The organism is Brachybacterium phenoliresistens (genome assembly GCF_039530785.1).
Classification (GTDB): Bacteria; Actinomycetota; Actinomycetes; order Actinomycetales; family Dermabacteraceae; genus Brachybacterium; species Brachybacterium phenoliresistens.
In genome coordinates, this window is record NZ_BAAAOW010000001.1 from 114,100 (window position 1) to 171,770 (window position 57,671).

Sequence of the window (57,671 nt, forward strand, 5' to 3'; positions counted from 1 at the left end):
GACCTGCGCGCCTTCGACCTGTACCCGCACACCCATCACATCGAGACCGTCGTCGTCCTCGAGCGGGACTGAGCGAGCCCGAGCGGGCCTGAGCGACACGGAGCGGGCCCGAGCGGGCCAGAGCGAAACGGAGCGGGCCCGAGCGGGCCAGAGCGAAATGGAGCGGGCCCGAGCGGGACGGAGCGGACCTCAGCGGGACGGAGGGCACACCCTCCGGCGCCGCCGACGAGCAGAGATCCCTGACCTCGGTGAGGCGCTGACCACACGCCGGGAGGGCCTCCCGGGGCCCATCGGCCCGCCATGCTAGTTTTATCTTGACGTCAAGAGAAATGCGGCCTGCCCCGCCGCGCCCGTCGTGACATGCCGAGAGTTCTGCGCGCCTACGATGGGACCACGCCCCAGATATGACTAAGGAGTCCCGGATGAGCACCGTCAACTCGTTCGACGCCAAGGAGACGCTCAGCGTCGGCGGCGAAGACTACGAGATCTATGCCCTCGACGCGGTCGAGGGGCACGAGAAGCTGCCGTACAGCCTCAAGATCCTGCTGGAGAACCTGCTGCGCACCGAGGACGGCGCGAACATCACCGCCGACCACGTGCGGGCGCTCGGCTCCTGGGATCCCTCGGCCGATCCCGACACCGAGATCCAGTTCACCCCCGCCCGCGTGATCATGCAGGACTTCACCGGCGTGCCCTGCGTCGTCGACCTCGCCACCATGCGCGAGGCCGTGCAGGAGCTCGGCGGCGATCCGGAGCGGATCAACCCCCTGGCCCCCGCCGAGATGGTCATCGACCACTCCGTGATGATCGACGTCGCCGGCCGCCTGGACGCGCTCGAGAAGAACATGGAGCTCGAGTACGGCCGCAACAAGGAGCGCTACCAGTTCCTGCGCTGGGGCCAGACCGCCTTCGACGACTTCAAGGTCGTCCCCCCGGGCACCGGCATCGTCCACCAGGTCAACATCGAGTATCTGGCCCGCACCGTGATGACCCGGGAGGTCGACGGGGTCACCCGCGCCTACCCCGACTCCTGCGTCGGCACCGACTCGCACACCACCATGGTCAACGGCCTGGGCGTGCTGGGCTGGGGCGTCGGCGGCATCGAGGCGGAGGCCGCCATGCTCGGCCAGCCCGTGTCGATGCTCATCCCGCGCGTGGTCGGCTTCAAGCTGACCGGCCAGATCCCGCCGGCCGCCACCGCGACCGACGTCGTGCTCACCATCACCGAGATGCTCCGCAACCACGGGGCGGTCGGCAAGTTCGTCGAGTTCTACGGCGACGGCGTGGGCCAGGTGCCGCTGGCCAACCGCGCCACCATCGGCAACATGAGCCCCGAGTTCGGCTCCACCTGCGCGATCTTCCCGATCGACGAGGTCACCGTCGACTACCTGCGCCTGACCAGCCGCTCCGAGGAGCAGCTCGCGCTGGTCGAGGCCTACGCCAAGCGCCAGGGCCTGTGGCACGACCCCTCGAAGGAGGCCGTGTACTCCGAGTACCTCGAGCTGGACCTGTCCACGGTGGTGCCCTCGATCGCCGGCCCGAAGCGCCCGCAGGACCGCATCGTCCTCACCGAGGCGAAGGAGTCCTTCCGCGAGGTGCTGCCGACCTACGCCGCGCACGGCGAGGTGCAGCAGGAGGACGGCGACACCGCCGGCACCTTCCCGGCCTCCGACCCGGCCGCGCCGGGCGGCGACAACGACAGCGGCGGCTCCGCCCCGGTGCATTCGCCCCGCAACGGCCGCCCCTCGGCGCCGACCGCGGTGGCCGGCCGCGACTTCACGATCGACCACGGCATCGTCTCGATCGCCTCGATCACCTCGTGCACCAACACCTCGAACCCGTCGGTGATGATGGCCGCCGGCCTGCTGGCGCGCAACGCCGTGGCCAAGGGCCTGACCTCCAAGCCGTGGGTGAAGACCTCCATGGCCCCCGGCTCCCAGGTCGTCACCAACTACTACGAGAAGGCGGGCCTCTGGCCCGAGCTCGAGGCGCTCGGCTTCCACCTCGTCGGCTACGGCTGCACCACCTGCATCGGCAACTCCGGGCCCCTGGACCAGGAGATCTCCGACGCGATCGCCGAGAACGACCTCGCCGTCACCGCGGTGCTCTCGGGCAACCGCAACTTCGAGGGTCGCATCAACCCCGACGTGAAGATGAACTACCTGGCCTCCCCGCCGCTGGTCATCGCCTACGCGCTCGCGGGCACCATGGACTTCGACTTCGAGAACGACCCGCTGGGGCAGGACTCCGAGGGCAACGACGTGTTCCTGCGCGACATCTGGCCCAGCCCCACCGAGGTGGAGCAGGTCATCGCCGAGAACATCACCCAGGAGATGTTCTCCAGCGACTACGCCGACGTCTTCACCGGCGATGAGCGCTGGCGCTCCCTGGACACCCCCGAGGGCGCGACCTTCGCGTGGGACGCCGAGTCCACCTATGTGCGCAAGCCCCCGTACTTCGAGGGCATGGGCATCACCCCGGAGCCCGTCACCGACATCTCCGGCGCCCGCGTGCTCGCCAAGCTCGGTGACTCCACCACGACCGACCACATCTCCCCGGCCGGATCGATCAAGGCGGACTCCCCGGCGGGCCGGTACCTGCGCGAGCACGGCGTCGAGCGCAAGGACTTCAACTCCTACGGCTCGCGCCGCGGCAACCACGAGGTGATGATCCGCGGCACCTTCGCGAACATCCGCATCAAGAACCAGCTGCTCGACGGCGTCGAGGGCGGGTACACGAAGAACTTCCTGACCGGCGAGCAGGAGTTCATCTACGACGCGGCGCAGGCGTACGCCGAGCAGGGCATCCCGCTGGTGGTCCTGGCGGGCAAGGAGTACGGCACCGGCTCCTCGCGCGACTGGGCGGCCAAGGGCACCAAGCTGCTGGGCGTGCGGGCCGTCATCACCGAGAGCTACGAGCGCATCCACCGCTCCAACCTCATCGGCATGGGCGTGCTCCCGCTGCAGTTCCCGGCCGGCGAGTCCGCCGAGTCGCTGGGCCTGACCGGCGAGGAGACCTTCGACATCTCCGGCGTGACCGCTCTGAACGAGGGCACCACCCCGAAGACGGTGAAGGTCACCGCGACCAAGGAGGACGGCACCGCCGTCGAGTTCGACGCGGTCGTGCGCATCGACACCCCCGGCGAGGCGGACTACTTCCGCAACGGCGGCATCCTGCAGTACGTGCTGCGCTCGCTCGTGGCGGCCTGAGCCGCCCTGCCCCGCGGTGCGGGAAGCCCGTCGACGACGGGCCCCCGCGGCGCTCCGGGCATCGGCACCTGCGCCCCGTCAGGCTTCGGCCTGGCGGGGTGCACTTATGGAGCGTCGATCTGCCATCGTCGCTCGTCTCGGATTGTCGAGGTGTCGCGACCCGCTCCGTAGACCATCGTCGATCCCATGTGGCGGACCGCAATATTCGGGAAGGCCCAACACGACACGACGTATCGTTCGAGGAGTACGACTGCGGCGTCCGCCGATTTGTGGGTGCTTACACATAGTGTGGGTCATGATCTGCATAACCACCAGCCCTCTCGACTACTGACGGAGTACATGGCATGCCACGAGGAACGGCCGAGCACATTGGAATGTCCAACCTGCGGCCCGATGACCTCGTGGAGGATCGCGAACTTGCAGCAGCGGAGGACGACCGCCTTGCGCACGACGGAATCGTCGACCAACTCGCCGCACTTGCCACGACGGTGCCAACCCCTTCAAACATCGCCCTGTACGGTCCATGGGGGTCTGGCAAGAGCGGCATCGCCAACATGCTCAAGAGCAAGCTCGACGGTCGTGACGGTGTCCGCTTCGTACGGTTCGATGCCTTCAAGTACGCTGACGTGCCACTGCGGCGCAACTTCATCAGCGCAGTCGCGAGCGAACTCGGATGCAAGCAGGCCAAGTATCACGGTGATCTCTACAGCGGCCGGACCAAGACTGAGATCAAGGTTCCACCAACCACCATCCTCAAACTGCTGGGTGTCTTCGCCTTGCTGCTCCTCGGCCTCGCGGTCATCCTCGCCACGTTGGTCGCAGTCGTCGCCCTAGTGCAGAGCCACATCGGTACCAAGACTGACTTCGGACTAGAGTTCAGATCGTTGTCCAAGCAGGTCGTGTTGGCAGGTCTCCTACCGGCCGCGCTACTCGCAGCCCTGATTAGCCTTGCGAGCAAGACGTTCTCGGTTGACCGAAGCCTGGCGAAGCCTGATAGCGACGAGCAGTTCGAGAGGATCTTCAAAAACTTGGTGCTCGACGCCCGCGCTAAAGTCCTAGTAATATTCGTAGACGAACTCGACCGGTGCTCGGCCGGAGAAGTAGTAGCGACTCTCGACACTATCCGGACCTTCCTCGGTATCGAGCAGTGCGTTTTTATAGTGGCTGCCGACCAGAACGTGCTGGAGGGAGCGCTCACCCGAGCCGCCAAGCAGGAGAGTCCTTCCGACGACACAAATCCATATTACAGCACCGGAAGCGCCTATCTAGACAAGGTCTTCCAATACCAACTGAGCGTTCCGCCGCTTCTTGCCCAGAGCGTCAGTCAGTATGCGACGAGCCTCGTCGAGAATCGCAAAGGATTGTGGTCAGAAATCAACCGCGACTATGTGCTCTCGGTGCTTATTCCCACGCACGTCACTAGTCCTCGACGCGTGAAGCACCTGCTCAACACGTTCGCGCTGACCTTTCGGCTCGCCCAAGAGCGCCACAATGCTGGGCTTCTTGCCGAGGACCCGTGTGCGACCGCACCCGCCATCGCCCGATTTGTCTGTCTCCGAGTTGAGTTCCCGCTGTTCGCACGACACCTTGAAGTCGATGCCAACCTGCCCGCCTTGGTGCTGCAAATAATGCAGAATCGAGACGCGGAACTGCCCGCTGGAACCTCAGACCGGGCTATCGAACTCGCCGAGTCATATGCCCATGGTTGCGCTGCGCCGAGCACCATCCTCGTAGAGGATGACCCGGACGGTGATGGTTGCAGTGAGGATCGTGCTACACAGATTGGCAAGGCACACAACAAGCAGCTGCTCAACTATCTGAGCCGGACTCGTCAGGTGCGAGGCCCGTCGCGAGATCTCATCTATATGCAGAGCACGGGAACAGTCTTCGGGCTGGATGGTGAGCTGGCGCTGGCTGTCGAGCGCGCTGCAGAAGATGTGGATACCGAGACCTTGCGACGTCGAGTCGCTGGGCTTGAAGAGACTCAGCTGGAAGGTGTCCTGCAGGTCCTGACCAATCTGATCCGGACGGGTACTGGGGTGATCGGTCCCAATGCCGCAAGGTCGTTCCTCCTGCTTACCCGAGCACAGCCAGATCTTCCTGTCGACAGCGTCGCCGACACCGTAGCTGAAGCGATCTGCGTCCTCGAAGACGAGTCCGACGACATTCTTGACGAAGACACAGTTACCGGTGCCTGGGCGCTGACTAAGGTCGGGTCTGAGGCTAGCGCATCAGCACTTCGGCAGCGCATCATCGCAGCCAGCACCAGCCGCGATTTCACACCGCCAGACTTTCTCTTCGAGGACGCCGCCCTCGCCATCAGTGCTGCCCCTACTGTAGTGCCGGGCTATCTGTCCACTCGCCTCGTGTCCCCGGATGGTCCCACGACTGTCACGCGTCTCTTCGACTTGTCTGATGGCGACCTGGCCAAGGTCATCTCCGCAACTCACGCCCTCATCTCCACGCTTGCAAGCGAAGCGGAGCGAGCTCATGTGGAGTGGAAGACCGCGCGCGAAGCCGCCATGGCGACGGGAGCCAGTACTGCCGGAACCAGAAGGAATACGGTTGCGTCGACGGCAACTGAGGATCTGGAGCCCGAACCTTTCGCTCCCAGTGTGGTGCTCGATGCTCTTGCTGACGCAGCCACGCCGCGGGAAGAGCCGATCCAGCATCTGGTGCTCCGCCTCCTCTTAGACGTCGACACTCAAGTTGCTCGTAGCGCAGCCTTACGACTCCTCGGCAATACCGAGCCCGTCACCGACCCTGATCTTGCAACCGGCATTCTTAGGGCGGCTCGCCGTCGGGTTCTCGGCGAGTGGACTAAATGGCTAAACTGCATAGTCCCGGCGAATGTTACCGCAGCCCACGCCGAGCCCCTAGGGCAGCTTGTGGCAAAGGCGTGGGAGTCGAAGTCTGATCTTGACATCACTGGAGCAGCCCTGGATGTTCTCGCACCGCTGATTGCCAACCTGCCTGAAGGGCACGCGCCGAGCCTGACCGCCGATGTGCTCGAACTCGTCGCAAGATATGTCGCGAGTACGAACGAAGCCAGCGAACGCCGGGAAACCCTCAAACGGGCCCGATTGTTTGCCGAGGCACGAGTTCTCGACTACGATCAAATTCTGTCCGCTGTCGCGCACTCTTTGCAAGACACCCTCGCGGAGTCTCTGGCACAAGTCGACGCCGAAGACGCCCTGTACCGTTACTTGGCAGAGAACGGCTCCGAAGCCGTACAGGCGTCTGTCGATGAGCTAGAAGACTCGGAGTTGGAAGGTCTACTTGCTGAAGCATCTGGTAGTCCATGGCTCGATGATCTCGGCCATGTCGCAATTCCGCTCGATCTTGCCATCGCAGCGGGCGCTACCCGCGTCCACTCCAATGTCTTGCCGACAGCTGAGGCTATGGCTGAGGTCACCGACAAGTACGCGCACTCGGCCATCCATGTAACTGCACTCTGGCTCGAGCTCATCCGCCCCAGCCCAGAAGATTTCGCAACCGTCTACGATCCTTTACGACGAACTGGCGCACACTCGGCCGAACTGGTCCACGCCGCCCGGGCCGTGCAACATAGATGGACAGCGGAGCAACATCGCGATCTACTTGACAAGTACCTTGCGGCAGCCGACACAGACGTCCCGGATGATGCGGTATTGGAGGTCCTCGGCGTGGCCGAAGCGGACGAGAGCCAGGTCGCGGACCTGCTCGTCAACCGCTTCACTGACGCGACCAACAACACTCAGCGTCAGCGGGTTGTCACGCTGTGGGGAAAGGCGAATGTCCAAGGCGACTCGATACGACGCCGACTCTTCGAGACGATCATCTACGGACTCCTCGATCTGAAATCCGAGGGTGGCAACGTAGGAGCGGCGGAGCTCGCGCTCAATGCCCTCGGCAGCGTCGGTAAGCCCCTCCCGTCGCGAATCAAGGGTGCACTAGGTGAACGTGTCAAGTCGGCAGTAACCGGCACAAGCAGCCTGGAAGACAAAGCGCTGGTGGTATTGCCTGCTCTTGGTTATCCGATCGCGAGAAAGAACCTCGGCAAGTCTAGACGCGTCCGTTACGACAGGTGACATTCGCGATCAGACTGAGGTCGTCCAACTTGGCGAATCGGGTGTTGGCTCGGTCTTATATTCGTCACCGCGGGCGGGGTGCGTTGGTCTCAGATGCTCACTTTGTGATTACGGTCGGAGATGCGAAGTCCCTTGTCTGGCGGCGGATGAACCGAGGCACTCATGTCGAAGGCTTCAGATGATTGCAGAAATCGACTCTCAGAGTGACGCGAGGGCGGTTCGGGCTCGGCGAGCGTCTTGAGCAAGAGTTCTGACACCAGACGTGCGCCGCGCCGACGACCAGGTAGGCAAGTCGTGGGCGCACCTTCCGGGGCACCTCCTCGCGTCGCGGGGTGCCGGGCGGAGCGGTCTCAGCCGGCGACGGAGGAGCGGGGCGAGGGGTCGTCCGCGCGGGCGGTGAGGATCTCCGGTGCTCCCGTGGTCACCTGCAGGGTGTGCTCGGCGTGCGCGCCGCGGGAGCCGTCGGCGGACAGCACCGTCCATCCGTCCCGCTCGTCGGTGACCATCTGCGAGGTGGTGGGCATGAGGAACGGCTCGACCGTCACGAGCATGCCCTCCTCCAGCTCGGCGCCGGAGCCGGGGGTGCCGTGGTTGGGGATGAAGGGGGCCTCGTGCATCGTGCGGCCCACCCCGTGCCCGCCGAAGGTGTGGTTGATGGTGTAACCGAGCTCGTGGGCCCGCGCCTCGACGGCGGCGCCGATGTCGCCCACCCGTGCCCCGGCGCGGACCTGGTCGATGCCGGCCCACATGACCGCCTCGGTGTCGCGGATGAGCTGCAGGTCCTCCTCCCGCGGCGTGCCGACGATCACCGAGAGCGAGGAGTCCGCGACCCAGCCCTCGAGGGAGACGGCGAGGTCGAAGGAGACGAGGTCGCCGTCGGCCAGGTCGCGATCGTACGGCCGGCCGTGGAGCACGCCCTCGTTCACCGAGGTGCACACGACCTTCCCGAAGGGGTAGGCGCCGAACCGCGGGTGGTAGTCGAGGTAGCAGCTCGTGGCGCCGGCCTCACGGATCATCCGATGGACCTCGGCGTCGATGTCGAGCAGGTTGTCGCCCACGCCGACGGTGCGGCGCAGGGAGGACAGCACGTGCGCGACGAACTCGCCGGCCGGCCGGGCCTGCTCGAGGGTGGGCAGCTCGCGCTCGGCGGCGCGGCGGCGACGGGGCAGGCTCATCGGGTCCCCTCGGTCGAGGCGGCGGGAATGTCGGCGGGATCGGCGGCCTCGTCGGGCGACCAGGTGAACAGGGCGGCCCCGCACCAGGCGATCGCGGCCGCGAACAGGGCGGCGCCCAGCAGGTGCATGCCCACCAGGACCTCGGGAAGGCCCGTGAAGTACTGGGTGTAGCCGATGGCCGCCTGCAGCAGCGTCACGCCCACCAGCCCCCACGCGGCGCGGCGGGCCGGCCGGGCGCTGCGCACCAGGTACAGCGAGATGAGCAGCCCGACCAGCAGGCCGCAGAACAGCATCACGGAGTCCGCATGCAGCCAGGAGATGGTGCGCGGGTCGAAGGGCAGCCGGGCCGGGTACTCCGCATCGCCCGAGTGCGGTCCGGAGCCGGTGACGAGGGTGCCCAGCACCAGCACGGCGAAGCCCAGGGCGGCCATCGCCGCGAACATCCAGCGCAGCGCCGCCGGGACGCGCGGCCGGCGCGCTCCGTCCCCGCCGTAGAGGCGCACCACCAGCACGGCGGAGATCGCCACCAGGACCGGGGAGACGAGGAAGTGGGGGCTCACGGCGCCGGGGTGGAGGTGCAGCCACACCACGATCGCGCCGAGGAGAGCCTGGATGCCGGTGCCGATCAGGGGCAGGGCCGCCAGCAGCAGGAAGCCGCCGCCCTTGTGGCGCAGCCACAGGAAGGAGACCAGCAGCAGGGCGATCGCGAACACGCTGACCACGCCGGTCAGGGTGCGGTTGCCGAACTCGATGAAGGGGTGGATGCCGGCCTCGAGCGTGAGCTCGGGGGTGAAGGATCCGGGCTCGCAGTTGGGCCAGGTCGAGCAGCCCAGGCCGCTGCCGGTCAGGCGCACCACGCCGCCGGTGACGATGATGCCGATCTGGCAGACCAGGTTCCCCCAGAAGACGATCGCGGCGAGGCGGGCCCGCGCGGCGGCGCCCGGGCGGGGGCGTCGCGGATCGGCGAGGGTGCTGATCCCGCCGACGACCTCGACGGTCCCGTCGTCGTCGCGGTCGGCGTCGTGGCGGGATCGCTCCGCCGGGGAGGAGGGGGTCATGCCGGCGATTGTATTCAGCGCACCTGGGGGAGTCCTCGTCGCGGGCGGCCCCGCGCCGCGCGTCTCACACCCCGGGGCTCAGACGGAGGTCCAGCGGAAGGAGCGGACCACCAGCATCGTGCCGGCGATGGCCCACAGCGGGAGCACCACCAGCGCTCCCGCGGCGACCTCCCCGCCGGCGAGGCAGGCGCGCAGCAGGTCGCCCAGGGCGCTCGAGGGGAGCAGCTCGACGACGGCGCGCAGCAGCGGCGGGTACGACTGCGCCGGGACGGCGATGCCGCCGGCGGCCACCAGCAGCACGAACACGATGTTGGAGACGGCCAGCACGGCCTCGGTGCGCAGCGTCCCGGCCACCAGCAGACCCAGGGAGCCGAACGCCGCGGTCCCCACCAGCCACACCGGCACCGCGGCGAGCAGGCCGAGCGCCTCGGGCCGCCAGCCCAGCGCGAGGGCGACCGCTCCGAGCACGACCACCTGCACCGCGTGCACCATCAGCGTGGCCAGGATCTTGCCGGCGAGATAGCCCGAGCGTCCCAGGGGAGTGGTCGCCACCCAGCGCAGCACGCCGCCGCGCCGGTCGAAGCCGGTCTGGATCGCCTGGGAGGTGAAGCAGGTGGAGACCAGCGCGGTCGCGGCCGTGGCGGCGACGGCGGTGTCCACGGGGGCGGCTCCGGCGGTGCGGCCGATGGGCAGCAGCACCAGCCCGACGAGGATGCCGACGGGCAGCAGGATCGCGACCATGAGCTGCTCGCCGTTGCTCAGCAGCACCCGCGCCTCGAACAGGGCGTGCTGGGCGATGCGGGCGAGCGGCGCGGCGGGCCCGGGGGCGCCGGCGGATGCTGCGGGGGACGCGGGGGCGGCGGGGGTGGTCATCGGGCCTCCTCGTTCTCGGTCGAGCGCCCGGACTCGTCCATGACGTCCAGCAGCACGGCCTCGAGATCGGCCGCGTCGCCGGTGCTGAGCTCGAGGGCGACGCCGTGGCGGGCGGCGGCGGCCTCGAGGTCGGCGCGCAGGGCCGGGGCCGCGGCGGCGGGGACGCCGGTGGCCGTGGCGCGGAGCGTGAGGGTGCCGCGGCGGCTCTGGTGGGTCGCGACGACCTCCTCGACCGTCCCGCCGGCGACGACGCGCCCTCGGGTGATCACGAGCACGTGGTCCGCGAGGCCCACCACGTCGTCCATGAGGTGCGTGGTGAGGACGACGGCGGTGCCCTCCTGCGCCAGCTGGGAGATGAGCGTGCGGACCTCGCGGCGGATCGCGGGGTCCATCCCGGCGGTGGGCTCGTCGAGGAAGACCAGCTCGGGCCGGCCGACGATCGCGAGGGCGAGGGCCAGACGCTGGCGCTGCCCGCCGGAGAGCCGCCGCACGAGGGTGCCGGCGAAGGCGTCGATGCCCAGGCGCTCGGCGAGCTCGTCGACGTCGCGCGGCGCCCGGTAGAGCCCGGCGCCGTAGCGCAGCAGCTGGAGGGCCCGGGCGCCGGAGGCGAGCCCGCCGTCCTGGATCATCACGCCCACCCGCGCCCGGTGGGCGGCGTCGGCGCGGTGCGGGTCCTGGCCGAGGACCTCGAGGGTGCCCGCGTCGGGGGCGATCAGCCCCGTGGCGCAGGCGATGGTGGTGGACTTCCCGGCTCCGTTGGGGCCGAGGATCGCGGTGACCTCGCCGCGCTGCGCGGTGAAGGACACCCCGTCCAGGGCGCGGACGGCGCCGTAGCTCTTGGTGAGCGCTTCGGCGTGCAGGGCAGGGGGCTGGTTGACCATGGCGGGACCATGGTAGGCCGTCGCTCCTGCCCGGCCGCTGCGAGCGGGCCCGGGCGTACCCGACGCCACAGCCGCGGTGCGCCCGGGGGCCGGGACGGGGTCCCGGGTCAGCGTCCGGTCAGGTGCAGCGGCGTGTTCGCCGGGTCGACGACCTCCGCCGCGAGCGGCGGCAGGGGAGCGGTGCCGCCCGGCCCCCAGGTGTCGGTGGGCAGGCCGTCGCGGCCGTGGGGCTCCAGGAACCGCTCGAGGGAGGGGCCGACGGGCACCACCTGGGTGGGGTTGATGTCCGTCTGCACCACGTAGTAGTGCTCCTTGATCTGCCGGAAGTCCACCGTGTCCCCGAACCCGGGGGTCTGGAACAGGTCCTTGAGGTAGCCCCACAGGTTCGGCATCGTGAACAGCGGCTGGCGGTTCGCCTTGAAGTGCGCGTAGTAGACCGCGTCGAAGCGCACCAGGGTGGGGAACAGGCGCACATCGGCCTCGGTGATCGCGGGGCCCATCAGGTAGCGGCGATCGGCGAGGCGCTCCTCGAGCACGTCGAGGGCGTCCCACAGCTCGCCGTAGGCGCTCTCGTAGGCCTCCTGCGTGCCGGCGAAGCCCGCCTTGTAGACGCCGTTGTTGACGCGGTGCAGCATCCAGTCGTTGAGCTCGTCGATCTCCGCGCGCAGCGCCTCGGGGTAGAGGTCCGGGGCGCCCTCGCGGTGCAGGGGAGCCCATTCGGTGGCGAGGTCCAGGGTGATCTGCGAGAAGTCGTTGGTGACCACCGAGCGCGTGGGGATGTCCACGAGCGCCGGGACCGTGATGCCGCGCGGGTAGTCGGGGAAGCGGGCGAAATAGGCCTCCTGCAGGCGCTCGTACCCCAGCACGGGGTCGCGGCCGCCCTCGTCCAGGTCGAAGGTCCAGGAGCGCTTGTCGTGGGTGGGGCCGGGCATGCCCACGCTGATGGCCTCCTCGAGGCCGAGCAGGCGGCGGGCGATGAGGGTGCGGTTCGCCCAGGGGCAGGCGCGCGCGGCGATCAGGCGGTACCGCCCGGCCTCGACGGGCCAGCCGTCGCGCGCGTCCCGGGTGATGCGGTCCGGGATGTAGGTCATGTCGCGCCGGAACTCGGACCCGGCGGTGACGTAGCTGCCCTTCTGGTCGTGATCCTGGGGTGCGTCGTCCTCGTGCGTCTCGCTCATACCGCCACCGTAGTTGAAAAGCGAACTACCCACAAGAGTCCTGCGGGCCGGGCCCGTCCGGTGGCGATTTCCGGGGCCGATGTCCCCTGACCTGCACCCCCGGTGACCCTCGTCATGTTCCTCGGTCCGCATCGCCATTTAGCAACGAGACCCTTGTAAAATCGAGGTGGCCGGCAGGTCCCGGCACGGCTCCGCCCGTGCAGGACATGACCGCCGCGCGTCGTCCGGCGCGCGTCCCGGCGAGGACAGGGAGGTGGAATCGTGGAGTCCGCACCGCATGCGCGGCTGGACCGCGAGGACCTGCACGACCGAGCGGTCGCCGGGTCCGATCCTCGGGACACCCGCGACCGCCTCATCGAGGCGATCTCCGCGCATGGGCCCATCACCGCCAAGGACCTGGCCGAGCGCTTCTGCATCACCAGCGCGGCCGTGCGCCGCCACCTCGCGGCGCTCGAGTCCGAGGGCATCATCCAGGAGCACGCGCTGCGCGCCACCCAGCGCGGACGCGGCCGCCCCTCGAAGGCGTTCGTCCTGGCTCCCGCCGCCCACGAATCCCTGGGCAGCGAGTACGACAAGGTCGCCCTCCTCGCCCTGGAGGAGCTGCTCTCCCTCGGGGGAGCGGAGGCCATCGGCCGCCTGGGCGAGGCGCGCGTGCGCCCGTGGATCCGCGAGCTCGCCTCCCGGATCCATCGGGCCGAGGAGTCCGGCCGCACGGTCGACCCCGCCGAGCGCGTGCACATGCTGGCCGAGCTCCTGACCGAGATGGGCTACGCCACCACGGCCCGGCCCGTCACGGTCCCGCTGCATGTCGCGGGATCGCGGCCCGGCGGCGGCACGCGTACGCTCAGAACGGCGCAGCTCGTCCAGGGCCACTGCCCGATCAAGGACATCGCCGCCGAGCACCCCGAGCTGTGCGAGGCGGAGACCCGGGCGATCTCCCGGATGCTGGGGGTCCCCGTCCAGCGGCTCGCGACCCTCGCAGGCGGCGCCCACGCCTGCACGACACACATTCCGCTCACGGAGGGAAGGACACCATGACGAGCGCACCCGAGCAGCTCAGCCAGGAGGAGATCATCTCCTCCATCGGCTCCTACGCCTATGGCTGGCACGACGAGGACGCGGCAGGGACCTCGGCCCGCCGCGGTCTCAGCGAGGAGGTCGTCCGCGACATCTCCCGCCTCAAGAACGAGCCCGAGTGGATGCTCAAGCGCCGCCTGCGCGGCCTGAAGCTCTTCGACAAGAAGCCCATGCCCAGCTGGGGCGCGGACCTCTCCGGCATCGACTTCGACAACATCAAGTACTTCGTCCGCTCCACCGAGAAGCAGGCGACCACGTGGGACGAGCTTCCCGCGGAGATCAAGGAGACCTACGACCGGCTCGGCATCCCCGAGGCGGAGAAGCAGCGCCTGGTCGCCGGCGTCGCCGCCCAGTACGAGTCCGAGGTCGTCTACCACCAGATCCGCGAGGACCTCGAGGCCCAGGGCGTCATCTTCCTGGACACCGACACCGGTCTGAAGGAGCACCCCGAGCTCTTCGAGGAGTACTTCGGCACCGTCATCCCCGCAGGCGACAACAAGTTCGCCGCGCTGAACACCGCCGTGTGGTCCGGCGGCTCCTTCGTCTACGTCCCCAAGGGCGTGCACGTGGAGATCCCGCTGCAGGCCTACTTCCGGATCAACACCGAGAACATGGGCCAGTTCGAGCGGACGCTGATCATCGCCGACGAGGGCTCCTACGTCCACTACGTCGAGGGCTGCACCGCCCCGATCTACCAGTCGGACTCGCTGCACTCCGCGGTCGTCGAGATCGTGGTGAAGAAGAACGCCCGCGTGCGGTACACGACCATCCAGAACTGGTCGAACAACGTCTACAACCTCGTCACCAAGCGCACCACCGTCGAGGCCGGCGGCACCATGGAGTGGGTCGACGGGAACATCGGCTCCAAGGTGACGATGAAGTACCCCGCGGTCTGGCTGCAGGGCGAGCACGCCCGCGGCGAGACGCTGTCCATCGCCTTCGCCGGCGAGGGCCAGCATCAGGACACCGGCTCGAAGATGGTGCACATGGCGCCCCACACCTCGAGCTCGATCGTCTCGAAGTCCGTCTCCCGCGGCGGCGGCCGCTCCTCCTACCGCGGCCTCGTGCAGGTCAACAACGGGGCGCACCACTCCGCCTCGACAGTGCTGTGCGACGCCCTGCTGGTGGACACCAAGTCCCGCACCGACACCTACCCGTACGTCGACGTGCGCGTCGACGACGTCCAGATGGGCCACGAGGCCACCGTCTCCAAGGTCTCCGAGGAGCAGCTGTTCTACCTCATGAGCCGCGGCATGGAGGAGACCGAGGCCATGGCGATGATCGTGCGCGGCTTCATCGAGCCGATCGCGCGCGAGCTGCCCATGGAGTATGCGCTCGAGCTCAACCGACTGATCGAACTGCAGATGGAAGGAGCCGTCGGCTGATGACGCTGACCACGGATCACTCGAAGGCCGAGCTCGAGAGCGAGGGCCTGAGCTTCGGCCCCGCCACCGGCGAGGAGTCGCGCGCCACGCGCCATGCCTCCTTCGACGTCGCCCAGCACCCGGTCCCCACCGGCCGCGAGGAGGAGTGGCGCTTCGCCCCCCTGCGCGACCTGCTGCCGCTGTTCCAGGCCGAGGAGACCACGGTCTCCGAGGAGCACCTGAGCTACGACGTCGACGAGGTCGAGGGCGTGCGCGCGGGCCAGCTCGGCTCCGGCGAGGGACCGCGCGACAGCGTGCTCGTCCCCGAGGACCTGGTGGCCGCCCGCACCGCCGAGCTGACCGCGAACGCCCTGCACCTGACGGCGCAGCGCAACGTCGAGGTCGACCAGCCCACGGTCGTCGAGATCGGCGGGCACGACGCCTCCGTCGTCGCGCACGGCGCGATCGTGCTGGAGACCGAGGAGAGCTCGAGCGCCACCTTCGTGCTCAACCACACCGGCTCCGCGCGGTACGCCCAGAACGTCGAGATGGTGCTCGGCGCGAACTCCCGCATGACCGTCATCTCCCTGCAGGACTGGGACGACGACGCCGTGCACGTGGCCACCCACGTCGCGAGCATCGGCCGCGACGCGACCCTCAAGCACATCGTCGTCACCCTCGGCGGCAAGGCCGTGCGCGTGAACGCGACCTCGCGCTTCACCGCCCCCGGCGGCGAGGTCGAGCAGATCGGCCTGTACTTCGCCGACGACGGCCAGCACCTCGAGCACCGTCTCTTCGTGGACCACGCCGCCCCCAAGTGCACGTCCAACGTGACCTACAAGGGCGCGCTCCAGGGCAAGGGCGCGCGCAGCGTCTGGGTGGGCGACGTGCTCATCCGCAAGGTCGCCGAGGGCACCGAGACCTACGAGGTCAACCGCAACCTCGTGCTCACCGAGGGCGCCCGCGCCGACTCCGTCCCCAACCTCGAGATCGAGACGGGCGAGATCGAGGGCGCGGGCCACGCCGCCGCCACCGGTCGCTTCGACGACGAGCAGCTGTTCTACCTCCGCGCCCGCGGGATCCCCGAGATCGAGGCCCGCCGTCTGGTGGTGCGCGGCTTCTTCGCCGAGCTGATCCAGAAGATCGATGTGCCCGACATCCGCGAGCACCTCACCGCGTCCATCGAGACCGAGCTCGCCCGGAGCATGAACTGACCATGCCCGAGATGCATCCCGTCGCGAACCTCGACGACCTGGCACCCGGCGAGGTGCTGGCCGTCGAGGTCGGCGGGATCGAGCTCGCCCTCGCCCGGGACGAGGACGGCGGCGTCCACGCGCTCGAGGACCGCTGCACCCACGAGGACGTCGCGCTGTCCGACGGCGACGTCGAGGGGTGCACCCTCGAATGCTGGAAGCACGGCAGCCAGTTCGACCTCGCCACCGGCCGCCCCCTGCAGCTGCCGGCCACCGCCCCCGTGGCCGTCTACGCGGTGAGCATCGACCCCTCCACCGGCACCATCAGCGTCGACACCTCGGCGCCGATCCCGGTGTGACCCCCTTCCACACATCCGTACAGCTCCCCGAAGGAGAACCCGCACCATGTCGATCCTCGAGATCAAGGACCTCCACGCCACCGTCGAGACGCCGGAGGGCACCAAGGAGATCCTCAAGGGCGTGAACCTGACCATCCGCTCCGGCGAGACCCACGCGATCATGGGCCCCAACGGCTCGGGCAAGTCCACCCTGGCCTACGCCATCGCCGGCCACCCGAAGTACGAGATCACCAGCGGCAGCGTCCAGCTGGACGGCGAGGACCTGCTGGAGATGAGCGTCGACGAGCGCGCCCGCGCCGGCCTGTTCCTGGCCATGCAGTACCCCGTCGAGGTCCCCGGCGTGAGCGTCTCGAACTTCCTGCGCACCGCCAAGACCGCGGTCGACGGCCAGGCCCCCGCCCTGCGCACCTGGGTCAAGGACGTCAAGGGCGCCATGGACAACCTGCGCATGGACCCGGCCTTCGCCGAGCGCAACGTCAACGAGGGCTTCTCCGGCGGCGAGAAGAAGCGCCACGAGATCCTCCAGATGGAGCTGCTCAAGCCCGCCATCGCGATCCTCGACGAGACCGACTCCGGCCTCGACGTCGACGCGCTGCGGATCGTCTCCGAGGGCGTGAACCGCGCCAAGGAGAACACCGAGGTCGGCATCATGCTCATCACGCACTACACGCGCATCCTCAACTACATCACCCCCGACTTCGTCCACGTGTTCGTGGGCGGCCGGGTCGCCGAGGAGGGCGGGCCCGAGCTCGCCGAGCGCCTCGAGAACGAGGGCTACGACCGCTACCTGACGACGGCGAACTGACGTCGTCCCGCCTCCGGGAGGAGATGCCATGACCGATCAGAGCGCCGAGCAGAGCGCCGGGGTCCACGTGACCGAGGAGCAGGTCCTCGAGGCCCTCAAGGACGTCATCGATCCCGAGCTGGGGATCAACGTCGTGGACCTCGGGCTGATCTACGGGGTCACGGTCGAGAACGGCGAGGCCGTGATCGACATGACCCTGACCTCCGCGGCCTGCCCGCTGACGGAGATGCTCGAGGAGCAGACCTTCGCGGTGCTGGATCCCATCACCGAGTCGCACCGCATCAACTGGGTGTGGATGCCGCCGTGGGGCATGGAGAAGATCACCGAGGACGGCCGCGAGCAGCTGCGGGCCATCGGCTTCAACCTCTGACCCCTCATCCCCGCCTCCGACCCGTGCCGGGTCGGGCGGGGCCGCGGGAGCTCGGCCGGACCGCTGCCCGCGGGCGGACCGACCGGCGGCGAACGGCGATCGTCCGAGACGCAGTCACCCTGTATGCCGTACAGACCTCTGATCTGGCATACAGGGTGACTTTTCATTCCGCGGCCCGCGGACCGCGAGCGCAGGCGCGGTTGCGGGAGGCGGAGCCGGCGCACGAGCGGATGCTCGGGCGAGAGGCCGGGCGCGCGCTGCTCCCGGGCCGGCCGGCGCTCAGCCGGCGAGGGCCTCCTCGAGGGGGATCGTGTCGATGTCGTGCGCCTCGCCGACCCCGGCATGGGTGAGCGAGCCGGCATGGGCGTTGAGCCCCAGGGCGAGCGCCGGATCGTCGCGCATGGCCTGCTGCCAGCCGTTGCCGGCCAGGCGCAGGACGTAGGGGAGGGTCGCGCTGGAGAGCGCGGCCGTGGCCGTGACCGGCACGCTGCCGGGCATGTTGGCCACGCAGTAGTACGTCGTGTCGTGCACGGTGTAGGTCGGCTCGGCGTGGGTGGTGGGCCGCGACCCCTCGAAGCAGCCGCCCTGGTCGATGGCGACGTCCACCAGGACGGCGCCGGGCCGCATGGCGGCGACCATGTCGTCGGTGACGAGCTTGGGGGCCCGCTTGCCGGGGATCAGCACCGAGCCGATGACGACGTCGGCCCCCGCGAGCTGGTCGGCCACGTCCAGGCGGGTGGAGTAGCGGGTGAGGATGTTGCCGTCGTGGACCGTGGCGATCTGGCTCAGACGGGCGAGGTCGACGTCCATCACGGTGACGTTGGCATGGAGGCCGCGGGCCATGAGAGCGGCCTGCTCGCCGACGACCCCGCCGCCGATGACCACGACGTTCGCCTCCCGGGTCCCCGGGACGCCGCCCATCAGCAGGCCCATCCCGCCGAGCGGCTTCATGAGGTGGTAGGCGGCGACCTGCGTGGCCAGGCGCCCGGCGATCGCGCTCATCGGCGCGAGCAGCGGCAGCTGGCGGTCCGCCCGCTGCACCGTCTCGTAGGCGATCGCGGTGGTCCCCGAGTCGAGGACCGCCCGGGTGAGGTCGGCATCGGCCGCGAGGTGCAGGTATGTGAACAGGATCTGGCCCGGGCGCATGCGCTCGTACTCCGCCGGCAGCGGCTCCTTGACCTTCACGATCATCTCGGCGCGGGCCCACACCTCCTCGGCGGTGGTCGCGATGCGCGCACCGGCGGCACGGTAGGCCTCGTCCGGGACGCCGGCGCCGGTGCCGGCCTCGTGCTCGACGAGGACGTCATGGCCGGCCATGACCAGCTCGTGCACGCCCGCCGCGGTGAGCGAGACGCGGTACTCGTGGTTCTTGATCTCTCGTGGCACTCCGATGAGCATCGGGGTCGATCCTCCGGTCTGGGTCGGGATCCCGGGTGGGGATCGCGGGGGAGCGGATCCGAGGTGGGGATCCGCGCTGATCCCGGGCCCCATGGCCCGGGGCATTCATCTCATCACAGGCACGGGTATTGCGTGGCCGCTTCGCGGGAGGTCTCCGTATGCTTGACGAGGCCCTGCCGCCGGGCCGCCCATCCGCTTGTCCCGAGGAGCATCCCCGCCGTGATCACCGTCCATGACCTCGAGATCCGCGTCGGGGCCCGCCTGCTCATGAGCGAGGTGAGCTTCCAGGTCACCGCGGGGGACCGGATCGGGCTGGTCGGGCGCAACGGCGCCGGGAAGACCACGCTGACCAAGGTGCTCTCGGGCACGCTGCAGCCGAGCTCCGGCTCCGTCGAGATCTCCGGGGAGCTGGGCTACCTGCCGCAGGACACCCAGACCGGCGATGCCGAGGAGAAGGTCATCTCCCGGATCCTCTCCGCCCGCGGGCTGGACGCTCTGCTGGTGCGCCTGCGCAGGGCGGAGGAGGACATGGCCGACATGTCCATCACCGACGCCCAGCGCGAGAAGGCCATGGCCCGCTACGTGCGGATCGACGCGGAGCTGGAGACCCGCGGCGGCTATGCCGCCGAGGCCGAGGCCAAGCGCATGGCCGCGAACCTGGGCATCCCCGACCGCCTGCTGGAGCAGGGCCTGGGGACGCTCTCCGGCGGCCAGCGCCGTCGCGTGGAGCTGGCGCGGATCCTGTTCTCCCAGGCCGACACGATGATCCTGGACGAGCCCACCAACCATCTCGACGCGGACTCCGTCGTCTGGCTGCGCGAGTACCTCCTGACCTACCGCGGCGGGCTGATCGTGATCAGCCATGACGTGCAGCTGGTCGAGCAGGTCGTCAACAAGGTGTTCTACCTCGACGCCAACCGCAGCGTGATCGACATGTACAACATGGGCTGGAAGCTGTACCAGCGCCAGCGCGAGGACGACGAGAAGCGCCGCAGGCGCGAGCGCGCCAACGCCGAGAAGAAGGCCGGGGCGCTCACCGCGCAGGCCGAGAAGATGCGCGCGAAGGCGACCAAGGCCGTCGCCGCCCAGAACATGCTCAAGCGGGCCGAGCGGATGATGGACGGGGTGGAGGAGGAGCGGCGCACCGACAAGGTCGCCAGCCTGCGCTTCCCCAAGCCCGCTCCCTGCGGCAAGACGCCGCTGATGGCCCAGGACCTCTCCAAGAGCTACGGCAGCCTGGAGATCTTCACCGGGGTCGACCTCGCGATCGACCGCGGCAGCAAGGTCGTGATCCTGGGCCTGAACGGCGCGGGCAAGACCACCCTGCTGCGCATCCTCGCCGGGGTGTCCGACTCGGACACCGGCGGCATCGTGCCCGGGCACGGCCTGCGCATCGGCTACTACGCCCAGGAGCACGAGACCCTGGACGGCGATCGCACCGTGCTGGAGAACATGATGAGCGCCGCGGTCGAGCTGCCCGAGGTCGAGGCCCGCAAGATCCTGGGCTCCTTCCTGTTCACCGGGGACGACGTGCACAAGCCCGCCAGGGTGCTCTCCGGCGGCGAGAAGACCCGTCTGGCGCTGGCCACCCTCGTCGTCTCGAGCGCGAACGTGCTGCTGCTGGACGAGCCGACCAACAACCTCGATCCCGCCAGCCGCCAGGAGATCCTGGGCGCGCTCGCGAACTTCGAGGGCGCGGTCGTGCTGGTCTCCCACGACCCGGGAGCGGTGCGGGCCCTGTCGCCCGAGCGCGTGCTGGTGATGCCCGATGCGGTCGAGGACCTCTGGAACGACACCTACGAGGAGCTCATCCAGCTGGCCTGAGCGCCGGGAGCTGCGTGCTAGCGTCGCGGCATGTTCGTCCTCTGCTTCGACCTGCACGGACGCGGTCGCACCGCGGTCGCGCGGTCCCGCGCGCACGGGGGAGCGCCCGACCGCGTCCCGGAGCTGCTCGAGGCCCTGGCGCCGGCGGGCCTGCGCCGCCCCGCGGAGCGCGCCGTCGGGGACCAGGCCGTCGCCGTGGCCGAGCGCGCCGAGGAGGCGCTCGCGCTGCTGCGCATCGGATGCGAGCTGGGGGACTGGGCGATGGGCCTGGGCATCGGCGCCGCCGAGGAGCCCGCGGCCCGCGCGGAGGCCTCCGCGGCGCATGCCGGCGCCGCCCCGGGGCCCGCGGATTCCCTGGGCGCGACGGCGCCCTCCCGCGGCGTCCTCACCTCCGTCCGGGAGGTGCGCGGCCCGGCCCTGCACGCGGCGCTGGACGCCCTGGACTCCGCCCGCCGCAGCGCGGGCGTGCCGCTCAGCGTCCGCGCCGCGGACCCCCGCCACGAGGAGACGGCCCGCGACGCCGAGGCGGTGCTGCGTCTGGTGGGCCGGCTCATCGGGGAGCGGGGGCCGGGCCAGCGCCGCGCCGTCGCCGCCGCGCGCGAGCGCCCGGGAGCGCGCCAGAGCGAGCTCGCCGAGCAGCTCGGCGTGCGCCAGCAGACCGTCTCGCGCGCGCTGCGGACCGCCGGCTGGCACGAGGAGACCGCGGCGCGACCGCTCGCCGAGCGCCTGCTCGCCATGATCGACCTCACGTCCGGGCGTGCGGCGGGCCGCTAGGACGGCGCCCGGACGGACGGGCGAGTATCCTGTGGACCGCGCGCTCCCGCGCACCGACCCCGCCCCACCGCACAAGGCCGCTCCGCCGCGCCGCGCGGACACGAGCCACCGAGGAGACACATGGCGACGACGAACGACCTCAAGAACGGAATGGTGCTGAACCTCGAGGGCCAGCTCTGGAGCGTGGTGGAGTTCCAGCACGTCAAGCCCGGCAAGGGCCCGGCCTTCGTGCGCACCAAGCTGAAGAACGTCCTGTCCGGCAAGACCGTCGACAAGACCTTCAACGCCGGCCTCAAGGTCGAGACCGCCACGGTCGACAAGCGCGACATGCAGTACTCCTACCTCGACGGCGACCTGTTCGTGTTCATGGACACGACCACCTGGGAGCAGACCAACGTCACGGCCGACGTCGTGGGCGATGCCGCCGACTTCCTCCTCGAGGGCCAGGACGTCGTGGTCGCCTTCCACGAGGGCACCGTGCTGTACGTCGAGCTGCCTGCGAGCGTCGTGCTCGAGATCTCGCACACCGAGCCGGGCCTGCAGGGCGACCGCTCCTCCGGCGGCACCAAGCCCGCCACCCTCGAGACCGGCCGCGAGATCCAGGTGCCGCTGTTCCTCGAGCAGGGCACCAAGGTGAAGGTCGACACCCGCAGCGGCGACTACCTCGGACGCGCCTGAGGTGACCGGCACCCCTGAGAGCCCCGCCCCCAAGGGGCCGGACCTCCCCCTCCCGTTCCGCGAGACGGAGGGGGAGGAGATCGCCTTCGAGCGCACCGTGCCGGCGCGCACCGACCGCCTCTCCGGCCGCACCCGCGAGCGGATCCGTGCCATCGACGTGGTGTTCGAGGCCGATGCCCGCCAGCTGCCGGTGCTCGAGGTCCTCGCCCAGCGGCTGGGCCGCACCGCGGCGCAGACCCCGCTGCCGGCGCGGTCCCGCGACCTGGTGCACCTGTACGCGCGTCACGCCGAGGAGATCGACGAGCAGCTGTCCACGCATTCGCGGGACTGGCCGCTGCACCGCATGCCCGCGGTGGATCGCGCCACCCTGCGCCTGGGCGCGGCCGAGGTGCTCTTCGAGACCCCGGCCGAGGAGCGCGGCGGCGTCATCGGCGAATACACCAAGATCGTCTCGGAGCTGTCCACGGACGACTCCCCGCGGTTCGTCAACGGGCTGCTGCAGCGGCTCGCGGACATCCGCGGGCTCCTCGGCTGAGGCGACGATGGCTCCGGCCGGAGCTGCTGCGAGGTACGAGCGGCGGCGCAGGCCGGTGCCGAGGAGCTCAGCGATCGATACGGCTGAGCAGCTCGGCGATCCCGCTCGGCCGGGGCGCGGGCCGACGCATCTGAGACGGACCGTCCGGCCCGGGCGCCGGACGGTAGGATCACCCGGAACGTTCCAACCTTTAACCGCACGTCCTGTGAGGCGTGGAAGGGAGGACCGCGTTGAACGACGCAGCCCACACCACCGCAGTGCTGGGGAGCGACGAGATCCGTCGCGCCCTGACCCGTATCGCCCATGAGATCCTCGAGGGCGGCCACGGAGCCGACGACCTCGTCCTGCTGGGCATCCCGCATCGCGGGGTCCCGCTCGCCGACCGGCTGGCCGCGACGATCCTCGAGGCGGAGGGCCGCCCGGCCGACCGCCTGCGCGACCTGGCCGGCTCCCTGGACATCACCCTCCACCGGGACGACCTGCGCCGGTCGCCGACCCGGCAGCCCGCCCCCACCGTCATCCCGCCCGGCGGGGTCGACGGCCGCACGGTGGTCCTGGTCGACGACGTCCTCTACTCCGGCCGCACCATCCGCGCCGCCCTGGACGCCCTGTCCGGCATCGGCCGCCCTGCCGCGGTGCGCCTGGCCGTGCTGGTGGACCGCGGGCACCGCGAGCTGCCGATCCGCGCCGACCACGTCGGCAAGAACCTGCCCACCTCCCGCAGCGAGCGGGTGCAGGTCCGCCTGCGGGAGACCGACGGCGTGGACGAGGTCACCATCGCCCGCGGCACCGAGGGGAGCACCCGCGCATGAAGCACTTCATCTCGATCGCCGACCTGAGCCGGGCCGAGGCCGAGTCCGTCCTCGCCACCAGCGAGCAGATGGCCGCCACCCAGTCCCGCTCGATCCGCAAGCTGCCCACCCTGGTCGGCACCACGGTGGTGAACCTCTTCATGGAGGACTCCACCCGCACCCGGATCTCCTTCGAGGCGGCGGCCAAGCGGCTCTCGGCCGATGTCATCAACTTCTCCGCGAAGGGCTCGAGCCTGTCCAAGGGCGAGTCCCTCAAGGACACGGCGCTGACCCTCCAGGCCATGGGCGCCGATGCCGTCGTGGTGCGCTCCAGCTCCTCCGGCGCCGCGCACCTGCTGGCCCACTCCGGCTGGATCGACCAGCCCATCGTCAACGCGGGCGACGGCACCCACGAGCACCCCACCCAGGCGATGCTCGACGCGTTCACGCTGCGCCGCCATCTGGGCGGGCGCACCGGGACGGCGGGACTGGACGGCCTGCACGTCGTGATCGTCGGCGACATCCTCCATTCCCGGGTGGCGCGCTCCAACGTGCTGCTGCTGTCGCTGCTGGGAGCCCGCGTCACCCTGGTCGCCCCGCCCGCGCTGCTGCCGGTCGCCTCGGGGGACTGGCCCTGCGAGGTCAGCTACGACCTCGACGCCGCCCTCGCGCAGGGCCCGGACGCCGTGATGATGCTCCGCGTGCAGCGCGAGCGGATGATCGGCGGCGGCTTCTTCCCCACGGAGGGCGAGTACGCCCGCCGCTACGGCCTGTCCGAGGACCGCGCCGCCCGACTGCCCGACCATGCCCTGGTGCTGCATCCGGGGCCGATGAACCGCGGCTTCGAGATCGCCGGCTCCGTGGCCGACGGCCCCCGCAGCGTCATCGTCGAGCAGGTCGCCAACGGCGTCAGCGTCCGCATGGCCGTGCTCTACCATCTGCTCGCCTCGAACGCCCGGGAGGACGCCTCATGACCACCGCACCCGCCCCCATCCTCATCGTCGGCGGCTCCCTCTACGGGGAGCGGACCGCGGACCTCCTGATCCAGGACGGCGCGATCGCCGCGATCTCCGCCGAGGGCGAGAGCCTCGAGGCGCCCGCGGGCGCCGAGGTGATCGACGCCGCCGGCTGCGTGATCCTGCCCGGCCTGGTGGACCTGCACACCCACCTGCGCGAGCCCGGCGGGGAGGAGGCCGAGACCGTCGACACCGGCACCCGCGCCGCCGCCCGCGGCGGGTTCACCGCCGTCCACGCGATGGCCAACACGACCCCGGTCGCGGACACCGCGGGAGTGGTCGAGCAGGTGCTGCGCCGCGGCGAGGAGGCCGGTCACTGCGACGTGCGCCCCATCGGCGCGGTCACCGTGGGCCTGGGCGGGGAGCGCATGGCCGAGCTCGACGCCATGGCCGGCTCCCGCGCCCGCGTCCGCGTGTTCAGCGACGACGGCAAGTGCGTGCACGACCCGGTGCTCATGCGCCGCGCCCTGGAGTACGTGAAGTCCTTCGACGGCGTGATCGCCCAGCACGCCCAGGATCCGCGCCTGACCGAGGGCGCGCAGATGCATGAGGGCGCCGTCTCGGCCCAGCTGGGCCTGGCGGGATGGCCCGCCGTCGCGGAGGAGTCGATCATCGCCCGCGACGTGCTGCTGGCCGAGCACGTCGGCAGCCGCCTGCACGTGTGCCACCTCTCCACCGCCGGCAGCGTGGAGATCGTCCGCTGGGCCAAGCAGCGCGGCGTCGACGTCACCTGCGAGGTCACCCCGCACCACCTGATGCTCACGGACGAGCTGGTCCGCGGCTACGACGCGACGTACAAGGTGAACCCGCCGCTGCGCACCGCCGCGGACGTCGAGGCCGTGCGCGCCGGGCTGGCCGACGGCACCATCGACATCGTCGCCACCGACCACGCCCCGCATCCGCGCGATGCCAAGGACCGCGAGTGGGACCAGGCCGCGATGGGCATGACGGGACTGGAGACGGCCCTGCCGGTCGTCCAGCGCACCATGGTCGAGACCGGCCGCCTGAGCTGGCGCGACGTGGCCCGGGTGCTGTCCGAGGCCCCCTCCCGGATCGCCCGGGACACCACGCAGGGACGGCCCCTGGCCGTCGGCGAGGCGGCGAACGTCCTGGTCTGGGACCCGCGCCCGGTCGCCGCGGTCGATCCTGCGGCGCACGCCTCCCGCAGCACGAACACCCCGTTCCGGGGGCGCGAGCTGCCCGGCCGCAACCTGCTCACCCTGCTGCGCGGCCGGCCCACCGTCCGAGACGGGCTCGTGCTGGACCGCTCCGGCGCTCCCGTCCCCGGCGAGCGGGGCCCGCTCCCGGCCGCCGAGGAGGACTGAGACGCGTGGACCAGCTCCCGCCGATCCTCGTCCTGCTCGCCGTCTTCGCGCTGCTGCTGGGGCTGATGGCGCTGGGCTGGCGGCGCCGCGCCCGGCGCCAGCTGGCCGCCGGCCTCCCGGCCCCGGCTCCCGCCCCCGATCCGGGCTCGTGGACGCCCTCGCCGGAGGACCCGGCGCCGGCGCCCGGCGTGTACGTCAGCACCACCCTCGCCGAGCAGCATCTCGAGCGGGTCACCGCCCACGGCCTCGGCGCCCGCTCCCGGGTGCTGGTGAGCCGGGGGAGGGACGCCCAGGGCCGCGCCGGCTGGCGGCTCGACCGGGAGGGCGCCCCGTCCCTGCTCGTGCCGGCCGCCGCGGTCCAGGCCGTGACCACCGCCCCGGGCATGGTCGGCAAGTGGATGGGCGGGGACGCCCTGCTGGTCCTGCGCTGGCGCCTGGGCGGGACGCTCCTGGACACCGGCCTGCGCCTGGACTCCCGCGACGACCACGAGCGCCTGCTCCGCCCCGCCCCCGACCTCCCCGATCCCTCCGCCCCGATCTCCCGGAAGGAGACCCCATGACCACCCACCGCACCGACACCGGTCACCGCGCCGAGGCCGCGCTGCTCGTCCTCGAGGACGGCACCGTCCTGCGCGGGCGCGCCTACGGAGCCCGCGGCGCCCGTCTCGGGGAGGTCGTCTTCGCCACCGGCATGACCGGCTACCAGGAGACCCTCACCGACCCCTCCTACGCCGGGCAGATCGTCGTGCAGACGGCCCCGCACATCGGCAACACCGGCGCCAACGCCACCGACATGGAGTCCCGCCGCATCTGGGTGCGCGGGTACGCCGTGCGCGAGGCCAGCCGCATCGCCTCCAACTGGCGCAGCGAGCAGAGCCTGGACGAGCTGCTGGTCTCCAGCGAGGTCGTGGGCATCAGCGGCATCGACACCCGCATGCTCACCCGCATCCTGCGCGAGCAGGGCTCGATGCGCGGCGGCGTGTTCTCCGGCTCCGCCCTCGCCGGCGCGAGCGAGGCCGAGCTCGTCGAGCGGGTGCGCGAGCAGCCCTCCATGGCCGGCTCGAGCTTCCTCGAGGAGGTCACCATCGCCCAGCCGGTCGTCATCGAGCCCGAGGGCGAGGTCGTGGGCACCGTCGCGGCCGTGGACCTCGGCATCAAGGGCGCCACCCCGCGCCACATGGCCGCCCGCGGCCTGCGCGTGCACCTGCTGCCGGCCACCACGAGCCTCGAGGAGCTGCTGGCCGTCGAGCCGGACGCGGTGTTCTTCTCCAACGGGCCCGGCGACCCCGCCACCGCCGACCACCAGGTCGAGCTGCTGCGCGGCGTGCTGGACCGCCGGATCCCCTTCTTCGGGATCTGCCTGGGCAACCAGCTGCTGGGCCGGGCGCTCGGCTTCGGCACCTACAAGCTCAAGTACGGCCACCGCGGCATCAACCAGCCGGTGCTGGACCGCGAGACCGGCCGCGTCGAGATCACCGCCCAGAACCACGGCTTCGCCGTGGACGTGCCGCTCGAGGGCGAGCACACCGCCCCCCACGGCGAGGGCCGCTACGGCCGGGTCGTCGTCTCCCACGTGGGCCTGAACGACGACGTCGTGGAGGGCATCCGCTGCCTGGACCTGCCCGCGTACTCCGTCCAGTACCACCCCGAGGCGGCGTCCGGCCCGCACGACGCCTCGTACCTCTTCGATCGGCTCGTGGACCTCGTGCGCTCCTCCCGCACGACCCGTGCCGCCAGCTCCGATCCCGCCGTCAGCAAGGAGTCCTGATGCCCCGCCGTCCCGACATCTCGTCCGTCCTCGTCATCGGCTCCGGCCCGATCGTCATCGGCCAGGCCGCGGAGTTCGACTACTCCGGCACCCAGGCCTGCCGCGTGCTGCGGGAGGAGGGCCTGCGGGTCATCCTGGTCAACTCCAACCCGGCGACCATCATGACCGACCCGGACATCGCCGATGCCACCTACGTCGAGCCGATCGACCCGGACATCATCCGCTCCATCATCGAGATCGAGCGCCCCGACGCGATCCTCCCGACCCTGGGCGGGCAGACCGCGCTGAACGCCGCGATCGCCCTCGAGGAGCGCGGCATCCTCGCCGAGTTCGGGGTGGAGATGATCGGCGCGCGCATCGACGCGATCCACAAGGCCGAGGACCGCCAGCTGTTCAAGGAGGTCGTCGAGCGGGTCGGCGGCGAGTCCGCGCGCTCGCGGATCTGCCACACCATGGAGGACCTGCTGGACGCCGCCGAGGACCTCGGCTACCCGATGGTCGTGCGCCCCAGCTTCACCATGGGCGGCCTGGGCTCCGGCATGGCCTACGACGAGGCGGACCTGCGCCGCATCGGCGGGGACGGCCTGCACTACTCGCCGACCACCGAGGTCCTGCTCGAGGAGTCGATCCTCGGCTGGAAGGAGTTCGAGCTCGAGCTCATGCGCGACCGCCACGACAACTGCGTGGTCGTCTGCTCGATCGAGAACGTCGACGCCGTCGGCGTGCACACCGGCGACTCGGTGACCGTGGCCCCGGCCCTCACCCTCACCGACGTCGAGCTGCAGAAGCTGCGCGACCTCGGCATCGGGATCATCCGCGAGGTCGGCGTGGACACCGGCGGCTGCAACGTGCAGTTCGCCGTCCACCCCGACACCGGGCGCATCGTCGTCATCGAGATGAACCCGCGCGTCTCGCGCTCCTCGGCGCTCGCCTCCAAGGCGACCGGCTTCCCGATCGCGAAGATCGCCGCCCGCCTCGCGATCGGCTACACGCTCGACGAGATCCGCAACGACATCACCGGCACCACCCCGGCGAGCTTCGAGCCGACCCTCGACTACGTCGTGGTCAAGACCCCGCGCTTCGCCTTCGAGAAGTTCCCGGGCGCCGACCCGACGCTGACGACCACCATGAAGAGCGTGGGCGAGGCGATGGCCATCGGCCGCTCCTTCACCGAGGCCCTCGGCAAGGCGCAGCGGTCCCTGGACGTCAAGCACGCCGTCGTCGACTACTCGGCGCCGATCCCGGCCGCCGGCGAGGTCACCGACCTGCTCGACCTGGTGCGCACGCCCACCGACCACCGCCTGGTGCAGATCGCCGCGATCCTGCGCTCCGCCGCCGCGGGCATCGTGGATCCGGCCGAGACGATCGAGCGCCTCTACGAGGCCACCGCCATCGACCGCTGGTTCCTGGACCAGATGCTGCTGGTGGCGGAGATCGCCGAGCAGGTCCGCACCGCCGACGTCCTGGACCGCGACCTGCTCGAGGTCGCCAAGCGCCACGGCCTCTCCGACGTCCAGATCGGGCAGCTGCGCGGCATGGGCGACGACGTCGTCAAGGGCGTGCGCGAGGCCCTCGGCGTCAACCCCGTCTACAAGACCGTCGACACCTGCGCGGCGGAGTTCGCCTCCCGCACGCCGTACCACTACTCGACCTACGACCAGGAGAGCGAGGTCGAGCCGCGCACCAAGCCCGCGATCCTCATCCTCGGCTCCGGCCCCAACCGCATCGGCCAGGGCATCGAGTTCGACTACTCCTGCGTGCACGCCGCGATCGCGCTGGGCCTGCCCGAGGAGCAGGGCGGCCCCGGCTACGAGACCGTCATGGTCAACTGCAACCCGGAGACCGTCTCGACGGACTACGACATCGCCGACCGCCTCTACTTCGAGCCGCTCACCTTCGAGGACGTCGTCGAGGTGTACGAGGCCGAGCTCGCCGCGGGCCCCGTGGCCGGTGTGATCGTCCAGCTGGGCGGGCAGACCCCCCTGTCCCTCGCACGGCGCCTCGAGGCCGCCGGGCTGCCGATCATCGGCACCAGCCCCTCGGCGATCGACGCCGCCGAGGACCGCGGCGCCTTCGGCTCCGTCCTGGCCGCCGCCGATCTGCCCGCCCCGCCCTACGGCACGGCCTGGGGCCTGACCGACGCGGTCGAGGTCGCGCGGGGCGTGGGCTACCCGGTGCTCGTGCGTCCCAGCTACGTCCTCGGCGGGCGCGGCATGGAGATCGTCTACGACGAGGCCGGCCTGGTGGACTACGTGGGGCGCAACCTCCCCGGCGGCGGCCGCGCGGAGGCGCCGATCCTCATCGACCGCTTCCTGGACACCGCCGTGGAGATCGACGTCGACGCGCTGTACGACGGCGAGGAGCTGTACATCGGCGGGATCATGGAGCACATCGAGGAGGCCGGCATCCACTCCGGCGACTCGGCGTGCACCCTGCCGCCGGTGACGCTCTCCGGGGCGATGATCGACCGCATCCGCGCCTCGACCCTCGCGATCGCGGAGGGCGTGGGCGTGCGCGGCCTGCTCAACGTGCAGTACGCCCTGGCCCAGGACATCCTGTACGTCCTGGAGGCGAACCCGCGCGCCTCGCGCACCGTCCCCTTCGTCGCCAAGGCGACCGGAGTCCAGCTGGCCCAGGCCGCCGCCCTGGTGATGGCCGGCGACTCGATCGCCGAGCTGCGCACCCGCGGCACGCTGCCCGAGCAGGGCGACGGCACCGACCTCCCGGCCGATGCCCCGATCGCCGTGAAGGAGGCCGTGCTCGCCTTCAAGCGGTTCCGCACCCGCGAGGGACGCGCCGTCGACTCCCTGCTGGGCCCCGAGATGCGCTCGACCGGCGAGGTGATGGGCATGGACGCGACCTTCCCGCTGGCCTTCGCCAAGTCCCAGCTCGCCATCGCCGGGCAGGGCCTGCCCACCGCGGGCACGGTCTTCGTCTCGGTCGCCGACCGCGACAAGCGGGGCCTGGCGCTGCCGGTGGCGCGCCTGGCCGCGCGGGGCTTCGAGATCCTCGCGACCGAGGGCACCGCCCAGGTGCTGGGCCGCTCGGGGATCCCGTGCCGCACCATCCCCAAGGCCTCCGAGCACTCGGCCCAGGGGAGCGTCATCGAGCTGATCGAGGGCGGGCAGGTGGCCCTGGTGCTGAACACGCCCTCGGGCTCGAACTCCCGGGCCGACGGGTACGCCATCCGCGCGGCGGCGACCAGCGTGGACGTGCCGATCATCACGACGATGCAGGAGTTCCACGCGGCGGTGCAGGCGATCGAGGCGCTGCCGGAGGGATCCTTCGCGGTGACCAGCCTGCAGGCGCACGTCGCCCGGCTGGAGGCCTCCCGCGCCCGGGCCCGCGAGGACGGCCGCTCGGCGCAGCCGGCCGGAGCCGGCGCATGAGCACCGCCTTCGGCGCCCGCCTCCAGCAGTCCGTCCGCGAGCACGGGCCGATCCTCGCCGGCATCGACCCGCACGGACCGCTGCTGGCCTCGTGGGGCCTGAGCGACGACGCGGCGGGGGTGCGCGAGTTCTCCCGCCGCGCCCTCGAGGCCGTGGCCGGCGAGGTCGCGGCGATCAAGCCGCAGTCCGCCTTCTTCGAGCGCCACGGCTCGGCCGGCGTGGCCGCGCTCGAGGAGCTCCTGGCCGCGGCCCGCGAGCGGGGCGTGCTCACGATCCTCGACGTCAAGCGCGGGGACATCGGCTCCACCATGGGCGCCTACGCCGATGCCTACCTGCGTCCCGGCAGCTCCCTGGAGGCCGATGCGGTCACGCTCAGCCCCTACCTGGGCTACGGCTCCCTGGCCCCGGCCCTGGAGCACGTGCACGGGGCGGGCAAGGGCGTGTTCGTGCTGGCGCTGACCTCGAACCCGGAGGGCCACGAGGTCCAGCACGCCCGCGACGCGGCCGGGCTCAGCGTCGCCGCGGCGATGGCGGAGCACGTGCGCGCGGAGAACTCCGCGGCCCCCGCGGGGACGTGGGGGAGCGCCGGCCTGGTGGTCGGGGCGACCGTCGGTGCGGCGGTGCGCGAGCTGGGCATCGACCTGGCCGCCACCCGCGCACCGCTGCTCGTGCCCGGCTTCGGGGCGCAGGGCGCCGGCCCCGCGGACCTCCCCGAGGTCTTCGGCGCGGCGTCGTCGCAGGTCCTCGTGTCCCTCTCCCGAGGGCTGCTCTCGGCGGGCGGCGAGGTGGAGGCGCTGCGCTCCCGGGCGCGCGCGCTGCGCGCCGCCTACACGGCCGCGCAGGGGGCCGTCGGCGGCGCGTGACGCGCCCGGGGTCGCGGATTTCGCGAAGAAGCAGGCCAAAGGCGCGTAATGTGTGCGCCGCGGCGCCTTCATAGCGCTAGTCTCTACCCACCACCACGCGTCTGGCACCCGTCGGGACGCACACAACGTCGACGACAGAACAAGAGGTAATCACCGTGGCTCTTCCTCCTCTGACTCCCGAACAGCGGGCCGAGGCCCTGAAGAAGGCGGCCGAGGCGCGTCGTGAGCGCGCGGCCATCAAGGCCCGCCTGAAGGACAGCACCGGCCGTCGCGGCGAGGAGATCGCGAAGGTCCTGAAGGAAGCCGAGTCCAACGAGGTCATCGGTCGTCTGCGCGTGTCCGCGCTGCTGGAGTCCCTGCCCGGCGTGGGCAAGGTGAAGGCGCAGCAGATCATGGAGGAGATCGGCATCTCCCCCTCGCGCAAGATCCGCGGTCTCGGCTCGCACCAGGCCGACAAGCTCGTCGCCCACTTCTCCGAGTGAGCGCCCCGCACCGGGACGGGACGAGCACGCCTCCCGTCCCGGTCACGGTGCTCGCCGGGCCGACGGCCGTCGGCAAGGGGACCGTCTCCGCGGCGATCCGCCGTCGGTACCCGCAGATCCACCTGTCCGTGAGCGCGACCACGCGCGCGCCGCGGCCGGGCGAGATCGACGGGGTGCACTACCACTTCGTCTCCGACGAGGAGTTCACCCGGCTGGTCGAGGCCGGGGAGATGCTCGAGTGGGCCGTGGTCCACGGCCGCAACAAGTACGGCACCCCGCGCTCGGCGGTGATGGATGCCGTCGCGTCCGGCCGCCCGGTCCTGCTCGAGATCGATCTCGCCGGCGCCCGGCAGGTGCGCGCGACCCTTCCCGAGGCGCGCTTCGTGTTCCTCGCCCCTCCGGACTGGGAGACCCTGGTCTCCCGCCTCGTGGGGCGCGGCACGGAGGACGCCGAGGAGCGCGAGCGGCGCCTGGCGACCGCCCGGGTCGAGCTCGCGGCCGAGTCCGAGTTCGACGTCACCGTCGTCAACGACGAGGTCGACCGGGCCACCGACGAGCTCGCCGCGCTGATGGGCGTGCGCGGGACCCCGGCATCCCTGTGACCTCCCCTGATCCCGCCGTGTGAGGAAGTCGCCGGTCCCTGCGCTGTCCGCCGGGGAGCCCGGCGGCGTATCCTGGTGCGTCGGACCCACCCCACTACCGAAGGGACAGACGTGTTCGGAACCGTCGCTCAGCCCGAGGGCATCACGAATCCGCCGATCGACCGTCTGCTCGAGGACGTCGATTCCAAGTACGCGCTCGTCCTGTACGCATCGCAGCGCGCCCGCCAGATCAACGCCTACTACGCGCAGCTCTCCGAGGGCCTGCTCGAGTTCGTGGGGCCCCTGGTCGACGTGGACAACCAGGAGAAGCCGCTGTCCATCGCCCTGCGCGAGATCGACGAGGGCCTGCTGACCGTCCGCGAGGTCGACGAGAGCGAGCTCGCCGAGTCCCAGCCCGACGGCCCCGCGCCGCTCGAGCTCGGCGACGACGCGCCCGAGGTCCCGCTGGCGGACTTCAAGTTCTGACATGACCGCCGCGCGCGCACTGGCCGGAGCCCGTGTGATCGTCGGCGTCGGAGGCGGCATCGCCGCCTACAAGGCCGCGCACGTGGTGCGCGGCCTTGTCGCGTCCGGGGCCGAGGTCCGTGTCATCCCCACCGCCTCCTCGCTCGAGTTCGTCGGCGCCGCGACCTGGGAGGCTCTCAGCCACCAGCGCGTCATCACGAGCGTGTTCGAGGACGTCGACCAGGTCGCGCACGTGCGCCTGGGGCAGGAGGCCGACCTCGTCCTCGTGGTCCCGGCGACCGCCGACCTCCTCGCCCGGGTGCGCATGGGGCGCGCCGACGACCTGCTGGCCGCGACCCTGCTGGTCGCCCGCGGGCCCGTCGTGCTCGCCCCGGCCATGCACACCGAGATGTGGCTGCATCCCGCGACCGTCGAGAACGTGGAGGTGCTGCGCTCGCGCGGGACCACGGTGCTCGAGCCCGCCGTGGGGCGCCTCACCGGCCCCGACACCGGTCCCGGCCGCCTGCCCGAGCCCGAGGCGATCCTCGCCGCGGCCGCCGCGGTGCTGGCCGCCCCGTGCGAGGACGCCAGCGGCGCCCCGGTGCGGGACCTCCAGGGGGTGCGCGTGCTCGTGAGCGCCGGCGGCACCCGCGAGGAGATCGACCCGGTCCGCTACATCGCCAACCATTCCTCCGGGAAGCAGGGCTGGGCGCTCGCCCACGCCGCCCTCGCCCGCGGGGCGCAGGTCACCCTCGTCGCGGCGAACGTCGAGCTCGAGACCCCTCCGGGAGCGGAACGGGTGGACGTGCGCAGCGCCGCGGAGCTCGCGGCCGCCGTCGCCGAGCAGCGCGAGCAGGCGGACGTGCTCGTCATGGCCGCCGCCGTCGCCGACTTCACCCCGACGACCCGGTCCGCCGCCAAGATCAAGAAGGTCGACGGCCAGGACGCCCCGGCGATCCCCCTGACCCGGACCCCCGACGTGCTGCGCGGCAGCGTGCTGGCCCGCAACGAGGACCCGGGCACGGCGCCGCGGCTGATCGTGGGCTTCGCGGCGGAGACCGGGTCCGAGCACGAGTCCTCCCTCGAGCTGGCCCGGCAGAAGGCGCGCCGCAAGGGCGCGGACCTCCTGGTGTTCAACGACCTGACCGCCGGCGTGTTCGGCGCGGACTCCAACAGCGTGCGCATCCTGGACGCCGCCGGGGCCGATGTGGGAGAGGTCACCGGCAGCAAGCTGCATGTGGCCCACGGTGTGCTCGACCAGGTCCTCGCCCTGCTCGGGGACGTACCCTTGCAGGCATGAGCTCGAGCGCGCTTCGCTACTTCACCTCCGAGTCCGTCACCGAGGGCCACCCGGACAAGATCTGCGACCAGATCTCCGATGCCATCCTCGACGATCTCCTCTCCCAGGACCGCGACGCCCGCGTCGCCGTCGAGACCATGGTGACCACCGGTCTCGTCCATGTGGCGGGGGAGGTGCGCACCCAGGGGTACAGCGACGTCGCCCGCATCGTCCGCGACGTCATCCGCGACATCGGCTACGACTCGAGCCTGAAGGGCTTCGACGCGGACAGCTGCGGCATCGAGGTCTCCATCGGCGCGCAGTCCGCGGACATCGCCGCGGGTGTGGACGAGTCCTTCGAGACCCGCGCCGGCGCCGAGGCGGAGGCCTTCGCCTCCCTCGGGGCCGGGGACCAGGGCCTCATGTTCGGCTACGCCTGCAACGACACCCCCGAGCTCATGCCGCTGCCGATCCACGCCGCGCACCGGCTGTCCACGAACCTCTCGACCGCGCGCCGCGACGGCGTCCTGCCGTACCTGCGTCCGGACGGCAAGACCCAGGTGACCATCGGCTACGACGACGAGGGCGTGGCCCGCAGCGTGGACACCATCGTCGTGTCCACCCAGCACGCCGAGGAGGTCGAGCTGCTCACCCAGCTCGACCCGGCGATCCAGGGCGTGGTGATCGCCCCGGTGCTCGAGGAGCTCGCGGGCTTCGGCCTGGACACCTCGGACGTCACCGTCCACGTGAACCCCTCGGGGCGCTTCGTCATCGGCGGGCCCAAGGGCGACGCCGGCCTGACGGGCCGCAAGATCATCGTGGACACCTACGGGGGCATGGCCCGGCACGGCGGCGGGGCGTTCAGCGGCAAGGATCCCAGCAAGGTGGACCGCTCCGGGGCGTACGCCATGCGCTGGGTCGCCAAGAACATCGTCGCCGCCGGGCTCGCGGACCGCGCCGAGGTGCAGGTCGCCTACGCGATCGGCGTCGCCCAGCCGGTGGGCCTGTACGTCGAGACCTTCGGCACGGGCCGCGCCCCCGACCATGTCATCGCCGCCGCCGTGCGCAAGGTCTTCGACCTGCGCCCCGCCGCGATCATCGACGCCCTGGACCTGCTGCGGCCCATCTACCGGCGCACCTCGGTGCACGGGCACTTCGGCCGGGAGCTGCCCGAGTTCACCTGGGAGCGCCGGGACCGCGCCGACGAGCTGCAGAGGGCCCTGTGAGCGCGACCGCCCTGGACCCCGCCCTGGCCGACCGTCTCAAGCGCGACGAGCACGGACTGGTCTGCGCCGTCGTCCAGGACGCCACCAGCCGCGACGTCCTCATGGTCGGCTGGATGGACGACGAGGCGCTGCGCCGCACCCTCTCCGAGGGCCGGGTCACGTTCTGGTCCCGCAGCCGCCGGGAGTACTGGCGCAAGGGGGACACCAGCGGCCACGTGCAGTGGGTCCGCGGCATCGCCCTGGACTGCGACGGCGACACCCTCCTGGTCCAGGTCGACCAGGTCGGCGCGGCCTGCCATCGCGGCACCACCACCTGCTTCGACGGCGGTGACCTGCCCGCCGTCGTGATCGATCCCCAGGAGCGCCGGGCATGAGCGAGCACGCAGCGCGGCCCGGCGCGGGCCGGGCCCCGTCCTACCCGGAGCTCGTGGCCGGGATCGAGGGGGATCGCCTCGGCGTCGTCCAGCCCGACCGCGAGACCTTCCGCGCCCTCGCCGCGCGGCAGCGGATCGTGCCGGTCACGATCCGCCTCCTCGCCGACGAGGACACGCCGATCACGCTGTACCGCCGCCTCACCGACGGCGACGACCCCCGCGGCACCTTCCTCCTGGAATCGGCGGGGGAGGGGGAGCAGTCCCGCTGGTCGATCATCGGGGCCCGAGCCCGGGCCATCCTCACCGAGAAGGAGGGGAAGGCCCACTGGATCGGCGACGTGCCCGCGGGCCTTCCCGAGGCCGAGGACCCGATGGAGGCGCTGCGCGTGCTCACGGCGGAGTTCCGGGCCGCCCGCCTGCCGCACCTGCCGCCCTTCACCGGCGGCCTGGTCGGCTTCATCGCCTACGACGCGGTGCGGCACTGGGAGAACCTCCCGGACTCCCCGCCCGACGAGCTGGGGCTGCCGGACCTCTCCCTCCAGCTGGCCCAGGACGTCGCCGTCCACGACGCCCACGACGCCACCGTGCTGCTGGTCGCCAACGCCCTGAACATCGACGGGGCCGACGCCGGGGTCGACGCGGCCTACGACGACGCCGTCTCCCGCCTGGAGGACATGCTCGAGCGCCTGCGCCGGCCGCTGGCCCCGGGCGCGGCCGTGTACGACGTGGTGCGCGACGCCGCGCCGAAGGCCCGCACCGCGCAGCGCGAGTACGAGGCCTCGGTGCGCTCGGCCGTGCAGGACATCATCGACGGCGAGATCTTCCAGGTCGTCCCCTCCCAGCGGTTCTCCCTGCCCACGGCCGAGGACCCGCTGGACGTCTACCGCGTGCTGCGGCGGATGAACCCCAGCCCGTACATGTTCCTGCTGCGCGGCGTGGACGCGCAGGGGCGCGCCGTCGACGTGGTCGGGGCGAGCCCGGAGTCGCTGGTGACGGTGCGCGGCAGCATCGCCACCACGCACCCGATCGCGGGCTCCCGGCCCCGCGGCGAGGACCCCGCCGCGGACGAGGCCCTGGCCGCGGAGCTCCTGGCCGACCCCAAGGAGCGCTCCGAGCACCTGATGCTGGTGGACCTCGCCCGCAACGACCTGCAGCGGTTCTGCGAGCCCGGCAGCGTGGTGGTGCGCGACTTCATGCACATCCAGCGCTACTCCCACATCCAGCACATCGTCTCCACCGTGACCGGCAGCATCCGCGAGGACATGACCGCCTACGACGCCCTGCGCTCGACGTTCCCGGCGGGGACCCTCTCCGGGGCGCCGAAGCCGAGCGCCATGCGGATCATCGACCGGCTCGAACCGGTGCGCCGCGGCATCTACGGCGGCACCGTCGGCTACATCGACTTCGCCGGGGACATGGACATGGCCATCGCGATCCGCACTGCCGTGATCACCGACGGCACCGCCCATGTCCAGTCCGGCGGCGGGGTGGTCGCCGACTCGGACCCGACCATGGAGCACCGCGAGGCGCAGTCCAAGGCGGCCGCCGCCCTGCGCGCCGTCGCCAGCGCGCAGACCCTGCGGGGGATCGGCGCCCGGGGCGACGGGACGTCGGGGACGGGCCGATGAGCCGCCGCAGCGCCGTCCTGCTGGGCCTGCTGCTCTCCGCGGCGATGGCGGGACTGACCCGCACCACCTGGACCACCGCGAGCGCGATCGACCTCGCCGGCACCAGCCGCGACCTCGCGATCCTGGGCGGGGACGCCGCCCCGACCGTGGTGGCGCTGGCCCTGGTGGGCATCGCCGCGAGCCTGGCCACCTCGCTGTCCTCCGCTTGGATCCGCCTGGTGACCGGCCCCGTTCTCGTCCTCGTCGGCCTCGGCGCGGGCGCGAGCGCGCTGCAGGTGCGCCGGGACCCGCTGGCCGCCTCGAGGTCGAGCATCGCCGAGTCCGTCGGCGTGATCGGCGGGGATGCCTCCGCCCAGGCCACCGCGTGGCCTCTCGCCGTGCTCGCGCCCGCCCTCGGCCTGGTGCTGCTCGGCGTGCTGGTGCTGCGCCGGGGCGGCCGCTGGCCCCGCTCCTCCCGCTACCGCCGGACCGTCGCGGCCGATGCGCCGGAGACGGCCTTCGACCCCGCATCGGACCCGGCCGGGGCCTGGGACGCCCTGTCGCTGGGGGAGGACCCCAGCGCGGCCGCGCCCGAGGAGGAGGACGAGCCCGCCGCGCCCGAGGAGGACCGGGGTTCCGCGCCCGACAGCGCGCCCCGCAGCGGGCCCGGGCAGGCCTGATCGGCTCCGTCCCCGGTGCTGCGAGCGTGGCACAATGGGGGCGTCCTCGCCCCTGTGCCTCGCACCCGTCTGAAGAAGGATCCATGCCTCAGACCTACGCCGTTCCGCCCGCCCCGCCGCACAACGAGGGCAAGACCGTCGCCGCCTGGTCGATGACCGTGGGCGTCGTCGCCGGATCGGTCGTGGCCGCATTCGGTCTCGCGATCATGAATCTCCTGCTCATCGTGATCGGCTCGGTGGTCATCGTCGCGGCGATCATCGTGAGCGTCGCGCTGCGGTTCGCGGGCTTCGGCCAGAAGCGCTCCAGGGTCGCCAGGACGTGACCGCGGCGGCTCGGACCGACCGCGCCGCCCTCCGTGCGCGCCGCGCCGTCCTGCCCGCCGCGATCCTCGCGGCGGCCGGGGCGGGCGCCGTGCTCCTCCAGGTCACCTTCGATCCGTTCCGGCAGCACGTCCCGCTGTGCCTCGTGAACTCGCTGACGGGCCTCGAGTGCCCCGGCTGCGGGGCCACCCGGGCCGTGCACGCCCTGCTCGACGGCGACCTTCCGCTGGCCCTGCAGAACAACGCCCTGGTGATCCTGGCCATCCCGGTGGCCCTGGCCCTGCTGATCCGCTGGGCCGTCCGGCGCGCCCGCGGCGTCACGGCGGCGCCTCCCGCGCCGTCCCGCGGCGTCGTGCTGGCGGTCCTCGGGCTGGTCGCGGTCTACACCGTCGCCCGGAACCTGCCCGGGTTCGCATTCCTCGCCCCGACCTCGCTGGTCGGGGCATGACCCCCATCCCTCGGCCCCCAGGAGACCATCCGTGACGAGCACCGGCACCGTCCTCGACGAGATCATCGCGGGAGTCCGCGAGGACATGGCCGAGCGCCGTGCCCGCGTGAACGACGCCGCCCTGCGGCGCCTGGCGGCGCAGGTCGCCCCCGCCCTCGACGCCCGCGCCTCGATCGCCGGGGACGGCACCACCATGGGACTGATCGCGGAGGTCAAGCGCGCCAGCCCCTCCAAGGGGGAGCTGGCGGACATCGCCGATCCCGCACAGCTGGCCCTCGCCTACGCCGGGGCGGGTGCCGGGGCGATCAGCGTGCTCACCGAGCAGCGTCGCTTCCGCGGAAGCCTCGCGGACCTGGACGCCGTGCGCCGCGCCGTGGACGTCCCGGTCCTGCGCAAGGACTTCGTGGTGGACCCCTACCAGGTCCATGAGGCGCGCGCCCACGGCGCCGATCTGGTCCTGCTGATCGTCGCCGCCCTCGACGACGAGGAGCTGCGCAGCCTGTACGACCTCGTCGGCGAGCTCGGCATGCAGTCCCTCGTGGAGACGCACACCGAGGCCGAGCTCGAGCGCGCCCTGGACCTCGGCGCCGAGATCATCGGCGTCAACGCCCGCGACCTGAAGACCCTCGACGTCGACCTGGAGCGCGCCTCCGGGCTCATCGCGCAGATCCCGCCCGGCCCGCTGGCGATCGCCGAGTCCGCGGTCGCCGGGCCCGCCGACGTCGAGGCCTATGCCGCGGCCGGCGCCGATGCGGTGCTGGTCGGGGAGGCCCTGGTGACCGGCGCGGATCCCGCCGGGACCGCCTGCGCCTTCCGCGCCGTGCCGCGGGGCACCCGCGCCGCCGCCCCCGAGACCGATTCCACGAAGGGACCCTCTGCGTGAGCACACCCCAGAACCCGACCGGACCGACCGGACGTCCGAGCGTCGCCGAGGAGCTGCGCGCGCAGACCGGGCCGTACTTCGGGGACTTCGGCGGCAGGTTCCTGCCCGAGGCCCTGGTGCCCGCGCTCGACGAGCTCACGGAGGTCTACGAGAAGGCCCTGGTGGACCCGGAGTTCGTCGCCGAGCTGCAGCGCCTGGCCGCGGAGTACACGGGACGCCCGTCCCTGCTGAGCGAGGCCCCCCGCTTCTCCGAGCTCGCCGGCGGGGCCCGCATCCTGCTCAAGCGCGAGGACCTCAACCACACGGGCAGCCACAAGATCAACAACGTGCTCGGCCAGGCGCTCCTGACCCGGCGCATGGGCAAGACCCGGGTGATCGCGGAGACGGGCGCCGGCCAGCACGGCGTCGCCACGGCCACCGCCGCGGCGCTGTTCGGCCTGGACTGCACGATCTACATGGGCGAGGAGGACACCCAGCGGCAGGCCCTGAACGTCGCCCGGATGCGCCTGCTCGGCGCCGAGGTCGTGCCCGTCACGCACGGCTCGCGCACCCTCAAGGACGCCATCAACGAGGCCTTCCGCGACTGGGTCACCAACGTCGCCACCACCCACTACCTGCTGGGGACCGTCGCCGGGCCCCACCCGTTCCCGGTGATGGTGCGCAACTTCCACCGGATCATCGGCGAAGAGGCGCGCAGCCAGGTCCTGGAGCGCGCCGGGCGCCTCCCGGACGCCGCGGTCGCCTGCGTGGGCGGCGGCTCCAACGCCATGGGACTGTTCCATGCCTTCCTCGACGACCCGGAGGTGCGCCTGCTGGGCTGCGAGGCCGGGGGCGACGGGGTGGCGACCGGCCGGCACAGCGCCACCATCGGCGGCGGCCGCCCCGGCGTCCTGCACGGCGCGCGCTCGATGGTGATGCAGGACGAGGACGGCCAGACCATCGAGTCGCACTCCGTGAGCGCGGGCCTGGACTATCCCAGCGTCGGGCCCGAGCACGCATGGCTCGCGGACATCGGCCGGGCGGAGTACCGGGCGGTGGACGACGACGCCGCCATGGAGGCCTTCGCCCTGCTGTCGATGACCGAGGGCATCATGCCCGCGCTGGAGTCCGCGCACGCCCTAGCCGGCGCGCTGGAGCTGGGCCGGGAGCTGGGCCCCGACGCCGTCATCGTCGTGTGCCTGTCCGGGCGCGGGGACAAGGACGTGCACACCGCCTCGAGCTGGTTCGGCCTGCTCGGAGACGAGGAGCCGGGCCGCGGGGACCTGCAGGCCCTGCGCGCCCGGGCCCGCGAGGCGCTGGCCGCGACCGAGGCGCGCACCGTCGCCGCCCGCCCCACCACCCCTGAGGAGATGGCATGAGCAGCCCCACCGCCGCGCCCCACGACCCCCGCGGCGCCGCGGCCCCGCTGCGCGCCGGGGACGTCCTCGAGCGCACCCGCGCCGAGGGGCGCCCCGCGCTGATCGGATACCTCCCCGTCGGCTTCCCCGACCTGGAGGGCTCGATCGCCGCGGCCGCGACCCTGATCGACCACGGCGTCGACATGATCGAGCTGGGCCTGCCCTTCTCGGACCCGGTGATGGACGGCCCGGTGATCCAGGAGGCCGCCACCCGCGCCCTCGCCGGCGGCACCCGCACCCGCGACGTGCTGCGCGCAGTCTCCGAGCTGTCCGGGCGCGGCGCCGCGATCGTGGTCATGTCCTACTGGAACCCGATCCTCGCCTACGGCGTGGACGCCTTCGCGCGGGACCTCGCCGCCGCCGGCGGCGCCGGGCTGATCACCCCCGACCTCACGCCCGACGAGGCAGGGGAGTGGATCGCCGCGAGCGAGGCCCACGGCCTGGACCGGGTTTTCCTCGTCGCCCCCAGCTCCCCGCGGGACCGCCTGGAGTACGTCGTCGGCCACACCCGCGGGTTCGTGTACGCCGCCAGCACCATGGGCGTGACCGGCACCCGCACCTCCGTCTCCGCCGCCACCGAGGGCCTGGTCGAGCGCACCCGCGAGGCGGGGGCCCGGAACGTGTGCGTCGGCCTCGGCGTCTCCACGGGGGAGCAGGCCGCCGAGGTCGGCGCCTATGCCGACGGCGTGATCGTCGGCTCCGCCTTCGTGCGGGCCCTGCTCGAGGCCGAGCCCGGGGACCTCGCCCCGCTCGCCGCCGTCGCCGACGACCTGCGCGCCGGCATCGACCGGGCCCGTCCGGGGGCGCGCCCATGATCCTCGCCGGCATCCCCAGCTCCCCGATCTCCGCGCTGTCGATCGGTCCTCTGACCATCCACTTCTATGCGCTGTGCATCCTCGCGGGGATCGGCGTGGCCATGTGGTGGGCCACGAAGCGCTGGGTGTTCCGCGGCGGCGACGGGGACGATCTGTTCGACGTCGTCTTCGCCGCGGTGATCGCCGGCATCATCGGCGCCCGCCTCTGGCACGTCATCTCCTCGCCGGAGCCCTACTTCGGGCCCGACGGGGATCTCGGCTCGGTGCTGCGGATCTGGGAGGGCGGCCTCGCCATCTGGGGCGCCGTGGCCGGCGGCGCGCTCGCGGTGTGGTTCATGGCCCGCCGCAAGCAGGTCTCCTTCACCGTCCTGGCGGACACCATCGCCCCCACGCTGATGGTCGCGCAGGCCATCGGCCGCCTCGGCAACTGGTTCAACCAGGAGCTGTACGGCCCGCCCACGGACCTGCCCTGGGGCTGGGAGATCACCTGCGTCACCAACGGCGCACCGATCCCCGGCTGCGAGCCCGGCACCTACCACCCGACCTTCCTGTACGAGATGCTGTGGAACCTCGGCGGCGTGGTGCTGCTGCTGTTCCTCGCGCGCCGCTTCTCGCTGGGCGGCGGCCGGATCTTCTGGGCCTACGCCGCGATCTACTCGAGCGGCCGCGCCTGGATCGACGCGATGCGCACCGAGGAGGTCTTCATGGTCGGCCCGCTGCGCATCCACACCGTCGTCGCGCTGCTCACCGTGATCCTCGCCGTGGTGATGGTCATCCTCCTCACGCGGCGCAAGGCCGCGCGCGGCGGCGAGGCCGTCGCGGCCGACGGGTCCTTCACCCTCCCGGACACCACGCCGACCAGCACAGATACCGCCCCCGACACCAGCGCCGAAAGGCAAGACACGTAGTCTCGGATCGTGAAACCGGAGGGCCGCGGCGTGCGCCGCCGTGCATAGAATGCGGCCCCCGGTGTCCGCGATGGTGCTCCTGCGAAGGACACCGCCGTTCCCACCACCGGAAGGGGTGTTTCCATGCATCCGCTGTCCTCCCGCTTCTCGGCGCTCCCCGACGCCCAGGGCCTGTACCGTCCCGAGGACGAGCATGACGCCTGCGGCGTCGCCATGGTCGCCACGCTGCGGGGACGGGCCGGGCACGACATCGTCGAGCACGCCCTGACCGCCCTGGAGAACCTGGACCACCGCGGCGCCGTCGGCGCCGAGGAGAACACCGGCGACGGCGCCGGCATCATCACCCAGATGCCCGATGCGTTCGAGCGCGCCGTCGCGCCCGTGGAGCTGCCCGCCCCGGGCGCCTACGCCACCGGCATCGGCTTCCTGCCCCAGCACCCCGCCGTGCGGTCCGCCGAGCAGCGCCGCCTGGCCGAGCTCGCCGCCGAGGAGGGCCTGGAGATCCTCGGCTGGCGCGACGTCCCCGTCGTGGACGGCCTGGTCGGCCCCTCCGCCAAGGACACCCAGCCGTACTTCGCCCAGCCCTTCGTCGTGGACGCGGCGGGGGAGCGCACCGGTCTCGCGCTCGAGCGCGCCGTGTTCGTGCTGCGCCGCCGCGCGGAGCACGAGCTGCAGACCTACTTCCCCTCGCTGTCCACGCGCACGCTGGTGTACAAGGGCATGCTCACCACCGCGCAGCTGGGGAACTTCTTCCCCGACCTGCACGACGAGCGCTTCACCTCGATGCTCTCGATCGTCCACTCGCGCTTCTCGACCAACACCTTCCCCTCCTGGCCGCTCGCGCATCCCTTCCGCGTGCTCGCCCACAACGGCGAGATCAACACCGTCGGCGGAAACCGCAACCGCCTGCGCGCCGCCGAGGGCCGCATGGCCACCGACGCCTTCGGCGAGGACTTCTCCCGCCTGCTCCCGGTCAACGCCGAAGGAGCCTCCGACTCCGCGAGCCTGGACGAGATCCTCGAGCTGCTGCACCTCTCGGGCCGCTCGCTGCCGCACGCGCTGATGATGCTCGTGCCGGAGCCGTGGGAGAACGACGCCACGATGGACCCGGACCTGCGCGGGTTCTACGAGTTCCACTCGATGCTGCAGGAGCCGTGGGACGGCCCGGCCGCCCTCGTGTTCACCGACGGCACGCAGGTCGGCGCCAAGCTCGACCGCAACGGCCTGCGCCCCCTGCGCTACTGGGTGGGCGAGGACGGCCTGGTCGTGCTCGGCTCCGAGGCCGGGCTCATCCCCATGGCGCCCGACGCCATCGCCCGCAAGGGACGCGTCGCGCCCGGCGAGATCTTCGTCGTGGACACCGAGCAGGGCCGCATCATCGAGTCCGACGAGGTCAAGGCCGAGGTGGTGGGCCTGCACCCGTGGCGCGCCTGGGTCGCCGAGCAGAAGGTGCACGTCTCCTCCCTGCCCGAGCGCGAGCACGTCTCCCACTCCCGCTCCTCCGTGGTGCGCCGCCAGCAGACCTTCGGGTACACCGAGGAGGAGCTGCGCATCCTCATCGCCCCGATGGCCGCCAAGGGCGCCGAGCCGATCGGCGCGATGGGCACCGACACGCCCATCGCCGTGCTCTCGGACCGCCCGCGCCTGCTGTTCGACTACTTCACGCAGGTCTTCGCCCAGGTGACGAACCCGCCGCTGGACTCGATCCGGGAGGCCGTGGTCACGAGCCTCGGCGTGACGATCGGCGAGTCCCGCAACCTGCTGGACGCCACGCCCCTGCACGGGCGCCAGCTCGGCCTGGACTTCCCGGTGATCGACAACGACCAGCTGGCGAAGATCGTCGCGGTCTCCGCGAACCCCAACACCGCGGACTTCCACACCGTGCGTCTGCGGGGGCTGTACCCCGTCGCCGGCGGCACCGAGGCCCTCGCCGGCCGGCTGCAGGAGATCTGCGACGAGGCCGTGGCGGCGATCGACGACGGCGCGACCTTCCTGGTGCTCTCGGACCGCGACTCCAACCAGGTCCTCGCCCCGATCCCGAGCCTGCTGCTGACCAGCGCCGTGCACCATCACCTGGTGCGCACCGGGCGCCGCACCCACGCGGCCCTGCTGGTCGAGGCCGGCGACGTGCGCGAGGTGCACCATGTCGCGCTGCTGATCGCCTACGGGGCGAGCGCGGTGAACCCGTACCTGGCCATGGAGACCGCCGAGGATCTCGTGGCCCGCGACGTGGTGGGCGGGGTGAGCGCCGACGAGGCGGTCCACAACCTCATCCACGGCCTGGGCAAGGGCGTCGTGAAGATCATGTCGAAGATCGGCATCTCCACGGTCGCCTCCTACCGCGGCAGCCAGATGTTCGAGGCCGTGGGCCTGTCCAGCGAGCTGATCGACACCTACTTCCCGGGCACCACCAGCCGCATCGAGGGCATCGGGCTGGACGTCATCGCCCAGGAGACCGCCGCCCGGCACGCGCTGGCCTACCCCCTCGAGGGCGTCAGCAACGCCCACCGCCGCCTCCCGGTCGGCGGGGAGTACCAGTGGCGCCGCGAGGGCGAGCCGCACCTGTTCACCCCCGAGACCGTGTTCCGCCTGCAGCACTCCACGCGCACCCGCCAGTACGACGAGTTCCGCAGGTACACCGACCAGGTCGACGACCAGTCCCAGCGGCTGATGACCCTGCGCGGCCTCATGCGCCTGCGCACCGACGAGACCACCGCGATCCCGATCGAGGAGGTCGAGCCGGTCAGCTCGATCGTCAAGCGCTTCATGACCGGGGCGATGAGCTACGGCTCCATCTCCCGGGAGGCGCACGAGACCCTCGCGATCGCCATGAACCGCCTGGGCGGCATGTCCAACTCGGGCGAGGGCGGCGAGGACACCGAGCGCCTGCACGACCCGGAGCGGCGCAGCGCCATCAAGCAGATCGCCTCCGGCCGCTTCGGCGTGACCAGCGAGTACCTCACCTTCGCCCGGGACATCCAGATCAAGATGGCCCAGGGCGCCAAGCCCGGCGAGGGCGGGCAGCTGCCCCCGCAGAAGGTCTACCCGTGGATCGCCCGGACCCGGCACTCCACGCCCGGGATCGGCCTGATCTCGCCGCCTCCGCACCACGACATCTACTCCATCGAGGATCTGGCGCAGCTGATCCACGACGCGAAGTCCGCGAACCCCGCGGCGCGCATCCACGTGAAGCTGGTCTCCCGCTTCGGCGTGGGGACCGTCGCCACGGGCGTGTCCAAGGCGCATGCGGACGTCGTGCTGATCTCCGGCCACGACGGCGGCACCGGCGCGAGCCCGCTGAACTCCCTCAAGCACGCCGGCACGCCCTGGGAGATCGGTCTCGCCGAGACCCAGCAGACGCTCCTGCTGAACGGACTGCGCGACCGCATCACCGTGCAGGTCGACGGGCAGATGAAGACCGGCCGCGACGTCGTCATCGCCGCCCTGCTGGGCGCCGAGGAGTTCGGCTTCGCGACCGCTCCGCTGGTCGTCTCGGGATGCATCATGATGCGCGTGTGCCACCTGGACACCTGCCCGGTGGGCGTGGCCACGCAGAACCCCGAGCTGCGCGAGCGCTTCACCGGCACCCCGGAGTTCGTGGTGACGTTCTTCGAGTACATCGCCGAGCAGGTGCGCGAGCACCTCGCCGCCCTCGGGCTGCGCTCGGTCGAGGAGGCCGTGGGCCGCATCGACCTGCTGGACGTGGACGAGGCGCACCGCCACTACAAGCAGCAGGGCCTGGACCTCAGCCCCGTGCTGGCCCGGCCCGAGATCCACCCCGGGGACTTCCCGCGGCGCCGTCGCGGGCAGGACCATGCCCTCGAGCTGGCGGCCGACGTCAGCTGGATCGAGGCGGCCGCCCCCGCGCTGGAGAAGGGCGAGCCCGTCCTCATCGTCGACGAGCTGCGCAACATCCAGCGCACCGCCGGCACCCTGCTGGGCCACGAGGTCACCCGCCGGTACCGCGGCGAGGGCCTGCCCGAGGACACCATCCGCCTGCAGCTGACCGGCACCGGCGGCCAGTCCCTCGGCGCCTTCCTGCCCTCCGGCGTGACCATGGAGCTCACCGGGGACGCCAACGACTACGTCGGCAAGGGGCTCTCCGGCGGCATCATCGCGATCGGCCACGGCGCGGGCACCCCCGCCTCGCGGGCCTCCGCCGCGATCGCCGGGAACACCTGCGCCTACGGCGCGACCAGCGGGCGCATGTTCCTCGCCGGCCGCGCGGGCGAGCGCTTCGGCGTCCGCAACTCCGGGGCGACGCTGGTCGTCGAGGGCATCGGCGACCACGGCGCCGAGTACATGACCGGCGGCGCGATCGTCGTGCTGGGCCCCATCGGCCGCAACCTCGGCGCCGGCATGAGCGGCGGCACGCTGTTCGTGCTGGACCTGGACGAGTCGCGGATCAACCCCGATGATCTGCCCGGCTTCCAGGTCGGCCCCGTGCGCGCCGACCACCGTGACTTCGTCCTGGACGCCGTGCGCGAGCATGCCCGCCGCACCGGCTCCGACCTCGCCGCCGAGCTGCTGTCCGATGAGGACGCGCTGCTCGGACGGCTGCGCGAGATCGTCCCCACCGAGTTCCTGCGGGTGACGGCTCTGCGCGAGGATGCCCTCGAAGCGGGCATCGACCCCGACTCCCACGAGGTGTGGAACACGATCCTGGAGGGCTCGAATGGCTGATCCGCGCGGATTCCTGAAGAACCGGGAGCGCGAGCTGCCCCCGCGCCGTCCCGTCCCGCTGCGCCTGATGGACTGGCGCGAGGTGTACGAAGTGCGCGAGAAGGGCCAGCTGGGCCTCGTGCCCCGCCAGGCCGGACGCTGCATGGACTGCGGCATCGCGTTCTGCCACCAGGGCTGCCCGCTGGGCAACCTCATCCCCGAGTGGAACGAGCTCGTCTACCGCGAGGACTGGCACGAGGCCAGCGAGCGGCTGCACGCGACGAACAACTTCCCGGAGTTCACCGGCCGCGCCTGCCCGGCGCCGTGCGAGTCCAGCTGCGTGCTGGGCATCAACCAGCCGCCGGTGACCATCAAGAACGTCGAGGTCTCCATCGTGGAGAAGGCGTTCGACGAGGACTGGGTCACCCCCGTGGAGCCGACCCGCCAGACCGGCAAGTCCGTGGCCGTGGTCGGATCCGGCCCCGCCGGCCTGGCCGCCGCCCAGCAGCTCACCCGCGCCGGGCACACCGTGGTGGTGCTCGAGAAGTCCGACCGCATCGGCGGGCTGCTGCGCTACGGCATCCCCGAGTTCAAGCTCGAGAAGCGCTTCGTCGAGCGCCGCCTGGAGCAGATGGAGGCCGAGGGCACCCGCTTCCGCACCGGCGTCGACGTCGGCGGCACCGGGGAGGGCGCGGTGAGCATGGAGTCGCTGCAGGCCCGCTTCGACGCGGTCGTCCTCGCGATCGGCGCCTCCCGCCCGCGCGACCTGCCGGTCGCCGGCCGCGAGGCCTCCGGCATACACATGGCGATGGAGTACCTCACCGAGGCGAACCGCCGGGTCGAGGGCGACACCCTCGAGGACCCGATCGACGCCCACGGCAAGGACGTCATCATCATCGGCGGCGGCGACACGGGCGCGGACTGCCTGGGCACCGCGCTGCGCCAGGGCGCCCGCTCCGTGACCACCCTCGCGATCGGCGTGCAGCCGCCCGAGGAGCGCGACCCCGAGCGCCACCCCTGGCCCACCCACCCGGTGCTGCTGGAGGTCTCCGGCGCCCACGAGGAGGGCGGGGAGCGCTCGTACCTGGCCTCCACCACCGGCTTCGAGGTCGACGAGCAGGGGCACGTGGCCGGCATCCAGGTCGCCCGCACCCAGTTCGTCGACGGCCGCCGCGTGCCCACCCCGGGCACCGAGCAGGTGCTGCCCGCGCAGCTCGTGCTGATCGCCATGGGGTTCCAGGGCCCCGAGCAGGACGGCGCCGTCTCGGAGCTCGGACTCGAGCTCGACTCCCGCGGCAACATCGGCCACGCCGCGGACTGGGCCACCTCGGCCCCCGGCGTGTTCACCGCGGGCGACTGCGCCCGAGGCCAGAGCCTCATCGTGTGGGCCATCGCCGAGGGGCGCTCCTGCGCCGCCGCGGTCGATGCGTACCTCATGGGCTCCTCGGCGCTGCCCGCGCCGGTGAGCCCCGGTGAGTTGCCGATTACACTGTGACTGGATCTCGGTGCTGCGACCCCTCCGGCCGGTGCGCCCCCATGCGCACCGGCCGAGGGGCGCGCCCACAACAGCGACTACAACAGATGGGTTGTCATGCGTAAAGCGAAGATCGTCTGCACTCTCGGGCCCGCGACGAACACCTATGAGCAGATCAGGACGCTCATCGAGTCCGGGATGAACGTGGCTCGGATGAACCTCAGCCACGGGACTCACGACGACCACGAGAAGGTGTACGCGAACATCCGCCGCGCCGCCGACGACCTCGGACGCAACGTCGCCGTGCTGGTCGACCTGCAGGGCCCCAAGATCCGTCTGGGCAAGTTCGAGGACGGCCCGCACCAGCTCGAGGTCGGCGACAGCTTCGTCATCACCACCGAGGACATCATCGGCACCCGCGAGCGGGTCTCCACGACGTTCAAGGGCCTGCCGGGCGACTGCCGCCCCGGCGACGTCCTGCTGATCGACGACGGCAAGGTCTCCGTGCGCGTCACCGAGGTCACCGACACCGACGTCCGCACCGTCGTCGAGGTCCCCGGTCCGGTCTCCGACTCCAAGGGCATCAACCTCCCGGGCGTGGCCGTCTCCGTCCCCGCCATGAGCGAGAAGGACATCGCGGACCTGCGCTGGGGCCTGCGCCTCGGCGCGGACCTCATCGCCCTGTCCTTCGTGCGCGACGCGCACGACATGGACGACGTGCTGCGCATCATGCACGAGGAGGAGCGCCGCGTCCCCGTCATCGCCAAGATCGAGAAGCCGCAGGCCGTGCGCGCCCTGCGCCAGATCGTCGGCGCCTTCGACGGCATCATGGTCGCCCGCGGCGACCTCGGCGTCGAGCTGCCCCTGGAGCAGGTGCCGCTGGTGCAGAAGCGCGCCATCGAGCTCGCCCGCCGCAACGCGAAGCCGGTCATCGTCGCCACCCAGGTGCTCGAGTCGATGATCACCGCCCCGCGCCCCACCCGCGCCGAGGCCTCCGACTGCGCCAACGCGATCCTCGACGGCGCGGACGCCGTCATGCTCTCCGGCGAGACCAGCGTCGGCGCGTACCCCTTCGAGGCGGTCCGCACCATGGCGCGGATCATCACCAACACGGAGGAGAACGGCGCCGATCGCATCATGCCGCTGGGCACCATCCCGCACACCCGCGGCGGTGCCATCACCCGCGCGGCCGCGGAGATCGGCGACCAGCTCTCCGCCCAGTACCTCGTGACCTTCACCGAGTCCGGCGACACCGCCCGCCGCCTGGCGCGCCTGCGCCCGACCATCCCCCTGCTGGCGATGACCCCGTACGAGCATGTGCGCCACCAGCTGTCGATGTCCTGGGGCATCGAGGCGCAGCTGGTGCCGATGCAGCGCAACACCGACGAGATGGTCCGCGTCGTCGACGACCTGCTGCGCGAGCAGAAGGGCCTGCAGCCCGGCGACCTCGTGATCATCGCCGCCGGTTCGCCCCCCGGCGTGCACGGCTCGACCAACACGCTGCGCGTGCACCGCATCGGTGACCTCGACGGCACCGAGTCGGCCCGCATCGAGGCCGATCGCATCGCCCAGGGTCCGCAGGACATCTGAGATCCGCCTCCGACGGGGGCCTTCCGCTGCGGCGGGAGGCCCCCGTCGGCGTTCGGGCCGTCTCGTCCTCGGGACGGGGACGCGGCCCAGCGCCGCCACCGCGCTCCGGTGCGCCGGCGCATCCCCGAACGCATGATCCACGACAGACGACGCCGGCATCGGTGTCGGGGAGGACCCGGACCACGTTGACGCACCCTCCCGCCGAGCACGCCGTCGTGCTCCTGCACGGCTGGCCGGTGACGCCGGCCCACTGGCGCGGGCTGCTCCCCGCCCTGCGCCGTGCCGGATTCGCGCCCCTCCCGGTCACCCTGCCCGGCCTCGGCGCAGCCCCCGGGGATACGCCTGACCTCCGCAAGAGCGCTCTCGCGCGCGGACTGCAGGAGAAGCTCGCCGGGCTCGGGCACGCGCGGTTCGCGGTCATCGGACATGACTGGGGAGGATCGGTCGCCGCCCTCCTGGCCGCGGCGATGCCCGAGGCGGTCAGCGCGCTGGTGATCGAGGAGGAGATCCTGCCGGGAGTCGAGGTCGACATCCCCGCTCCGGGAGCCGACCACTATCCGACCTGGCATGGCCCGTTCAACCGGGTGCCGGGGCTGGCCGAGCAGCTCGTCCCGGGACGCGAGGAGGCCTACTACGGCTCCTTCCTGACGCAGAGCGCCGGTCCGGCCGGGCTGGAGCCGGAGATCCACCGCACCTATGTCGACGCCTACCGCACAGAAGGCGTCCTCGCCGCCGGGCTCGGCTACTACCGCACGCGCTCCGGCGACCTGGCAGATGTCGGGCAGCTGAGGAGGGACCCGATCTCCACGCCCGTCCTCGCGATCGGGGGTCGCTATGCGATGGGTTCCGCGGTCGCCGACGGCCTGCGAACGGTCGCGACGGACGTGCGCGGCCTCGTCCTGGAGCAGTCCGGGCACTATCCGGTCGAGCAGGAGCCGGAGACGGCCGCGCGAGCCATCGTCGAGTTCCTGAGCACCTGCGGCCGGGGCGAGACGCCGATCTCGGGGACGCGCCACGCGCCGTAGCGGGCACCGTGTCGCTGCCCGGATGTCGATCCGCCGATGAGCTCGGGGGAGGGTGCCGGCCAGGCCGGACGGCGGCGAGGGCGATGGGCCCTGCACCGCGGGCGTCCGTCCGTCAGATGTGCGGCTGCCAGTCCAGGACGCGACGGCACAGCTCGTCGACCGGCTGCGCGGACTCCAGGCGCAGGACGGGCTTCCGGAGCGTCTCCAGCCAGGCCTCGTGGGACCGGCGGCTGCGGCGGGGGAAGGCGGGGTCGTCGTACCCTATGGCCCATGCGAGGAAGGCGGACGTGGACGCGTCGTCGATGCTCTCGCCCTCTCGCCGGACATCCTGCCGACGCTCCAGGCGTCGCCGGCGCTCGTCCGGATCGAGGGTCAGGAAGACCACGGCGTCGCACCGATCGATCACGGAACGGCCCCAGCTGGTGATGTCCCCGGAGAGGACCCATGCCGCCCGCGGGACGAACATCGCCTCCATGAGCGCCACCCTCTCGTCCACGGAACGCGGCGTAGTGTACGCGGGGCTCGTCGGCACCCAGTAGAAGTCGTCGCTGTCGGCATGAGGGACCGACCAGGCCGTTGCCACCGCGCGACCGAGGGTCGTCGCCCCTGCGCCGGAGGCACCCATCACGTTCAGTCGGCACGGTCTCATCGGATCAGTATCTCGGGTGGCTGCCCGCCTGCTCGAGGGGGATGCTCGGGTCGAGCGGGTCCCTGCCCCGGACCGAGGAGGACAACGGGGCCCATCGGCGCGCGCGACCGTGCCGGGCAGCCGATCCACCGCCGCCTCCTGAGCTGGTCCGGGAGGTAGCGTGCAGCCATGACCGTTCCCGTGCGCGATGCGACCGCCGACGACATCCCCGGTGCTGCGCGGATGCTAGCCGCCGCCTTCGCCGAGTACCCGTGGACCCGCTGGTCGATCCCCGCCGCCGACTATGCGGCGCGCCTGGAGGAGCTGCAGGGGATCTACCTGCGTCATGCCCTCCGATGCGGGATCGTGCTCGTGGACGAGGCGCGACGCGGCGTCGCGGCGCTGCTCCCGCCCGATGCCCCGGAGCCCGCCGCAGCCGATCAGGCGCGGATCGCAGAGCTGATGGGGGAGAGGCTCGACGCCCTGCGCGCGGTCGAGCTCCCGCAGCGCCCTGCGGACTCCTGGGACCTGGCCGTGGTCGGCGTCCATCCCGACAGCTGGGGGAGGGGGATCGCCTCCGCGATCCTGACCGAGGGGCTGCGGCGCCTCGATGCCCGTCGCGCCACGACGTCCGTGGAGACCTCGGATGCCCGGAACGTGGCGCTGTATGCGCGGCATGGCTTCACCCCGACCGCGACGACCCGCATCCCCGACGGGCCGTCGGTCCACGCGATGCTGCGCGAACCGGCCAACCCGTGATGCGACGGACGCCCGCGCCCCGAGGCATGGCCGTTCGGGTCCCGCTGCGTAGCCGGCAGCGCGGCGGACTGGCGCGCACAGGACTCTTCGACGGGGCGAGACCGTGAACGCTCGCCTCCCAGCCGGCGCGCTGGTCACGGTCTGCGCACCTCCCGGCACGGGCAAGTCCACGGCGCTGCCCCATCTGATCGCGCGAGCCCATGGACGCGCCGTCGTCGCCGACATCGACGAGGTGCTCGAGGACGGCTCCCTCCTGGGCGTGAGGATCGCCGATGCCGCGGCGGCGCCGATCTGGCCCGCCTACGACCGTCTCTGGGCCCGGATCGCCGGGTTCGTGACCCGGGCCGGCGTCGACATGGTCCTCCTCACGCAGGTGCCCGATGCCCGTCCCGCGCCGGCTGCGGGGACGCTCCTCGGCTGGGAGGTCGACGACGAGCTGAGGGCCGCCCGCCTCCGAGGGCGCGGCGCGACCGAGGCGACCGTCCTCGACGCGCGATCGGACGCCAGGGCGCTGCGCGCGCTGCTGCCCGCGACGTCGATCGTCCGCACCCGCGGGGAGCAGACGCCGCAGGAATGCGCCGATCAGCTCTGGTTGGCCATCGAGCCCCATCTGGGCTCGTCCCGTCACTGAGGATGCCCTTCCGATGGGGAGTTCGCGTCCGTTCGCCCCGACCATCGGCTCCTGCCCCGGGATCGCTCCGGGCCAGGGGCCGGGAGCTCCGGTACCGGGTGCGGGACTCGAACCCGCACGCCCTTGCGGACAGCGCATTTTGAGTGCGCCGCGTCTACCATTCCGCCAACCCGGCGAGGATGCTCACGTCACCTGCCCGAACAGGGCACGGGACGCAGAGCCTGGACTAGGATATCCGAGGAAGACATCTGCTCCCGACCGGCTTCCGCCCCGATCAGCATCGGCTGCATGCGCCCTGCGCGTGCCGTCCGGAGATCGCCGAGGCGGTCGCGGCCCGCGGGACAGGGAGCCATGCGAGACGGACAGGGTGCTATGAACGACGAATCTGTGAACGAGTCCACCACCGACGCCGCGGAGGCCGCCCCGCGCCGCCGCGCCGTCGTCGCGGAGGACGAGAGCCTCATCCGGATGGACATCGTCGAGACGCTCACGGAGGCCGGCTTCGAGGTCGTCGCCGCCGTCGGCGACGGCGCCGCCGCCATCGAGAAGACCCGTGAGCTGCGCCCGGACATCGTCGTGATGGACGTGAAGATGCCGCAGACCGACGGCATCACCGCCGCCGAGAAGATCGGCGAGGAGAACCTCGCCCCCGTGGTGATGCTCACCGCCTTCTCGCAGACCGAGCTCGTCGAGCGGGCCCGCGACGCCGGCGCGATGGCGTACGTCGTCAAGCCCTTCACCCCGGCGGACCTGCTGCCGGCGATCGAGATCGCCGTCTCCCGCCACGCGCAGATCCTGCAGCTCGAGGCGGACATCGCCGACCTGGGCGAGCGCTTCGAGACCCGCAAGCGCGTGGACCGCGCCAAGGGCCTGCTGCAGTCGAACATGGGCCTCAGCGAGCCGGAGGCGTTCCGCTGGATCCAGAAGACCTCCATGGACCGCCGCCTGACGATGCGCGAGGTCGCCGACGCGGTCGTCGACCAGCTCGGGGGAGCCGGCAAGGACTGACCCTGCCGAGAACCGCGCCGCGCTGACATGGCCCGCCCGATCTCCCCGACGCGGCGCCGCGTCCTGGCCTCCCTGTCCTCAGGGGTGCTCGGGGCCGGCGCCCTCGCGGCGTGCACGCCCGGAGGGCGGCGGGGCCGCGGGCGGAGCCGCGCGACGACCCCGCCGCCGACGGCCTCGGAGCGCACCGCGCCCACGACTCCGCTGATCCTGGGAAGCATCGGCTCGACCTTCGGCGCCCCCGGGCAGTTCGAGGGACAGATCTCGCTCGCGATCGAGGAGGCGGTGCGCCGCGTCAACGTCCTCGCCGGCGGCGTCTTCGCGCAGGACGTGGTCCTCGAGACGAGGGCGGTGGTCGAGGCCCCGGGGGCCGATGTGGCCTCGCAGGTCGAGGCCCTCGCCGCGGCCGGGGTGAGCGTGCTGATCTCCTCCCTCGAGGACTCCCAGCTGCTCGAGGCCATCCCCGCCGCCGTCGAGCACCAGATGCTGGTGCTGTGCCCGTGGTCCTCCTCCGCCGCCGTGCGCAAGGACGACGCCAGCAACGGCATGCTGTTCCGCCTCGCCCCCGACGACACGGCCCTGGCCTCCCTCTGGGTGAAGGCCGCGATGGAGAACGCGCCCGAGGGCACCGTCCCCGGCACCATCGCCTACGTCTCCCCGGACACCCTGCAGGGGCGCAGCCTGCTCGCCGAGCTGTCCGAGCAGGCCGCCCCTCTCGGCGGCACGATGGTCATGGAGACCTTCTACCCGGCCGACGAGGACCTCGACGTGCAGGCCCTCGCGGCGCAGATCGCCGGGGCGCCGCCGGCTCTGCTGGTCCTCAACGGCGGCGCCGAGTGCGGGCCGCTCGCCAGCGCCGTGCACCAGGCCACCCTGGATGCCGGCGGCCGGGCGCAGCAGGCGATCCCGATCCGCCTGGGGCCCAACGCCTCGGTCGACTACCGCGACGCGTCGCTGCCGCCGGAGTCGCTGGAGCAGGCCGAGGGGTTCGAGCCCGGCGGCCCCGTGGGCGTGGACGTCGGCGACGGGCTGACGTTCGAGGACATGATGCTCAACCTCGACACCTCCCTGCTGCGGCGCGGCTACGCCTACTCCCAGCAGGCCTTCGACGCGGTCCTCATCGCCTGCCTGGCGGCCCGCCATGCCCTGAGCGTCGAGGGGACCGCGATCGCCGGATCCGTGCCCGAGGTGCTCTCGGGCACGACCGAGTGCACCGACTACGGCGCCTGCGACCGGCTGCTGCAGGACGCCGAGGACCAGGGAGCCACCGGGTCGATCCGCTACACGGGCGCCTCCGGGCCCCTCGAGCTGGGCGGGAACCGGGACGTGCGCGCCGGTCAGCTGCGGCGCATCACCTGGTCCGCGGCGGCCGAGAGGATCGTCGAGCCCGACGCGATCTCCTTCGAGATCCCGGGATGAGCGCTCAGGCCGGGCGCGGGGCGAGCAGCATCGTGCTCACCGTGACGGTGGACAGCAGCGCCTCGTCCTCGTCGAGGACCTCCACGAGGTAAGTCGCGACCTGCCGTCCCAGATGCAGCGCCCGGGCGGTCGCGATGACCACGCCCGTGCGCGCGGAGCGATGGTGCACGGCGGAGACGCTGGTGCCCACCGCCTGGGCCCCCTCGCCGTGGACGGACCGGGCCTGCAGGATCGCCGCCATCGAGGCGACCGATTCCGCGAGGGCGATGGTCGCCCCGCCGTGCAGCAGGCCCGCAGGCTGCGTGTTCCCCGCCACGGGCATCGTCATGGTGCCGCCGCGCCGGTCGAGGTCCTGCACCTGCATCCCGGTGCGCTCCATGAGGGTGCCGACCATGGCCTCCCGCATCGCGGCGAGGACGGCGGGATCGGCAGAGGTCTCGGACCGGGCATGGGAGGGCATGGGAACAGCGTGCCATACCCGTGCGTCGGCGCGTCGTGGGAGACTTCCCCCATGAGTTCGAGCGAGCTGACCGGCCAGAGGATCCTCCTGATCGACGGACACGCGATGGCGTTCCGGGCGTTCTTCGCCCTGCCCGCGGACCGCTTCACCGACGGACGCGGCCAGTCCACCAACGCGGTGTACGGATTCACCCGCATGATGTTCAACGTGGTGGCCTCCGAGCAGCCCACCCATGTGGTGGTCGCCTTCGATCTCCCCGGCGGCACGTTCCGCGACCGGATCTACGAGCAGTACAAGGGCGGCCGCGACGCCACGCCCGAGGCCTTCCACGGCCAGATCGGGCTGATCCAGCAGGTGCTGGACGCCCTGGGCATCGTCTGGCTGACCGTCCCCGACTACGAGGCCGATGACATCATCGCCACCCTGGCCGCCCGCGCCGCCGCGCAGGAGGGCGAGGCGCTGATCGTCACCAGCGACCGCGACGCCATCCAGCTGGTCGACGAGCGTGTGACCCTGCTGCAGCCGGTCAAGGGCGTCACCGAGATGCGACGCATGGATCCCGCGGCCGTGATGGAGAAG

At 71.8% G+C, this 57,671-nt stretch carries 51 protein-coding genes and 1 tRNA gene (2 of these 52 only partly in view); 43 read left to right on the plus strand and 9 right to left on the minus strand.

Annotation, left to right across the window (positions count from 1 at the left end; all coding sequences use genetic code 11):
- The 3 genes from ABD234_RS00520 to ABD234_RS00530 form a co-directional block, all read left to right on the plus strand.
- Positions 1 to 72 carry the 3' portion of a class I SAM-dependent RNA methyltransferase gene (locus ABD234_RS00520; RefSeq protein WP_038370319.1) on the plus strand. It extends 1,242 nt beyond the left edge of the window, so only the last 72 of its 1,314 coding nucleotides appear in the window; the start codon falls outside the window, past its left edge; its stop codon occupies positions 70 to 72.
- 350 nt (positions 73 to 422) lie between these two features.
- A complete protein-coding gene (gene acnA / locus ABD234_RS00525; protein ID WP_038370318.1) occupies positions 423 to 3,209 on the plus strand; it encodes an aconitate hydratase AcnA in 2,787 nt (928 codons plus the stop codon).
- Positions 3,210 to 3,583: 374 nt separating this feature from the next.
- The gene (locus ABD234_RS00530) at positions 3,584 to 7,279 is read left to right on the plus strand and encodes a KAP family P-loop NTPase fold protein (RefSeq protein ID WP_038370315.1); all 3,696 of its coding nucleotides are present in this window, start codon (positions 3,584 to 3,586) and stop codon (positions 7,277 to 7,279) included.
- Positions 7,280 to 7,629: 350 nt separating this feature from the next.
- Here ABD234_RS00530 and map read toward each other — a convergent pair whose 3' ends face one another.
- The 5 genes from map to ABD234_RS00555 form a co-directional block, all read right to left on the minus strand.
- A complete protein-coding gene (map, locus tag ABD234_RS00535) occupies positions 7,630 to 8,454 on the minus strand; it encodes a type I methionyl aminopeptidase (protein ID WP_038370314.1) in 825 nt (274 codons plus the stop codon).
- Entirely contained in the window at positions 8,451 to 9,512 is a 1,062-nt protein-coding gene (locus ABD234_RS00540) for a COX15/CtaA family protein (RefSeq protein ID WP_156954012.1), read from the minus strand. The genes map and ABD234_RS00540 overlap by 4 nt, the downstream gene beginning before the upstream one ends.
- A gap of 78 nt (positions 9,513 to 9,590) precedes the next feature.
- Positions 9,591 to 10,385 carry an ABC transporter permease gene (locus tag ABD234_RS00545; protein ID WP_344353333.1) on the minus strand — a complete coding sequence of 265 codons (795 nt, stop codon included), beginning with the start codon at positions 10,383 to 10,385 and terminating at the stop codon, positions 9,591 to 9,593.
- Complete coding sequence (locus ABD234_RS00550) at positions 10,382 to 11,266, minus strand: ABC transporter ATP-binding protein (RefSeq protein ID WP_038370312.1); 885 nt, start codon at positions 11,264 to 11,266, stop codon at positions 10,382 to 10,384. Before ABD234_RS00550 ends, ABD234_RS00545 begins: the two co-directional genes overlap by 4 nt.
- A gap of 107 nt (positions 11,267 to 11,373) precedes the next feature.
- On the minus strand, positions 11,374 to 12,444 hold the full coding sequence (locus ABD234_RS00555; RefSeq protein ID WP_038370311.1) for a glutathione S-transferase family protein: 1,071 nt from the start codon (positions 12,442 to 12,444) through the stop codon (positions 11,374 to 11,376).
- Positions 12,445 to 12,705: 261 nt separating this feature from the next.
- Between ABD234_RS00555 and ABD234_RS00560 the strand changes: the two genes are divergently transcribed.
- The 6 genes from ABD234_RS00560 to ABD234_RS00585 are packed head-to-tail and all read left to right on the plus strand — an operon-like array spanning position 12,706 to position 17,612.
- Complete coding sequence (locus tag ABD234_RS00560; protein ID WP_232226156.1) at positions 12,706 to 13,482, plus strand: helix-turn-helix transcriptional regulator; 777 nt, start codon at positions 12,706 to 12,708, stop codon at positions 13,480 to 13,482.
- Positions 13,479 to 14,906, plus strand: a complete 1,428-nt coding sequence (gene sufB, locus ABD234_RS00565) for a Fe-S cluster assembly protein SufB (protein ID WP_038370310.1) — start codon at positions 13,479 to 13,481, stop codon at positions 14,904 to 14,906. Before ABD234_RS00560 ends, sufB begins: the two co-directional genes overlap by 4 nt.
- Entirely contained in the window at positions 14,906 to 16,099 is a 1,194-nt protein-coding gene (sufD, locus tag ABD234_RS00570) for a Fe-S cluster assembly protein SufD (RefSeq protein WP_038370309.1), read from the plus strand. The genes sufB and sufD overlap by 1 nt, the downstream gene beginning before the upstream one ends.
- Positions 16,100 to 16,101: 2 nt before the next feature.
- Positions 16,102 to 16,437 carry a non-heme iron oxygenase ferredoxin subunit gene (locus tag ABD234_RS00575; protein ID WP_038370308.1) on the plus strand — a complete coding sequence of 112 codons (336 nt, stop codon included), beginning with the start codon at positions 16,102 to 16,104 and terminating at the stop codon, positions 16,435 to 16,437.
- Positions 16,438 to 16,483: 46 nt separating this feature from the next.
- Positions 16,484 to 17,242, plus strand: a complete 759-nt coding sequence (sufC, locus tag ABD234_RS00580) for a Fe-S cluster assembly ATPase SufC (RefSeq protein ID WP_038370307.1) — start codon at positions 16,484 to 16,486, stop codon at positions 17,240 to 17,242.
- Positions 17,243 to 17,270: 28 nt separating this feature from the next.
- On the plus strand, positions 17,271 to 17,612 hold the full coding sequence (locus ABD234_RS00585) for a metal-sulfur cluster assembly factor (RefSeq protein WP_038370306.1): 342 nt from the start codon (positions 17,271 to 17,273) through the stop codon (positions 17,610 to 17,612).
- A 279-nt stretch (positions 17,613 to 17,891) separates the two neighbouring features.
- Here ABD234_RS00585 and ald read toward each other — a convergent pair whose 3' ends face one another.
- Positions 17,892 to 19,010 (minus strand): alanine dehydrogenase, encoded by a 1,119-nt coding sequence (ald, locus tag ABD234_RS00590; protein ID WP_038370305.1) that lies wholly within the window; start codon positions 19,008 to 19,010, stop codon positions 17,892 to 17,894.
- A gap of 219 nt (positions 19,011 to 19,229) precedes the next feature.
- On the opposite strand from ald, the gene ABD234_RS00595 reads away from it, so the two are divergent.
- The 29 genes from ABD234_RS00595 to ABD234_RS00735 all read left to right on the plus strand — a co-directional run bounded on the left by ABD234_RS00595 (position 19,230) and on the right by ABD234_RS00735 (position 52,190).
- A complete protein-coding gene (locus ABD234_RS00595; protein ID WP_038370304.1) occupies positions 19,230 to 20,834 on the plus strand; it encodes an ABC-F family ATP-binding cassette domain-containing protein in 1,605 nt (534 codons plus the stop codon).
- Positions 20,835 to 20,864: 30 nt separating this feature from the next.
- Positions 20,865 to 21,608: a hypothetical protein gene (locus tag ABD234_RS00600; RefSeq protein ID WP_038370303.1), complete on the plus strand. Its 744-nt coding sequence runs from the start codon at positions 20,865 to 20,867 to the stop codon at positions 21,606 to 21,608.
- A 120-nt stretch (positions 21,609 to 21,728) separates the two neighbouring features.
- Positions 21,729 to 22,286 carry an elongation factor P gene (efp, locus tag ABD234_RS00605; RefSeq protein ID WP_038370302.1) on the plus strand — a complete coding sequence of 186 codons (558 nt, stop codon included), beginning with the start codon at positions 21,729 to 21,731 and terminating at the stop codon, positions 22,284 to 22,286.
- Position 22,287: 1 nt separating this feature from the next.
- The gene (locus ABD234_RS00610; RefSeq protein ID WP_038370301.1) at positions 22,288 to 22,821 is read left to right on the plus strand and encodes a transcription antitermination protein NusB; all 534 of its coding nucleotides are present in this window, start codon (positions 22,288 to 22,290) and stop codon (positions 22,819 to 22,821) included.
- A 230-nt stretch (positions 22,822 to 23,051) separates the two neighbouring features.
- Positions 23,052 to 23,633, plus strand: a complete 582-nt coding sequence (gene pyrR / locus ABD234_RS00615) for a bifunctional pyr operon transcriptional regulator/uracil phosphoribosyltransferase PyrR (protein ID WP_038370300.1) — start codon at positions 23,052 to 23,054, stop codon at positions 23,631 to 23,633.
- On the plus strand, positions 23,630 to 24,586 hold the full coding sequence (locus ABD234_RS00620; RefSeq protein WP_038370299.1) for an aspartate carbamoyltransferase catalytic subunit: 957 nt from the start codon (positions 23,630 to 23,632) through the stop codon (positions 24,584 to 24,586). Before pyrR ends, ABD234_RS00620 begins: the two co-directional genes overlap by 4 nt.
- Positions 24,583 to 25,953: a dihydroorotase gene (locus tag ABD234_RS00625; RefSeq protein ID WP_051486425.1), complete on the plus strand. Its 1,371-nt coding sequence runs from the start codon at positions 24,583 to 24,585 to the stop codon at positions 25,951 to 25,953. The genes ABD234_RS00620 and ABD234_RS00625 overlap by 4 nt, the downstream gene beginning before the upstream one ends.
- 5 nt (positions 25,954 to 25,958) lie before the next feature.
- Positions 25,959 to 26,513, plus strand: a complete 555-nt coding sequence (locus ABD234_RS00630; protein WP_051486424.1) for a PH-like domain-containing protein — start codon at positions 25,959 to 25,961, stop codon at positions 26,511 to 26,513.
- Positions 26,510 to 27,721 (plus strand): glutamine-hydrolyzing carbamoyl-phosphate synthase small subunit, encoded by a 1,212-nt coding sequence (gene carA, locus ABD234_RS00635; protein WP_038370298.1) that lies wholly within the window; start codon positions 26,510 to 26,512, stop codon positions 27,719 to 27,721. Before ABD234_RS00630 ends, carA begins: the two co-directional genes overlap by 4 nt.
- Positions 27,721 to 31,110 (plus strand): carbamoyl-phosphate synthase large subunit, encoded by a 3,390-nt coding sequence (carB, locus tag ABD234_RS00640; protein ID WP_038370297.1) that lies wholly within the window; start codon positions 27,721 to 27,723, stop codon positions 31,108 to 31,110. Before carA ends, carB begins: the two co-directional genes overlap by 1 nt.
- Positions 31,107 to 31,973, plus strand: coding sequence for an orotidine-5'-phosphate decarboxylase (gene pyrF / locus ABD234_RS00645; protein ID WP_038370296.1), 867 nt, complete (start codon positions 31,107 to 31,109; stop codon positions 31,971 to 31,973). Before carB ends, pyrF begins: the two co-directional genes overlap by 4 nt.
- Positions 31,974 to 32,128: 155 nt before the next feature.
- Positions 32,129 to 32,455: an integration host factor, actinobacterial type gene (gene mihF / locus ABD234_RS00650; protein ID WP_038370295.1), complete on the plus strand. Its 327-nt coding sequence runs from the start codon at positions 32,129 to 32,131 to the stop codon at positions 32,453 to 32,455.
- Positions 32,452 to 33,057 carry a guanylate kinase gene (gene gmk / locus ABD234_RS00655; RefSeq protein ID WP_038370294.1) on the plus strand — a complete coding sequence of 202 codons (606 nt, stop codon included), beginning with the start codon at positions 32,452 to 32,454 and terminating at the stop codon, positions 33,055 to 33,057. Before mihF ends, gmk begins: the two co-directional genes overlap by 4 nt.
- A 111-nt stretch (positions 33,058 to 33,168) precedes the next feature.
- Positions 33,169 to 33,522: a DNA-directed RNA polymerase subunit omega gene (rpoZ, locus tag ABD234_RS00660; RefSeq protein WP_038370293.1), complete on the plus strand. Its 354-nt coding sequence runs from the start codon at positions 33,169 to 33,171 to the stop codon at positions 33,520 to 33,522.
- Position 33,523: 1 nt separating this feature from the next.
- Positions 33,524 to 34,801 carry a bifunctional phosphopantothenoylcysteine decarboxylase/phosphopantothenate--cysteine ligase CoaBC gene (coaBC, locus tag ABD234_RS00665; protein ID WP_344353357.1) on the plus strand — a complete coding sequence of 426 codons (1,278 nt, stop codon included), beginning with the start codon at positions 33,524 to 33,526 and terminating at the stop codon, positions 34,799 to 34,801.
- Complete coding sequence (gene metK, locus ABD234_RS00670) at positions 34,798 to 36,006, plus strand: methionine adenosyltransferase (RefSeq protein WP_038370290.1); 1,209 nt, start codon at positions 34,798 to 34,800, stop codon at positions 36,004 to 36,006. Before coaBC ends, metK begins: the two co-directional genes overlap by 4 nt.
- The gene (gene hisI / locus ABD234_RS00675) at positions 36,003 to 36,380 is read left to right on the plus strand and encodes a phosphoribosyl-AMP cyclohydrolase (RefSeq protein ID WP_038370288.1); all 378 of its coding nucleotides are present in this window, start codon (positions 36,003 to 36,005) and stop codon (positions 36,378 to 36,380) included. Before metK ends, hisI begins: the two co-directional genes overlap by 4 nt.
- Positions 36,377 to 38,008: an anthranilate synthase component I gene (locus ABD234_RS00680; protein WP_084148186.1), complete on the plus strand. Its 1,632-nt coding sequence runs from the start codon at positions 36,377 to 36,379 to the stop codon at positions 38,006 to 38,008. The genes hisI and ABD234_RS00680 overlap by 4 nt, the downstream gene beginning before the upstream one ends.
- On the plus strand, positions 38,005 to 38,667 hold the full coding sequence (locus tag ABD234_RS00685; protein ID WP_051486423.1) for a Trp biosynthesis-associated membrane protein: 663 nt from the start codon (positions 38,005 to 38,007) through the stop codon (positions 38,665 to 38,667). Before ABD234_RS00680 ends, ABD234_RS00685 begins: the two co-directional genes overlap by 4 nt.
- 83 nt (positions 38,668 to 38,750) lie before the next feature.
- Positions 38,751 to 38,990 carry an HGxxPAAW family protein gene (locus ABD234_RS00690; protein ID WP_038370287.1) on the plus strand — a complete coding sequence of 80 codons (240 nt, stop codon included), beginning with the start codon at positions 38,751 to 38,753 and terminating at the stop codon, positions 38,988 to 38,990.
- Positions 38,987 to 39,436 (plus strand): DUF2752 domain-containing protein, encoded by a 450-nt coding sequence (locus ABD234_RS00695; RefSeq protein ID WP_038370286.1) that lies wholly within the window; start codon positions 38,987 to 38,989, stop codon positions 39,434 to 39,436. The genes ABD234_RS00690 and ABD234_RS00695 overlap by 4 nt, the downstream gene beginning before the upstream one ends.
- A 31-nt stretch (positions 39,437 to 39,467) precedes the next feature.
- Complete coding sequence (gene trpC / locus ABD234_RS00700) at positions 39,468 to 40,319, plus strand: indole-3-glycerol phosphate synthase TrpC (RefSeq protein WP_038370285.1); 852 nt, start codon at positions 39,468 to 39,470, stop codon at positions 40,317 to 40,319.
- A 53-nt stretch (positions 40,320 to 40,372) separates the two neighbouring features.
- Entirely contained in the window at positions 40,373 to 41,677 is a 1,305-nt protein-coding gene (gene trpB, locus ABD234_RS00705) for a tryptophan synthase subunit beta (RefSeq protein WP_051486462.1), read from the plus strand.
- Positions 41,674 to 42,531 carry a tryptophan synthase subunit alpha gene (gene trpA / locus ABD234_RS00710; protein WP_051486422.1) on the plus strand — a complete coding sequence of 286 codons (858 nt, stop codon included), beginning with the start codon at positions 41,674 to 41,676 and terminating at the stop codon, positions 42,529 to 42,531. The genes trpB and trpA overlap by 4 nt, the downstream gene beginning before the upstream one ends.
- Positions 42,528 to 43,439 carry a prolipoprotein diacylglyceryl transferase gene (gene lgt / locus ABD234_RS00715; RefSeq protein ID WP_051486421.1) on the plus strand — a complete coding sequence of 304 codons (912 nt, stop codon included), beginning with the start codon at positions 42,528 to 42,530 and terminating at the stop codon, positions 43,437 to 43,439. The genes trpA and lgt overlap by 4 nt, the downstream gene beginning before the upstream one ends.
- A gap of 123 nt (positions 43,440 to 43,562) precedes the next feature.
- On the plus strand, positions 43,563 to 48,122 hold the full coding sequence (gltB, locus tag ABD234_RS00720; protein ID WP_038370283.1) for a glutamate synthase large subunit: 4,560 nt from the start codon (positions 43,563 to 43,565) through the stop codon (positions 48,120 to 48,122).
- Entirely contained in the window at positions 48,115 to 49,596 is a 1,482-nt protein-coding gene (locus ABD234_RS00725; protein ID WP_038370281.1) for a glutamate synthase subunit beta, read from the plus strand. The genes gltB and ABD234_RS00725 overlap by 8 nt, the downstream gene beginning before the upstream one ends.
- 96 nt (positions 49,597 to 49,692) lie before the next feature.
- Entirely contained in the window at positions 49,693 to 51,165 is a 1,473-nt protein-coding gene (pyk, locus tag ABD234_RS00730) for a pyruvate kinase (RefSeq protein WP_038370280.1), read from the plus strand.
- Between the two features lie 185 nt (positions 51,166 to 51,350).
- Positions 51,351 to 52,190 carry an alpha/beta fold hydrolase gene (locus ABD234_RS00735; RefSeq protein WP_198025322.1) on the plus strand — a complete coding sequence of 280 codons (840 nt, stop codon included), beginning with the start codon at positions 51,351 to 51,353 and terminating at the stop codon, positions 52,188 to 52,190.
- Between the two features lie 112 nt (positions 52,191 to 52,302).
- On the opposite strand, the gene ABD234_RS00740 is transcribed toward ABD234_RS00735, so the two are convergent.
- On the minus strand, positions 52,303 to 52,686 hold the full coding sequence (locus tag ABD234_RS00740) for a P-loop NTPase family protein (RefSeq protein ID WP_232226155.1): 384 nt from the start codon (positions 52,684 to 52,686) through the stop codon (positions 52,303 to 52,305).
- 321 nt (positions 52,687 to 53,007) lie between these two features.
- Here ABD234_RS00740 and ABD234_RS00745 point away from each other — a divergent pair, with 321 nt between their 5' ends.
- Together ABD234_RS00745 and ABD234_RS00750 are read left to right on the plus strand one after the other, a co-directional pair.
- The gene (locus tag ABD234_RS00745) at positions 53,008 to 53,577 is read left to right on the plus strand and encodes a GNAT family N-acetyltransferase (RefSeq protein WP_038370278.1); all 570 of its coding nucleotides are present in this window, start codon (positions 53,008 to 53,010) and stop codon (positions 53,575 to 53,577) included.
- 103 nt (positions 53,578 to 53,680) lie between these two features.
- Positions 53,681 to 54,208: a hypothetical protein gene (locus ABD234_RS00750; protein WP_051486420.1), complete on the plus strand. Its 528-nt coding sequence runs from the start codon at positions 53,681 to 53,683 to the stop codon at positions 54,206 to 54,208.
- 92 nt (positions 54,209 to 54,300) lie between these two features.
- Here ABD234_RS00750 and ABD234_RS00755 read toward each other — a convergent pair.
- A tRNA-Leu gene (locus tag ABD234_RS00755) sits at positions 54,301 to 54,383 on the minus strand.
- Positions 54,384 to 54,580: 197 nt separating this feature from the next.
- Here ABD234_RS00755 and ABD234_RS00760 point away from each other — a divergent pair.
- Positions 54,581 to 55,216, plus strand: coding sequence for an ANTAR domain-containing response regulator (locus ABD234_RS00760; protein ID WP_232226154.1), 636 nt, complete (start codon positions 54,581 to 54,583; stop codon positions 55,214 to 55,216).
- Between the two features lie 27 nt (positions 55,217 to 55,243).
- A complete protein-coding gene (locus ABD234_RS00765) occupies positions 55,244 to 56,632 on the plus strand; it encodes an ABC transporter substrate-binding protein (protein WP_051486418.1) in 1,389 nt (462 codons plus the stop codon).
- A 4-nt stretch (positions 56,633 to 56,636) separates the two neighbouring features.
- Here ABD234_RS00765 and ABD234_RS00770 read toward each other — a convergent pair whose 3' ends face one another.
- Complete coding sequence (locus tag ABD234_RS00770) at positions 56,637 to 57,092, minus strand: PaaI family thioesterase (protein WP_084148184.1); 456 nt, start codon at positions 57,090 to 57,092, stop codon at positions 56,637 to 56,639.
- Between the two features lie 51 nt (positions 57,093 to 57,143).
- Between ABD234_RS00770 and polA the strand changes: the two genes are divergently transcribed.
- Positions 57,144 to 57,671, plus strand: partial view of a DNA polymerase I gene (gene polA / locus ABD234_RS00775; protein ID WP_038370277.1) — the beginning only. Its footprint extends 2,190 nt past the window's final position; only the first 528 of its 2,718 coding nucleotides appear in the window; its start codon is at positions 57,144 to 57,146; its stop codon lies beyond the right edge, outside the window.

Bases quoted from the DNA above. Each gene is read 5' to 3' on its own strand.
- metK (WP_038370290.1), top strand. From the start codon at position 34,798: ATGAGCTCGAGCGCGCTTCGCTACTTCACCTCCGAGTCCGTCACCGAG.
- sufB (WP_038370310.1), top strand. From the start codon at position 13,479: ATGACGAGCGCACCCGAGCAGCTCAGCCAGGAGGAGATCATCTCCTCC.
- coaBC (WP_344353357.1), top strand. From the start codon at position 33,524: ATGACCGCCGCGCGCGCACTGGCCGGAGCCCGTGTGATCGTCGGCGTC.
- gltB (WP_038370283.1), top strand. From the start codon at position 43,563: ATGCATCCGCTGTCCTCCCGCTTCTCGGCGCTCCCCGACGCCCAGGGC.
- ABD234_RS00690 (WP_038370287.1), top strand. From the start codon at position 38,751: ATGCCTCAGACCTACGCCGTTCCGCCCGCCCCGCCGCACAACGAGGGC.
- map (WP_038370314.1), bottom strand. From the start codon at position 8,454: ATGAGCCTGCCCCGTCGCCGCCGCGCCGCCGAGCGCGAGCTGCCCACC.
- ABD234_RS00585 (WP_038370306.1), top strand. From the start codon at position 17,271: ATGACCGATCAGAGCGCCGAGCAGAGCGCCGGGGTCCACGTGACCGAG.
- acnA (WP_038370318.1), top strand. From the start codon at position 423: ATGAGCACCGTCAACTCGTTCGACGCCAAGGAGACGCTCAGCGTCGGC.
- carA (WP_038370298.1), top strand. From the start codon at position 26,510: ATGACCACCCACCGCACCGACACCGGTCACCGCGCCGAGGCCGCGCTG.
- ABD234_RS00745 (WP_038370278.1), top strand. From the start codon at position 53,008: ATGACCGTTCCCGTGCGCGATGCGACCGCCGACGACATCCCCGGTGCT.
- ABD234_RS00620 (WP_038370299.1), top strand. From the start codon at position 23,630: ATGAAGCACTTCATCTCGATCGCCGACCTGAGCCGGGCCGAGGCCGAG.
- sufC (WP_038370307.1), top strand. From the start codon at position 16,484: ATGTCGATCCTCGAGATCAAGGACCTCCACGCCACCGTCGAGACGCCG.
- ABD234_RS00625 (WP_051486425.1), top strand. From the start codon at position 24,583: ATGACCACCGCACCCGCCCCCATCCTCATCGTCGGCGGCTCCCTCTAC.
- sufD (WP_038370309.1), top strand. From the start codon at position 14,906: ATGACGCTGACCACGGATCACTCGAAGGCCGAGCTCGAGAGCGAGGGC.
- ABD234_RS00685 (WP_051486423.1), top strand. From the start codon at position 38,005: ATGAGCCGCCGCAGCGCCGTCCTGCTGGGCCTGCTGCTCTCCGCGGCG.
- ABD234_RS00680 (WP_084148186.1), top strand. From the start codon at position 36,377: ATGAGCGAGCACGCAGCGCGGCCCGGCGCGGGCCGGGCCCCGTCCTAC.
- ABD234_RS00540 (WP_156954012.1), bottom strand. From the start codon at position 9,512: ATGACCCCCTCCTCCCCGGCGGAGCGATCCCGCCACGACGCCGACCGC.
- pyk (WP_038370280.1), top strand. From the start codon at position 49,693: ATGCGTAAAGCGAAGATCGTCTGCACTCTCGGGCCCGCGACGAACACC.
- lgt (WP_051486421.1), top strand. From the start codon at position 42,528: ATGATCCTCGCCGGCATCCCCAGCTCCCCGATCTCCGCGCTGTCGATC.
- ald (WP_038370305.1), bottom strand. From the start codon at position 19,010: ATGCTCATCGGAGTGCCACGAGAGATCAAGAACCACGAGTACCGCGTC.
- carB (WP_038370297.1), top strand. From the start codon at position 27,721: ATGCCCCGCCGTCCCGACATCTCGTCCGTCCTCGTCATCGGCTCCGGC.
- pyrF (WP_038370296.1), top strand. From the start codon at position 31,107: ATGAGCACCGCCTTCGGCGCCCGCCTCCAGCAGTCCGTCCGCGAGCAC.
- ABD234_RS00770 (WP_084148184.1), bottom strand. From the start codon at position 57,092: ATGCCCTCCCATGCCCGGTCCGAGACCTCTGCCGATCCCGCCGTCCTC.
- ABD234_RS00575 (WP_038370308.1), top strand. From the start codon at position 16,102: ATGCCCGAGATGCATCCCGTCGCGAACCTCGACGACCTGGCACCCGGC.
- ABD234_RS00555 (WP_038370311.1), bottom strand. From the start codon at position 12,444: ATGAGCGAGACGCACGAGGACGACGCACCCCAGGATCACGACCAGAAG.
- ABD234_RS00765 (WP_051486418.1), top strand. From the start codon at position 55,244: ATGGCCCGCCCGATCTCCCCGACGCGGCGCCGCGTCCTGGCCTCCCTG.
- ABD234_RS00550 (WP_038370312.1), bottom strand. From the start codon at position 11,266: ATGGTCAACCAGCCCCCTGCCCTGCACGCCGAAGCGCTCACCAAGAGC.
- efp (WP_038370302.1), top strand. From the start codon at position 21,729: ATGGCGACGACGAACGACCTCAAGAACGGAATGGTGCTGAACCTCGAG.
- trpA (WP_051486422.1), top strand. From the start codon at position 41,674: ATGAGCAGCCCCACCGCCGCGCCCCACGACCCCCGCGGCGCCGCGGCC.
- ABD234_RS00530 (WP_038370315.1), top strand. From the start codon at position 3,584: ATGTCCAACCTGCGGCCCGATGACCTCGTGGAGGATCGCGAACTTGCA.
- ABD234_RS00545 (WP_344353333.1), bottom strand. From the start codon at position 10,385: ATGACCACCCCCGCCGCCCCCGCGTCCCCCGCAGCATCCGCCGGCGCC.
- ABD234_RS00725 (WP_038370281.1), top strand. From the start codon at position 48,115: ATGGCTGATCCGCGCGGATTCCTGAAGAACCGGGAGCGCGAGCTGCCC.
- ABD234_RS00600 (WP_038370303.1), top strand. From the start codon at position 20,865: ATGTTCGTCCTCTGCTTCGACCTGCACGGACGCGGTCGCACCGCGGTC.
- ABD234_RS00760 (WP_232226154.1), top strand. From the start codon at position 54,581: ATGAACGACGAATCTGTGAACGAGTCCACCACCGACGCCGCGGAGGCC.